Origin of the sequence: Coraliomargarita algicola (genome assembly GCF_033878955.1) — a bacterium.
Lineage (GTDB): Bacteria > Verrucomicrobiota > Verrucomicrobiia > Opitutales > Coraliomargaritaceae > Thalassobacterium > Thalassobacterium algicola.
Map to the genome: position 1 here is coordinate 2465001 of NZ_CP138858.1, position 57671 is coordinate 2522671.

Genomic DNA, 57671 nt, shown 5'->3' on the forward strand with positions numbered 1-57671 from the left:
ACGCACAAATCTTCTAGCAATACATTTCCCGCCAATTTCTCAGTTATTTAAAATTCAAATAGCGAAGCACTAGACACATAGCGGCTGCAAATCAATCGACAAACACAGCCACTTCCCCGGAAAAGAGCCCTCAGGCTATGGATAAATTCGAATCTCGAAAAAGCCGGCCGGCAAATCAGCAGGAAAGCCCGCCTCAACCAACCAGCTATACGCAGCAACATCAAAAGCCGCATCGCCGGAGCTGACCGAAAGCGTCGGTCGCCCAAGCACACGACCGCCTGCCTCTACACGTAAATAATACGAAACCGGCTGAATCGCCTGCATCGAAAGTAAATCCACCCCCACAGGCAATACGCGCAGCACCTCCCCATTCAAGAGACGCACCTCAGCAAACCGCCCAGTCGCCTCAAGCTGCTGAGGCGTCACTTCCCCCTGCCCAAAATGACGGAACAGATCCCAATACCTCAAAGCCAACAGATCGATCGGCTCAGCCACAGAGTCACTAAACCCATCCAGCAATTCCTTAGAAACCAGCGCCGAGGAAAAATCAATGCTCGGCTCATAGGCCGGAAACCGCAATAAACCGCGCTCACGCGATGGAGGATTTAAGTTATGCGCCGCATTCCAACGTCCGGGCACAAAGAGCGGCGCAGAGTCAAACAAAGCGGCCTGTTCTTCAAGCTCAGCTCCAGAAAGCAAGGTATCTGGCGAAACGTATTGCACGAAAGGCCGATGCTCCTCTCGCGTTGGCAAGGGGGTGGACGTCACATGAAAAACCAGAAAACCTGCGAAATGCACGCAAACGCCCAACAATAACGAAATGCGCAAAAACGGCGACACAATTTGCCGCGAGCGACTCTGGCCGACATTCGACTGGACATTCCTAACTGGCATCACATCACAGAAAGAAATCCTGATTCCGCGGAATCGACCGCGCCGGATAGCGGAGAGAGGGGCGAACTTGGGCTCGATTTCTTTTCATGCTCACCAGCAATCTGCACCTGCACAAAGCCGGCACTCTGCGCCATACTGCAAAGCTTTAAGAAGAGCTGCAAATCCATCGCGCCTTCAGTTTTCACCAGCAAGACCACATCCTCACCTTGCATATCCTCAATATGCAGCTGAAAACCTCGCTCAATCGAATTCAGCTCGAAAACCGCGCCATCAAAAAAGAGCATTCCACGGTTACCAATAGTCAGCACCGCAACCGGCAAGCTGCTCGGCTGCATCTGCATCTCGGAATCCGGCAGATCGACGCGCACCCCGGGAACCATAACAAAGCGGGTAAATACCAAGCTAAAAAGCAATGCGATCACTAGTAAGTCGAGAACGGGGACAACATCCAACTTGATCGAAGGCCGCCGCAACTGCTCCATCAGCCCCAGCGGCTCCGTGTAACTGTGGCGCGCCGTCCGGCTCCCCTCTTTTTTATTCTCTGTATGAATCACAGCCATACTAGCGCTCCACGCTCTCCTCCGGGCGATCCCCCTGAAGCACAGGTTCCGTGCTCAAAAACTCATGGATATCGTGGCCGACCCACTCAAAATCATGAACCAGCGCGCGCACCCGTCCGGATAAAAAATGGTAGGCCAGCATTGCCATAACTGAAATCGCCAGCCCTGAAGCCGAAGTCACCAACGCCTCTGCCAGCAGACGACTGAACACGCCGCTATCTCCATTAAAAGATTCCAAAGAGTACAAGGCCTGCAGCGCGGCAATTAAGGTTCCCAGAAAACCAAGCATCGGCGCCACTCGTGCTAAAGCAGCAATCGTTGCAATGCGCCGCTCCAAGGTCGGAATCTCAACAATCGCAGCGGACTGAATCGCCGAACGAATCGACTCACGCGACTCCCCATAGTGCAGCAGAGCAGACTTCACAATGCGTGCCATGGGCCCCGGCGTATCCTCACACAGAGTCAGCGCCTCGACCAATCGTTTCTTACGGACCAGGTTCTTAATACCACTCAGAAAGTCCTCTGTTCCAATCTGCCCCTTGTGCAAATAAAGCGAGCGCTCAATAAAGAGCACAAAACCGAGTAAGCTCACAAAAAGCAGCGGATACATCACGGGGCCGCCCTGTAAGATAAAATTATTTTGAAAGTAATCCATGTCCTATTCCTATCTGTGTTCCATTCTATACTATTCAACATCAAGCAGTCGATCCGCTCGCGAGATCGCGATGTGCCGCCCGGGTAGATCATAGGCGATCAACTGCCGATACACACGCCGCGCCTCCACAACACCACCTTCGCCTTCAAGGATCTCGCCAAGTTGAAGCATCGAACGAGCCACCCAGTATCGCCCTGCAGCTCCCAACTCTTCCGCCTTTTGCCCCTCTAACAGGAAGCGGGAGACAGACAAAGAAAGCACCTCCTTGGCCTGCTCGATAGAGTTCCTTTTTATCAACGCGAAAGCCCATTTATGCGCCGCTTCAGCCTGAAAATCCAAAGGTAGATTGGGCAAATCCAACAGCCGCTCCAAAATAACAACAACATCCCCCAGAGCGTTCGGCTCATTGCCCGCCAAAGCCAGCATACAATCCGCACGCGACAACTCGGCTACGTATCGCAGCTCATGCGCCGGAAGCCCATTGATCAAATTTTCATACACAATCTGCGCCCCCGCAAAGTCATTCATCGAGCGCAGCAGGTTTCCCTGCTTCAGCCGCGCGAAATAAAACAACGAGTCCGAGGCGTATCGTTCCGCCAGGTCATTATGCAAGACCACCGCCTGCGGATAAAATTCGGCACCGCGACGCTCACAATAAAGCGCAGCCTCAAACAGCGCCTGCGGAGCCAGTGGACTATTCGGGTAGATCTGCGCTAAACTAGTTAAGGTCGCTTGCGCCGACTCAAAGTCTCCCACCAATCCATGATAGGCAGCCTCGATCAAATACGAGCGCTGGGCGGCAGCAGTGTCCGCAAACTCTTTGCGCAATTGCGTCAAGACCTCCATTCCTTCATTAGCATTACCACTGCGCATCAACACATCACCCTGCAGAAGCAAAATCTCAGTCTCCAACAAAATAACATCTTCTTCGCCCAGCGAGTTCGCCCCTTCCTTGGGCAATGAGTTTAAACGTGCCAGCAAGCGGGAAACACGCTCCTCCAGCCCCTCCATCTCCTTCGTTTCTAAAGAGAGATACGCCTCCAACCAGCGCAAGCGGATATCCAAAGCCGCCGGAATCGCAATCGCCAGAGAATCTTTCAAGAGTAAGCGCACCCGCGTCAGCGCACGCTCCAACTCCCCGTTCACTTGAAGCGCCTGCGCCACATTCCACTCCGCCCGCCAGCGATCCAACAAGCCCACACTTCCACTAAAATCGACTTCATCGATCAACTGCAAAGCCGCATCCACCGCACCGACACGCAACTGCGCCGAGATCAAGCGCAGAAAAAGCCCTCCATCCCGAGCGCCCAATTCGCGACTTCGCGCCGCCGAGTAAAAATCGACCGCATTGGCAAAGTCGCGATTCAAAAAATAACAATCGCCGATCAAGCGATTCAATTCAACCAACTCTTGAGAATCTGTCGACTGATCCCGCAATTGAATCAGCAGATCCGCCGCCGCCCGATACTGAGGCGGCTTGCGCTCCAAAGCCGCATACGCGAGCAGACGATACACATTGGTGATTTCGCGAAGCCCCGGGAACTGCTCCAACAAGATGCGTGCATCACGCTCCGCAAGTGCCAACATCGAGGGATCCTTCATCGCAATTTGGCTGCGCAAATAATACATTTGCCCCAGCAAGGGGTGCGGCTCCGTGCGTGAAATAATCACTTTCAAAAAATCCAGCAGATCTGCCTCCTGCCCTGCGGTGCGCGCCAACAACTGTAGCGCGATCCCCATTGCTTCGCGATTCTTCCCGTGCTGTATCAATTGCTTCAGAGCCGCACGACCACTCTCCGAATCCGGCCCCAGAATGATCCCCTTCAACAAGCGCAAATGCTCACGCTTCCCGGCACCATAACCGGCAGAAATATTCTCCAGCTCACGTTCAATCGCACCGACCGCTTCACCTACGCGCCCCAAGCTGTAGAGCGTCACCGCATACTCACGCACAAAAGGATACGCCACGGCCTGACCTTCCAATCGGTTAATTTTAGACCTCAGCTCAGCCGCTAATGCCTCATCTGCGGGTGCCCTCAATAACTCCTGCCGTAAAATAAGCCCCTCAAAGAAGGAACGCAAGAGAGGCATTTTAGCCAAGTCTGCCGCACGCCGATAAGCAGCCGTCGCCTGGTCTGAATCTCCATCCAGCTCGGCCCTCAACCCCTGCAATAAAGCCAACCATGGAAGATCCTCCGTCGACAAAGCAGTCTTGGACACCCGCTTCAAAGCAGCTCGAAATGCTTCGACCTCCATTCGCGGGCCTCCGTCCCCATAAATCGCAATCGCCAAATAGAGCGGATGTGCCCCGACTTGTAGCTCAGAGGGCACCAACTCCAGCTGCGCACGTGCTGCCTGATAGCGCCCCTGCCCAATCAAGGCCTTGGCCAAGCCAACTTTAAGCGTTGCAAGTCGCTCCGGCGTCAATTCCGCAGAGCGAGTCAAAATCCCCCGGTAGATCGACTCAGCCACCGCAGGTAGGCCCGCACGTAAAGCGCGTTCCGCACTATCGATTCGCCAGTCCAACTCGATCTGTCCCTCGACATCAACCTCGGCGACACGGTCTACCGTCAACGGTGATTGCGCCCATAAAGCCGCCCCCACCAATAAAGGTAGCCAACAAATAGCTGAAAGCCGAAAACGAGTAATCCAATCGAAACACATACAGATCCTCCGATGACAACCACTCTGCCCCACAGTTGCAAAGTGATTTTCGCATCATCTTCAGTAGAGTGTTTTTGTAGGTTTTGATTCACGTCTTTTGCAGTAGCAGTCTCAATGGAGCTAGAGGAACTCAGGATGAAAGCCTCCAGATATAATACCCTTCTGAGTCACTCAAATAAAACATTTGTGTTCACATCCGTGTGCAGCAACGGCACAAAAAAAACCACAAGTCGCTATAGGCGAGCAACTTCCGGCAAAAAATGGGGTGGCTAACGGGATTCGAACCCGCGACCCTCGGCATCACAAGCCGATGCTCTAACCAACTGAGCTATAGCCACCATACAGAGAAAATCTCTTAATCCTTCCTGCGAAAGAACGGACATGCTCTTTTTCTAAGAGAGCTTGTCAATAGTCTGTTCAACTTTTTTTCACTTATTTTGCGCCTGCATAATTTCCATCGGCGAACGTCGATTACGATACAGTTCAGCCATCGTTTTCATCGCTGGCCCCGAGTGCTTAAAAAAACGCTTCAAACCTGCACACAAGTAACTAACACCATATTCACCATCGCGAGTGCGAGCGAAGCGATGCTTGGGACAATCACCATTGCAGCAAAAGAGCACTTCGCACTCACGGCACTGCCGCGGCAAACGACTGCGCTTGGCCTCACCAAATTCACGCATTTGCTGACTATCGACCATGGAAGCAATGCTCTGGTTCATGACATTTCCCAAACGATAGCGAGGATACACATAATGATCGCAAGCATAGAGGTCGCCATTATGCTCCATCGCTAACGCACGCCCACAGGTCTCGGCATACATACAAACACCGCCGGGTGCGCCGACCCACTTCCCCAGTGTCACATCAAACAGCTGCACGTAGACCCGACCGACATCCCGACTAACCCAGCGATCAAAAATTTTGCAATAAAAGTCGCCAAGCGCACCAGCAGGCACAGACCAATCAGTCACTTCGGGCTCGAAATGCAAGCTAGCAGCCCCCGAAAGATCAGGTGGATGCGAAAGCCCGAGACCGAGCTGGTTCGAATCGCTGTCGGCACGACGCTCCAACAGAGGTATAAACTGGATATACTGCGAGCCGATTTCACGCAAAAAACGATACACTTCGAGTGGATACTGCACATTCTTAGCATTGACCACCGTCAAAGTGTTAAACTCCACTCCATGCTTCTTGCAGAGCTCGATCCCTCGCACCACTTGCCGATACGTGCCGTGCCCTTTGCGATTCAGACGATAGGCATCGTGTAAATGCTGCGGGCCATCGATACTAATACCAACCAGGAAATTATTCGCTTTCAGAAACTCACACCATTCGTCCGTCAACAAAGTCCCATTGGTCTGAAATGCATTCTCAATGCGCTTCCCGCCCGCATAACGCGCCTGCAAGGCAACCACTTTCTTAAAAAACGGTAAGCCCGCTAATGTCGGCTCCCCTCCCTGCCATGCAAAACTCACCTCCCGCCGTGGCTGCGCCTCAATATAGCCCCGAATATAAGCCTCCAGTATAGCGTCGCTCATCTTAAACGCATGATTGGACGGAAAAAGCTTAGTTTTCTCCAAATAAAAACAATAGGTACAATCCAAATTACATAACGGCCCCGCAGGCTTCGTCATGATGTGAAATGATTCATTAGCTTTCATCTGTGATAAAATTTGAAAGAAAAGTCTTGCCCAAGGCAAGTTCATTATTAAAGTTTTGCTAATAATACAACATTATGAAATCAGTCCAGCTTAACAATAATGTCCTGCGCGATGGCCACCAAAGCCTCGCCGCCACCCGCATGCGCACCGAGCAAATGCTCCCCGTTTGCGAGCAACTTGATAACTGGGGCTTCGGCGCACTCGAAACCTGGGGAGGCGCAACGATCGATTCCGGCCTGCGCTTTTTAGATGAATTCCCCTTCGATCGTCTCGACGCACTCAAGAAGGCCTGCCCGAAGACGCCTCACATGATGTTGCTGCGCGGGCAGAACATCGTGCAATACGCCCACTTCCCCGACGACGTAGTAACGGCCTTTATTAAGACCAGTGCCGACCACGGAATGAATATCTTCCGCATCTTCGATGCGCTCAACGATACGCGCAATATGAAGTGCGCGATCGATGCCGCCAAAGCGGCGGGTGCGCAAGCCCACGGCACGATCTGCTACACCAGCAGCCCGGTCCACACCGTCGCCAAGTTTATCGAAATGGGCGTAGAGCTCGAAAAAATGGGTGCCGACGCCATCGTACTTAAAGACATGGCCGGATTGATCCCTCCGATGGAAGCCTTTGCCATCATCGACGGCTTAAAGAAGAAGCTCAAAATCCCAGTCTGGATTCATACACACGACACCGCGGGCCTCGGCACCAATACATACATGTCGGCCATCGACGCAGGCGTGGATGCCATCGACCTCTCCGTTTCGCCCTTTGCCAATGGCACGGGCCAGCCTGACACCACTCGCATGTTGGCAATTATGCAGGGCCACGAGCGCTGCCCTCAAATTTCCGACGAGCAACGCAAGTCTCTCAGAGAGGTGCGTACGCATCTGGAAAAAGTTTACGCCGAAATGGGTGAGTTCACCAGCCACAAGAACGAGGTGATCGACGTCGATACGCTCGAATACCAAGTACCTGGTGGCATGCTCTCCAATTTCCGCACTCAGTTGAAGGAACAGAAGATGGAAGACAAATTTGAAGACGTCTTCCGTGAAATCCCTGTCGTGCGTGAAGCACTCGGCTGGATTCCACTGGTGACCCCAACCTCTCAGATCGTTGGCATGCAGGCATTCCTCAACGTTAAGTTTGGTCGCTGGAAACAAATGTCCCCGCAAGCCGCCGACATCGCGCTGGGTTATTACGGTCAATGCCCCGCAGCGGTAGACCCCGAAGTGCAAAAGATCGCAGCGAAGCAAGCCGGCAAAGAACCAATCACTTGCCGTCCGGTCGAAGCCCCCGGCGCCGTGCACAAGCACATGGACGACCTACGCAAGGAACTCAAAGCCAAAAACTTCCCTAGCGACAACGAGCACTGCGTCATCCACGCCATGTTCCCCCCACAGCTTGAAAAGCACTTAAAAGGCGAAGGCCCCAAGCCCAAGCCGGTCGCAATTCCAGCGGAAACACCTAAAGCGGCCCCAGCACCGGCCCCTGCCACCGCAGCCAGCACCAGCAATGGTCCACAAAAGCGCTACGGGCTCACCATAAACGGCAAGCAAATTGAAGTCGCCGTGCAAGAAATCGTGTAATCACAACAATTCAGCATAACCTTCACGAAAGCTCGGGAACTTTGGACGCCAATCCAAAGCCTCCCGGGCTTTTTTATTACTAATCAATCGATGCGGCATTCGGCCGCCCCGACGCTTCAAGCGCTCAGAGACATTCTCAGGATTAAAAACCGGAGACGATAAACCCAGTGCTTTGGCCAAATATGTGAGCACTTCAGCCTTAGTCGCTGGCCCATCGTCGGCGATATTATAAATCCCCGCAGGCGCCCCGCCACTAATCACGGCACAAATGGCAGCCACAATATCTTCTAAGTGGATCATATTGAGCGCATAATCCCCACGCCCGGGGATTTCACCCGCACCATCGCGAATTTGATCCAATAAGTAATGCCGCCCTGGCCCATAAATACCAGCCAAGCGCAGCACATACCAGTTCGGCAAGAAAGCGGCCTCCGCGAACAAGGCTTCTGATTCAAGAAGCACTTGCCCCGTGGGAGGCGCGGCACGAGTGTCAGCACTTTCATCGACAGTCGCTCCGCCATCCTGCGGATACACCGAAGTACTACTGGTATAGACATAGCTGCCGATCGACTGCGACCGGGCCCAGTCCAGAATCGACTGTTGCCCCGCAAGATAAGATTTACGATAGCCCGCCAAGCCGCCGCCCGCAGAGCTCACGCAATTGACCACCGCTTGATAGCGTCCGCGGACTTGCCCATGCCACTCGGCAGAGTCCAGTTCAGCTTCAATCACCTCCTCCAAGCCCAGCGCACGCAGGCCTGCCGCCTGCTCCGCATTACGCGTCAACGCTCCAACCCGCACACCCTGCTGGATCAAATGCCTAGCGAGTGCCGTGCCCACGTAGCCACAGCCAAATATAATTACCGATACAGGGAGTTGTTGAAAGTGCGCCATTTTATTTTTCCAGAGCTTGTCGGATGCGTTCGAGTCAGCCAACATTCGCCCCCAATGCAAACCGCACAACCAGAAAAAGTCCGCGCCTACCTACTCGACCTGCAAGATCGTATCTGCGCCGCGCTGGAAAACGAAGACGGTCAAGCCCGCTTCCAGGAGGATAGCTGGACACGCGAAGAGGGCGGCGGCGGACGCTCTCGCGTGATGGCCGACGGACAGGTTTTTGAAAAAGCAGGTATCAATTTCTCGGACGTACAAGGCAGTCAACTCCCCGCGTCCGCCACAGCAAAGCGCCCGCAACTCGCCGGAGCTAGCTTTCGAGCCATGGGTGTATCACTGGTCATACATCCACTCAATCCACACGTGCCAACCACCCACATGAACGTGCGCTTCTTTTACGCCGAACCGACAGACGGCGCGCCGATCTGGTGGTTCGGCGGCGGCTTCGACCTGACTCCCTACTATGGCCAACGCGAAGACGCAATCCATTGGCACCAGACCGCACGCGCTGCTTGCCAACCCTTCGGCAATGCGCTCTATCCCAAATTTAAACAAATCTGCGACGAGTATTTTTATCTGCCACACCGCGCAGAGCCGCGCGGCATCGGCGGCATCTTCTTCGACGACTACGCCGAAGGCGGCTTCGAACAAGCCTTCGCCTTTATGCAATCCGTAGGCGACCACTTCGTGCCCGCCTACCAGCCCATTGTGGCGCGCCGCAAAGACAGCCCATTCAGCGATGCCCAGCGTCAATTCCAACTCTATCGCCGCGGACGCTACGTCGAGTTCAACCTCGTCTATGACCGCGGCACCCACTTCGGACTGCAGTCCAAAGGCCGCACCGAGTCGATCCTCATGTCACTCCCGCCACTCGTCCGCTGGGACTATGACTGGCACCCCGAGCCCAAGACCCCCGAGGCGGAGCTCTACGATGTCTATCTAAAACCCCAAGACTGGGCCAACCAATCAGTAAATTCCTAATTCCCAATTCCTAATTCCAAATGACACCACGCCAACGTTTTCTCGCCGCCGCCCACCAACAACCCGTCGACCGTCCACCGATCTGGCTGATGCGCCAGGCGGGCCGCTACCTTCCCGAGTATCGGGAGTTAAAAGCGCAGCACGACTTTGTCACCATGGTGCGCACGCCCGAGCTAGCCGCAGAGGTCACATTACAACCGCTGCGCCGCTTCCCTCTCGATGCCGCAATTATCTTTTCCGACATCCTCGTCATCCCGGAAGCTCTGGGGCAAGGCTACCACTTCCGAGATCAGGGCGGGATCGGCATGGACTACCTACTCGACACCAAGGCCAAGATCGAAGCACTGGATAATTCTAAAATTGCTGAAAACCTAAAATACGTAGCCGACGCACTCACGCTGACTCGAAAAAAACTAGGCGAAGACACCGCCCTACTCGGCTTCTGCGGCTCTCCATGGACGCTGGCTTGCTACATGATCGAAGGCGGCTCCGCCAAAGACTTTATAAAAATCAAACAACTCGCTTGGGGGCAACCCGAGCTTTTTGAACTGCTGATGCAGAAACTCACCGATGCCATCGTCGAATATTTGCACATGCAGATCGATGCCGGTGCCGATGCACTACAGATCTTCGATTCCTGGGGAGCCATCTGCCCCGCCACTCACTACGAGGCTTGGTCCCTGCGCTGGGTTCACCATATTATCAACAAGCTAAAAGACCGCGTGCCCGTAATTCTCTATGCCAAAGGCATGGGCCACAAAGCCCCCGACCTCATGCATACCGGCGCCAAAGTCATTAGCCTGGACTGGACGATGAACCTACGCCGCATGCGCCAAAGCATCGGTCACGGAGCTGCGGTGCAAGGTAACCTCGACCCCATCACACTGACCACGACGCCCGAGATCACCCAAGTCGAAGCGAAACGCGTACTCGACGAAGCTGGCAAAATGCCTGGTTTCATCTTCAACCTAGGCCATGGCATGGTTCCCAGCGCCAAGATCGAATGCGTGGAAGCCTTGATGGAAGTCGTGACCGGACAGAAAAACGCGTAGTGAGCTGGGCTCAGCCACCTCACAGTATCGGACAGCTGCGACCAAACGACGCTCGTGCTCGCGCGCCAGTGTTGCAAACGAACTCAGCGAGATTCTCGAATGATCCTGATAGTAAGAATAGTCAGATGCCAGAGATGACTACTTCTTCGTCAACGCGCCGCCTTCCAGCAGCATGCCCATCTTGGCGCGCAGCGAAGTGGCAATGGCCTGATCATCGGCAGGGTTCTCAGCGATACAATTGACAATCGCACTGCCCACAACGACGCCATCGGCGGCTTGAGCAACGGTGCGCACGTGGTCAGCATTCGAGATACCAAAGCCCACGACAACCGGTAGGTCGGTATGCTTTTTAATTTGAGCCACATTGGCTTGAATACTTTCAGACATCGAAGCCTGCTCCCCCGTTACGCCCTCGCGGGAAACATAATAAACAAATCCCGTCGTCGCCTTACAAATAATTTCCAAACGTGAATCAGGCGTCGTCGGTGCAACAATAAAGACAGTCTGTATAGCATGCTTCGCGCACGCTTCCAAGTGCTCCCCCGCTTCTTCGGGCGGCAAATCGAGGGTCAAAATACCATCCACCCCCGCCGCTTTGGCGCGCTCCGCGTAAGCCTGACTCCCTTGCGCAAAGACCAAGTTATAGTAAGTATAAAAAATGATCGGCACCTCGCTGAACTCGCGAATGGCACGCACTAAATCAAGCACACGCTCGCTATTGGAGCCACTTTCAAGCGCACGTTGTGCCGCCAGCTGATTCGTCAGCCCATCGGCGAGTGGGTCGGAAAAAGGCACCCCAAGCTCTAACACATCCACTCCGGACTCGATCACGGCACGGCAGGCAGCCAGCGAGCCCTCAAAATTGGGATCCCCCGCACATAGATATCCGACAAAGGCGGCACGATTCTCTGCGCGGGCTTGAGCAAAAGCTTTTTCAATTCGGTTCATAGAAAGATATGAAGGTATGAAACTTGGAAAGTGGAAAGGTAAAACTGAAGCTAGGCGACAAAGTCTCTCACACGGGTAGCCCCGCATCCTCACCTACGACACCAAGCACAGCAAAGCGCCAACAAGCGCTAACTATTCCGAATCAGCGCTTTCTCAATCAACGGCAGCATCTTACCATGACGGAAGAGTGTCACCTGCCCAGTGCTTCCAGAAACCACAATGCAGAGGCAATCAATCGCTTGCGTGATCGAGGCCGCAGCGGCATGCCGACTACCTAAGCCACTGTGCAACTCGTGGGTGTAATCCGGCGCATGAATCAAGGAGCCTGCTGAAATGAGCACGCCATCTCCTCGTATGATGAATGCCCCATCAATCGAAGAAAGCTCCTTAACAGTCTCATCCATAAATGGGTTGAGAATATTGCGGTCCTCATCCTTATAACCATAAAACGGATTGAGAATCAACGGCTTGGTGTACTGTGAGATCTGCTCCGCGTTGCCCAAGGCAAACAAGCACCCCACCGGATGCCCCTCGCGCCCCTCGACGGCTAACTCTGTCGCAATCGCCAACACACGCTCGATCACTTCAGGTTTCACACTAGCGGGCAACATATCCGACTTACTCGCCAACATGGTGTCAAACTCACGTTCAACATCCACAACAGTGATACTATCAAACTGGTTACTCTGCGGCAGTCCGCCGATACAACACAGACGATCCTGACTGGAAAAAATCCCCCGCGTGAGCCCGATCAAGACAGCGCTGCGTAATTGCGAGAAGCGGTGATTACTATACGAACGAATCGGAATCACCGCATCGATTTCTTCGCGCTCGGTCGCAGCATCCGAAGTACCATGTGCGATCAACACCGTCTTAAAACCTTTAAATACCTTCCCCACTTCCACGCCACCGCCAAAAGTATCCGCGAAAACGAGCACAGACGTACATTGCGCCCCCTTGGCAATCTTAGCGGCTTCACGTAAAATTAGGTTATTAAAACGATTATGCCGACGACGTGGCTGACTCTCCTCCCCCGCAAAGACCTGCTTTAACTCTTTGCGAAAATCCGACAACTTCTCGGCCGCCCGCAGCCGATCCATGTGCCCCTTATCCTGAAAGACCCGAGCCAGTGATGCCAGACTGTAAAGGTAACTGCGCGCATTCTCAGAAGCGAGCAGCAAAAAAATGTAACGAATATCCTGATACTCCGAATGCCCATCGTAGGCGAGCCCATTCGCACAACGGCCCACAGCAACCATATATGGGCGCTTCATATTGACCCGCGCGTGCGGCAGACACACACCATGCCCCAGATACGTCGTCATCTGACGCTCACGATCCAACAGGTCCGCAACCAAGCCCTTCTTAGTCAAGCCACGCTCCTTAGTCACATCGCAGACTTCGATTAATTCAGATACAGCGCTTTCAAAGTCCGTGCTTTTGAGGTCGATCACACGGGATTGGGCGATGTATCGGTCGATGCGCATGTAGGCGTGGCGGAGTTTCTAGGGTGACTTGTTCAAGTCGTTAAGCCACTATTTATGCGCGAGATAGAAAATCTAGCAACTATCAACTGCATTTTTGAACAATTATTGCTCCCACTCGATCGCACCTTTTTTCAATTCGTAGAAAAGACCTAACACGAGCACAAAGAGGAAGAAAAAGACCGGTAATACGATTGGCAAATTAGCAGAAAGAAACTCCCGAAAGGTTAATACCCACGGAAACAAGAAGACGACTTCGATATCAAACAAGATAAAGAGCATCGCAGTCACGTAGAACTTAATCGCAAATGGAGCATGCCCCGAGCCCTCAGCGAGCATGCCGCACTCATAAGGCGTATTCTTAATCGCGGTGTCTGTTCCGCGCTGCCCGAAGATATGCGACGCAATAATGACAAACGCGCCAATTCCGGCAGCGATTAAAATTTGAACAAGGATCGGATAATAGTCCGCGATTTGCATAGTAAAAAGAAGCAAGTCTGCTTTAGCTCAGAATTCAAGGTGTTTCTACACGGAATCGAAGAAAGTCAGCCCCAAATGGCCCCATGCCCTACCAGGGCGTCACACGTCGCAACCATGACTGCTTTTCAACGACCGGCTCGGGGGCCGGCTGCACGACGGGCTTTGGCTTTACACGCACTCCCTCCTCAGGCAGCGACAGCTTTTGAACATGTATCCGATCCGGATCAAACTCCCCCAGCCCAAGACTCGCCGCGAAAGGCAACTGCCGCGGCACAGGCTCGATCTCCGAAAACCCCTCAAGCACTCGCATCGTATTGATCCGGTCATAAAGCAAGCGATCCAGCGCGACCGGGTCGCTACTCATCCATAAACGCGGCTCGGAACGCGTGTAGATGGAATTGAAAAAGGGGCCTGCGATAAACTGATAGCGCTCCAAAGACACGAAGTTCAAAATCAGCCGTTCCTCCAGTTCGGGAATCGCGGCAATCTCGGCCACCGCCGCGGATGCCGTCGCTTGATTGACCAAGAAACGGCGACTATTACTCACATTCCAAAGCGTCGCATTGGCAAGAACGCCGTCGATCCCCAGCGCGGGATCATCGACGCCGACCGCTAAATTAATCCAAAAGTCGACCTCAAACAACAAGGGCTTAGGCAAATAACTTTTGCGCCCCTGCGCCCCCTCGGCAAGCTCGGTGGCACGACGTGTCTCGGAGATCAACTGCGGCTCCTGCTGCAACGCGGGCGGCAACGGACTATCATAAAACCATTCAGGATCATAGTATTGCTCAGAGTCCAAAGCCAATACTGGACTCCCTTCAAACTGCGCGGCCGACTCACTCAATGGCGGCATCACCCCCGCCTCTCGCAGATCATAGGCGGAGTAATCGACAATCAGAATCGCTCGCCGCTCATAGCCACGAGCTTCTAAAGCTTCCACCAAGGCGCGAATCAACTGCAGTGGCGTCCCCAGTCCGGCGCGCCCGCGCGTATTAACTTTAAGAGCCACCTGGCCCCGCTCGCCAGGCTGCAGCACTTGCCCCACCTCACGCTCATAAGCGGCCAACAATCGATCCACCTCTGTATAATATAAGCTTCCACTCGCCAGCGGCGACTCCCAGACCAGCCCCAATGGCGCACGCGGCACCAAAGCTGCCGTGGCAGAACTCCCCAGAAAAAGTCCCCACACAATCAACAGCAAAATGCGGAACCACTTTTGAGCGAAATTGACTAATCCACCTTGGGATGGCGCACAAATCGCGCCTCCAGCGCAATGATACGCCCGCCGCCTATCCACTTGACAGCTATAAAGCGGAAACGAGAGTAGACGCTTCGTCGTTTTGTTGCTAAATGCACTCACAAACCGAACACAATTCCCGCACATGTTAAAAGCAAACTTCAAAAGCGTATTCTTCATTACACTGGTCACGACCTTCACTTTACTGATTGGTTGCAGTAGTCCTGAAGAAAAAAAGGCCGCGCAAATCAAAGAAGCCCTCACCCTCTCTGCGGCTGGCTCGAACGCCGAAGCTTTGGAAATTCTCGAAAACCTCGCAACACTCTACCCCAACGATCTCGAAATCCTCAACTCCATCGGTCAGATCTACACCGCACAAGGCGACCCCACGATGGCCGCCTTCTTCCTCGAGCAGGCCTACCTACAGTCACCTGACGATACCGAGCTACTTTTCAAAACCTACCAGAGTCTGGAAGCAGCCAATCAACCTGCCGCTCACTTACTAGAGAAACTCTCGACCCAAGCCCCCGAAGCCATGACACCCGAGCTCTGGGTGCGTCTCGGTCAAACCCGCCAGGCAGAAAACAAAGTACAGTCCGCACTCGACGCCTACCTAAAGGGAGTCGATCCCGAAAAGAAAAAGCCAGCCCCTGAAACCGCAGCTTCCATCGGCCAACTCTTTGTCAAAGCGGGCAATCTACCACTCGCGGAATCGTGGCTAAAAATCGCCGCCGACAATGACGACCCCAACGCCTTAACCGCTCTCTTCGCGCTACTGGAAATCAACCTGCGCCAAAAAGACTGGGTCGATGCCGAAGCCACCATCGCTCAACTCGACAAACAATTTCCCGGCGCTGTGGAAGCCAGCCAATGGAACCAAGCACGACAGGAACTCATCCGCTGGCGCAAAGCACAGAACGAGATGAAGGCCAAACTCGCGCAAGCCGAAGCCGAGAAGAAAGCCGCCCAAGCCGCAGCAGAAAGAGCCGCCGCCGAACAAAAAGCTAAAGCCGAACAAGCCGCAGCGGCTGCAAAAGCGGCCGCCGAAAAAGCGAAAGCCGAAGAAGTAGCAAAAGAAACTCCGGCAAACGCCTCCGAATTAGCTCAAACTACCAGCGATACGCCTAAGACTACGACGCCAACAAGCGACAACGAGCCGGCGGTAACAACTGGAGGCAAGGCGCAAATCATCGCCGACCTCGAAGCAGCCGAAGCGATGGCCAATGCCCCCGCAATCGAGGGCGAAATGCCCGTCGACATCGACCCCGACATCACCGTGATCGATGCCTCAGAAAACAACAATCTGCCCATAGCCTTCAACCCCGCGATAGCGATCGAACCCGCCGACCCGGAAATCACTTTCGAAGTCGACTACGACCAGGCCACCAGCACCGGAGGTACCAACTATAGCATCGCTCCCATCGCGCCGGCAGACCCCATTACGCCAGCTGACCCTATTACGCCACAAACAGTCGAAGCGCCGATCGAAATCGAGGCCTTCCCCACCAGCGAACCCAAAGAGACATCAGTCGCCCCCATCCGCCCCAGCGAACGCCCTCGCACCATCGAAGAACTCATGGCCGACGCGGAGACCGCCACATTGGACCGCGACTTCAAATCCGCCATCCGTAAATACTGGGCAGCCATCAGCATTGCAAACAACAGGGCAGACGTCTGGAACCTGCTCTCCCGTTCCTACCTAGTCGACGGACAACTCAAAAACGCCGAAACCACAGCACTCGAAGCGGTTCGCCTAGAGCCACGTGAAGTCGCCTACACGCTCGATTACCTGCGTGTCGCGCAACGCTCCAAAGAACCCAGCGAATTCCTAGCTGAGCTCGAAACTGCCTTCGACCGCTTCCCCACCAGCCCGGAAATCACGCTCTCACTCGCCCGGGGCCACGAACGCATATCCAAAGACCTCCCCACTGCACGCAACCTATACCTACGTTTCATCGACACCGCCCCCAACCATCCGCTCGTCCCCGAGGCACGTGCAGCAGTCGCTCGTCTCCGTTAGTCTCACTCTCACTCTTATCAATCACTCTAATCACCGCGCATAGCGTAATTATTCAAAACCCTTGGCACGCGTTAAACAAAGCTCAATCGAAACCATCAAACACCAAGTCAACTTGGTCGATGTCGTCTCCCCCTACGCTCAACTCAAAAAAGCCGGGCGCTCATGGAAAGGACTCAGCCCATTCACGCAGGAAAAAACGGCCTCCTTTTACGTACACCCGGACCGCGGCTTTTATAAATGCTTCAGCACCGGTGAAGGCGGCGATTGTTTCACTTTTATAATGAAACAGGAAAACCTCGAATTCATCGAGGCAGTCGAGTTCTTGGCAAAAAAGTTTAACATCACCCTCGAATACGAAGAAGGCGGCCCCTCGCGCGAAGAAATGTCGTTGCGCAAACAGATCTTCGAGCTCCACGAACTCGCCACCACATGGTTTCACCAGCAGTTCCTCGAATCAGCCGAAGCAGGCCCCGTCCGCGATTACTGGAAAAATCAACGCGGCTTCACCCCGGAAACTGCTAAAGAAGTCAAGATCGGCTACGCCCCTGCTGCCCGTGATGCTTTCGCACTCTACTGTAAAGAGCGCAAGGTGTCGACTGCAGCCATGCATCAGTCCGGGCTATTCTTTGCCCGCGACGGCGAGCGTAATTACGAATACTTCAAATCCCGCTTTCGTGGCCGCCTGATGATCCCGATCCGCGATGTGCAAGGTCGCGTCGTCGCTTTCACTGCGCGCCAACTGCCACAAACCCCGGAAGACGACCCTGCCCGCGAAGCCAAATACGTCAACTCCCCCGAAACCCCCATTTTCCACAAGGGGCGTATTCTCTTCGGCATGGATCACGCCCGCACTCACCTCAAAGACGGAGAAAGCTTCCTGCTGGTAGAAGGCCAGCTCGATGCAATTCGCTGCTGGTCCGTAGGCCTCCACACCGCAGTCGCCCCGCAGGGCACCGCCATTACCGACGATCAGATGCACCTACTACGCCGCTATGAGCCTAAAAGCATCGAGTGCCTACTCGACGGCGACGCCGCAGGCCGAAAAGCCGCGCTACGTGCATTGCCACTCGCCTTCAAGGCTGGCTTGGAGTTCCGCTTCTTACTGTTGCCTGACAAGGCCGACCCCGATGACCTGCTGCGAGAACAGGGCGCAGAAGCACTGGAGCCGCTACGACAAAATTCCAAAAGCGCCATCGAGTTGCTCGTCGCCGACAACCTCCCTGAAGGACGCAGCCCGACCACCAACGAAAAGACCACCGCTCTACGCGCAGTGTTCGACCTACTGCACCACGTGCCGTCCGAAGTCGCCCGCGAGGACTACATCCAGATTGCCGCTCGCCTGGTAAACGTCGACCCCATGGCCGCCCTACGCGACTTCCAAAAGGACCCGCCCCACGCCCGGCTTTCAGTCGCGAAGAAGCCACCCCCACTCCCAAGACAACCCGAGACCCGCTATTGACACAGGCCGCTTGGGAGCTACTTTGGCTCGTTTTACATCATCCAGAACACGCCAAAAAGCTGTCAGAAATTATTGATTACGAATGGATTAATACAAATTCCACCACTGGCCGCCTACTCTCACGCCTACTTGCGGAGCTGCGCGAAGGAATGATTGAGAGCGTCGACCAAATAGAAAATATCATTGATACCATTGAAGAACGCCAACTCTTAGCCGATATTCATTCCCGCGAACTCAGCATTGAAGCGCCTGCCAAACAAATCGTATCCTGCCTCGAACGTCTCCGACGTAATCATGTAGACGCCCAGATTAAACATTTAAAACAAAAGATCATCAACGCAGCCCCCGAATCACAGATAGAGCTGATGCGTGAACAAAAAGCACTGATCCGCAACGTAGCGCAGCCCCTTCAACTCCAACTTTAAGACCGCACAAACTCACGAAACTAATTATGTCAGCCGCGAAAAAGAATACCGAAGAAGAAGAAATTCCCACCAATAAAGCCGACGCCGAAAAAGCACCGGCCAAAAAGAAGGTCGCGAAGAAAGCCGCACCTAAGAAAAAAACCGCGCCCAAGAAAAAAGTCGTGACCGAAGATGATACAGATGACGCAAAGCTCGTAGCTGCCACTGAGAAAGCCGCCAAAAAGCGCAAGCTCTCCCCCAAGGCGCAAGAAAAGCTCAACGAGCGCATCCGCAACCTGATCCGCCTCTCGAAAGAGCAGAGCTTCCTCACTTACAAAGACATCAATCAAGCCCTGCCCGATTCCGTCAATAACCCCGACGAAATCGAAAATGTCATTTCAATCCTGCAAAACCTCGAAGTCGAGATCCTCGACGACAACGAAGTCGACGCCTTCAAGGCACGCCAGGAAGAGACCGAAGAGAAAGAAGTTCGCACTTCCCAAAACGACATCCTCGACGATCCCGTCCGCATGTATCTCAAGCAAATGGGCCAAGTGCCCCTGCTGACACGTGAGGAAGAAGTCGCCATTTCCAAGCGCATCGAAAAGGCCGAACTTAAAGCACAAGACGCCCTATTCTCCACCGCACTCACACTCGAATTTCAAAACAACGTCGTACAAAAGCTGCTCAACCGCGAAGAACGCTTTGACCGAGTGGTGCTGGATAAGAAAATCGAAAGCCGCGAGGCTTACTTCAACAGCCTCCCCAAGCTACTCGAAGAAGCGCACCGCCTAGGCGAGCGCATCTACGCCGCATGGGATAGCCACGTAAATGCAAGCAACGAGGCCAACGCCAAGCGTGCCCGCACTCGCATGATGAAATACGAGGAGGAACTACGCAAAGTGCTGCGTAAATACTGCCTCAAACTCAAATGCTTCGAAGATTTCCTCAACGACCTCACACCGGTCTACCGCGAAGTTTCCAATCTATATGACGACTTGGCAGATGCCGACATGGTTTCTGCCCGCCGCAAAACCAAGGTCGATGTCAAAGCCACTCAAGAGCGCCTGGATGAGATCAAGGCGGAGTTCAAGATGGATTCACGCGAATTCATGGAGATCATACGCGAAGTGCGGCTCGGCATGCGCGAGGCTCACAAAGCCAAAACTGAAATGGTCGAAGCCAACTTGCGCCTCGTAATCTCGATCGCCAAGAAATACACCAACCGCGGACTCTCCTTTCTCGACCTCATTCAAGAAGGTAATATGGGCCTAATGAAAGCGGTAGAGAAATTTGAATACCGCCGTGGCTACAAATTCTCCACCTACGCTACTTGGTGGATTCGTCAGGCGATCACTCGCTCGATTGCAGACCAGGCACGGACCATTCGTATCCCGGTGCATATGATCGAGACCCTCAATAAGGTCATGCAAGTGCAAAAGCAACTCCTGCAAGAGCTCGGCCATGAACCTACCGCTGAAGAAGTCGCGGACGAAATGAACCTCCCGATCGAGCGCGTGCAGTCCATAATGAAGATGGCACAACAGCCGATCTCACTCCAGAGCCCGGTAGGCGACTCCGACGACACCAACTTCGGCGACTTCATCGAAGACAAAGGCGCGGAAAATCCATACGACATGACTGCCTACAGTTTGCTGCGCGAAAAGATCACCGACGTGCTCGACTCGCTCACAGAGCGTGAACGCCGCGTGCTCTCACTGCGCTTCGGCCTTGCAGACGGCTACTCCCGCACCTTGGAAGAAGTCGGCCGCCAGTTCAAAGTCACCCGTGAGCGTATTCGCCAAATCGAAGCCAAAGCACTGCGCAAGATGCGCCACCCGACGCGTATCCGCCAGCTACATGGCTTCTTCGAGGGTGACATCAACCTCGAAAAACCCGGCATGGACAGCATCAAACGGGAAAACGCCAAACATAAATAAGATCGCAAAGGCACTCCCACTACTATTTATTAAACTTAACAGAATAGTAAGCTACCTGTAACATTAAATATGCGCCATAAATCTCTACTCCTCCTAGCACTCGCTGCTGGCTCTCTCTCCCTTCTCAGTGGTTGCGGCGGGCACAACGGTGTCCGAGTGACTGAAGGCGATCAGCAGATCGGCACAGCACAAACCGGCACTGTGATCGCGGTCGATTCTGCTACAGTCGTCCATGTCAACGAATTCGAGCGTCTCGCCACTTTGCGTAACGCACGTGAATTTGCCGAAGGCACATTCCTCGAAACACGCGACAGACAAGGCACAAAGACTGCCACACTCAAAACACGCAGCCACCGCGAAGGGCTACGGACAGCTGATATTCTGGAAGGACTGCCCGATATCAATGACCGTGCAGAACCCGTCAGCGCCAGTGAAAGTGCCCGCCTCGAAAAAATATATCGCGATCCCGTAGACGAGTAAATCATCACCCGTGGCACTTTCATTCCATCCGTAAAACACCCGAACTTCCAAGCTCAAATGAGTTCACTTGCTTTCATTCAAAACATCAATGGTCCGGAGATTCTCTTGATCTTCCTCATCGTCCTGCTTCTATTTGGAGCGAAACGCTTGCCAGAGCTGTTCAAATCGTTCGGGAAATCGATCCGTGAATTCAAAAAAGCGACCTCAGAAATTGAAGATGATGTCCGCAGTGCCATGGAAGAGGAGCCCACCAAACCTGCAGCCAAGCCAGTCGAGTCCAGCAAAAGCACGGACGTGGACGACAAAAAATCTTCGTAAAGCTTCCGGCCCTAAGCTGATTTAAATTGCTCCAAAGCAGCAAGAGCACGCGCTCGACCCACTTTATGATCAATGATGGGAGCAGGATAGTTTTTGCCAATTTCAACTCCGGCATATTCCAGAATCGAATCCGGTGCCTCCCACGGGACATGCATATACTTGGCTGGCATTTTTCGCAGTTCCGGCAGGTAGCGCTTCACATACGCCCCCTCAGGGTCAAATTTCTGGCCCTGTAAAATCGGATTAAAGACACGAAAATAGGGAGCAGCATCGGCGCCACAGCCACCACTCCATTGCCAACCGAGCGTATTACTCGCAAGGTCGGCATCGACCAAAGTGTCCCAAAACCACTTCGCACCCGCACGCCAGTCGTGTAGCAAGTGCTTCACTAGAAACGAGGAGACAATCATTCGCACCCGGTTGTGCATCCAACCCGTCTGCCACAGCTGCCGCATACCCGCATCGACAATCGGATACCCCGTCTGCCCCATTTGCCATGCTTTCAGGACGGCATCATCCGACTCCCATGGAAAGCTGTCATACTCCGCTCGCAGCGCTTGGTCGGGCGTATGCGGAAAATGATACAACACATTGTAAGCAAACTCGCGCCAGTAGATCTCCTTGGCGTAAACAGACGCACCTGCACCAGCGAGATCAGTCCTATCGGCGAGCGCTGCCATTACTTGACGCGGCCCGATCTGCCCCCAATGCAAATAGGGAGACAAGCATGAAGTCCCGTCGCAATCAGGTCGATCCCGCCCGGTAGCATAGTCCTCAACCGCAGCAGAAAGAAATTGATCCAGCCGCCCCCGCGCCGCCGCTTCCGTAGGCAACCAGTGCGTCTCAAAGCCGCGATACCACGGAATCGCTGGCAGTAAATTCAGCGATTCCAGCGGCGTGGACCACGGAAAGCTCTCGGGGAAACGCATCGCGGGCAAATCAGGCAGTGCAAGTGGAGGCAGAGGCCGGTCTTTAACTTTTTTCCAATAGGGAGTATACACTTTGTATGGTTGCCCGCTTCCAGTTGCCGCGGTGTGTGGCTCGTTGAGCAAGCTACTATTAAAACTCTCCACCTGAAGACCGTCCTCTCGCAGGGCACGCTTGACCTGCGCGTCTAACTCCCGCAGAGACGATTCATAACGTCGATTCCACAAGACACGCGTGGCCCCCGTCGTTTTAATAATATCCCTCAACTCGGCGAGTGAAGTCCCCTCGCGCAGAATCAACTCTCCGCCCTGCGCCCTCAACTCCTCTCTCAGGCCCTTCAGGGCTTGATGTAGCCACCACTTCGATGCAGCCCCAGGTGCCCAGGCCCCCGCCTCCTCGGGCGCCCAGATAAATACCGGCACGATTGGTGCCCCCAACTCAATTGCAGCTGCTAGCGCAGAATTATCAGCAAGTCGCAAATCCTTGCGAAACCAAAGAAGAGTAGGAGACATCGGCATATGTAATAAGCGCACAAGTGAGCCAAACATTACACCCCTTTTCATAAAACCTAAGAAACAAATAATTCAAGACTACCGAAAGGCAGAGCTTTTCTTGCAATATCAGAACTTAATCGCAAATTCCAGCCCCATGGACACAACCACCGCAATTCACCAACGCCGCTCCGTCAAACACTACGACCCGAACCACAAGATGTCGGAAGTCGAAATTCAGGAGCTACTCGAACTGGCACTACTCTCCCCCACTTCGTTTAATATGCAAAACTGGCGCTTCGTAGTTGTCACCGACCCCGAGAAACGCGCAGCCATCCAAGCTGCCGCTTGGAATCAAGCTCAAGTTACGGAAGCATCCATTACAATTTTACTTTGCGCCGACCTCCATGCGCATGAAGACGCGGGGCGCTACTGGGTAAATGCCCCCGAGCCCGTGCAAGAGATGCTGGTCCCCATGATCGCACCCTTTTATGGCAGCAACCCACAACTACAGCGCGATGAAGCGATGCGCTCAATCGGCATCGCCGCACAAACACTCATGCTCGCCGCAAAATCCATGGGCTACGACTCCTGCCCCATGATCGGCTTTGATCCGATTAAAGTCGGCGAAATCATCGCACTGCCCGAACATCATGTAATCGGCATGATGCTCACCGTCGGTAAAGCAATCAAAGACGCCAACGCACGAGGTGGACAACTCCCCATCGAAGAAGTCGTCTTTCGCGATCAATTCCCCGCATAAAAACAGCCCAACCCCTTCTCTAATTTTCGCTAAAAAAGTTTTGCTTCTCTGGCAGCACAGCCGTTCACTCCCGAAATGTACGAACTAACTGGAACTGTAAAAGAAATCTTCGACGAAAAAACCTTTGGGAGTGGCTTCAACGTGCGCGAATTCGTCGTAACCACGGATGCGGACAAATACCCGCAAGACATCTGCCTCCAATGCGTCAAAGAAAAAGTCGAGATGGTCAACAAGCTGAACAAAGGCGAAAAAGTCAAAGTCAGCTTCGACCTGCGGGGACGCGAATACCAAGGCCGCTATTTTGTCAACCTGAACGCCTGGAAGGTCGAAGCGACCGGAGCAGGCGGTAATACAAGCGATGAACCTCCCCCATTTGACCCAGCTGACGAAATCCTAGACGAAGAGCCTCCCTTCTAAGAGACTAAAGCATTTCGAATGCTTCAACTCGGAGATTGCGCTTCATCAGGAGATTCTTTCCACTGACTGAAGCTTTCTCAACATATGAAACGCATCGTCATCATAAACGGCCCCAACCTTGACCGACTCGGCATTCGCGAGCCGGACATTTATGGCGACCAAACACTGACTGATCTGGAAAACCTCCTAACCGAAGAGGCCGAAGCCTTAGGCGTGCAGGTGCAGTTTTACCAAAGCAACCATGAGGGCTTCATCATCGATGAAATCGGTGAATATGCCGACTCAGAGATCTTTGGCCTGATCATCAACCCAGGCGCACTGACACATACCAGCCTCGCCCTACACGATGCACTCGCAGGCTGCGACCTCCCCACGATTGAAGTTCACATAAGCAACATCTACCGCCGGGAAGAAATACGCCGACACTCCCTCACCGCCCCCGCCTGTATCGGTGTCATTTCCGGCCTAGGCTTCGACGGCTACATCGCCGCACTGCGGCACTTAGCAAAGCTCGACTAAATCTCGAATAATTCCCGGAAATTTGAATGTCGGCACACCTGGCGCCGACAGCAAGAATCCAATGAAATTAGGCATTCGCCTACAAAACAACAAAACGAAAGACAACACTATGGCAGACGAACCCAAAGGACTGAACAAACCCGTCAAACTCAAAGCCGAATTGGCCTCCTTCCTCGGAGCAACAGAGCTTCCTCGCACAGAGATCACTAAGAAACTCTGGGACTACATCAAAGGCGAAGGCCTCCAAACCAAAACCGAAAACGGCAAGCCTGAAAACGCTGGCAAATTCATCGTCGCCGATGCCAAATTGCTTCCGATTCTCCGCAACACCAACTCCACCAGCAAGTCCGGAAAAGTAACCGACCTACGGAACCTAGCCGAAGGCCAAACCATCAACATGATGCAAATGGCTGCCGTCGTAGGTGCCAACGTCGAGTAAGAACACAGAAAACTCACTTTCAAAGCGGCTGTTTCCTTGCGAAGCAGCCGTTTTTTTTGTGCAACGCAATAGCTCCCCACAGCAAACGCCCCTTATCCAAACACCTGCCTACGCAGCCCCTGAATCACAGCCAAGCCACCCCAATCACCGCGCATCGCATTCACCTTCGGAGGGTGCTTGCGCCCACGCTCCATTTGCCACGCACCCGTAAAGCCACGCACAAACTCAGCCGACCCCAGAATGGCACCGTCGGTAAAATAACGCACCCGGCAGCGCAGCATCACCGATTTCGGCAATTGACCACCCTCTTCATTCAGCACCTTCAAAGCATGCTCGCGCTCCACTTCAGACAAGCCAGCATCCGCCGCACGCTTACCAAAGATCAACTGACGATGCTGCATCAAGGCCTCTGCCAAACCAGCCCCCGACGACAAATGATCACCCCAAACATGTAACAAACCAGCTCGACATCCCATCCGAGCTTCCACCTTCGACTTGGAGTCTTCTGTGCCCCCTGAGCTCATTAAGCCAAGCGACGCCACCGCCTCCGCGTAGCCGCAGAAACGATAATCCTTAGGATCCTCCACCAGCCCCGCACGCACCGGATTCAGATCAATATACGCCGCCATTGTTTGCAGTGGATTGCCATGTCCCTCTACCAGCACCGATTTAAAACGGTCCGCCCACAGAGTGCCATAGCGCTTATGATTACGATTAAACCAGACCGAAAAGCGCTGCTTCACCGCCTTCATATATTCAGAGACATCGCCCATCCGCGCCAATAATTTCGCACGCAACTCCTGCGCCTCCTCAGAGTCAGCCTCCAACTGAGAGCGCAGCACCTTGACCGAAGCCGCCTGAAACTTGGTAGGTTTCGGGTACAGCACCTGATAGCGACGCATCAACTCAGCATCATCCACCTGCTGACGATCCGGCACCCGCAAGAGCACGTGAAAATGATTCGACATCACACAATAAGTCAGCACCTGCACCCCGCAAAAATCCGCAACCTGCCAGATCATCTTACGCAGCATCTCCTTCTCACGATCCTGGAACAAGCGCTCCCCATTCACCACCCGCGTCATGCAATGATAAACCGCATCCCGACCATGAACCTTTGTGCGACGAACCTTCATACTACCCACTACCATCGACATTCTCTCGACGAAGTCAACTCATTTCTTATAGCCTGGTTATTATTTTGTGAGTTGATTTGCCATTCATAGCGTCGGGTATGCTCAAGCTGATCAGACATGCTGGTGAACCACCGCGACAAGCTCGCAAACGATCAAACCATCTAAATTCTGATGAATCCGGCACAGCCCTTATGTTTATGACTAAAATCTGCCTCGCAGGTTGTTTTTTAGAACGGCTCCCTTTATGATATGCTCTTAATGAATCACTACACTTACCAAAAAACTTTAAAAACCATCTGGAAAAGCGCGGTAGCCACATATGAAGCGGGCAACCGCGAACCAAGCAGCTACTTCGACGAAGCGACAATGACTGAACTCGCATCGCTCGGGCTCAACACAATGGATGTGTATGACTATGTAGAAGATTATTTAAGGCACGGCACCCCCGATTTTGAAACCTTTCTCATGGTCTGCGAAGCGCGCCGCGACTACTTTCTCACCGTCCAAGGCGGCAAGCCTTCGGGCAATACGCTAGACTCCAGCAAACTCCCCCCTAAAACTGATGAAGTAGCCGGCATTGTCTGGCTGCCACGCCTGATTCAAAAAGCATTCGGCAAGCTGCGCGGCGAGTTACCGTCCGACACCATGTATGGCTGCAGTGGCGATCAACGCTTTTTTAAAGAAAATAATATTCACCCTGCTGAGTTCCTACGCGCAGCCTGGGCGTATGAAGATAACGAGAGCAAACTGATCGACTGGGTCGTCGCTCGAAAATCCGCGTAGTTGACAAGTCCTCAAAATCCACCACACAGAGCAATTTACTATGAAAATCATCGCATACCTAAAACCTACCTGTGGCTGGAGCATGGGCGTTCGCGCCATCATGAAAAAATACGGCCTTGAATACGAAGACCGTGATATCATCAATAACGCAGACCAATACGCGGAAATGGTGGAAAAATCCGGCCAACCGCTATCCCCATGCGTGGAGATCGACGGCACGATGCTCGCCGACGTCAGCGGCGAAGAAGTCGAAAACTACATGCTGAGCAACGGGTTGGTCTCGAAAAATAACATCGAAGCCGAAGCACCCACCAATGCGCCGTGCACCGACGAAGAGCACGAAGCAATGCGCTCCAAGACAGTACGTTTCTTCTAAGAAACGCTCCAAAGTTACCCAAACCAGGTAAAAACCCCAAATTTGAGGGTTTTGAGCTATTTTTGCACAAATTTGGCGCGAAAAATGGTCTCCATTCGGTTAGATTGGGTAATTTTCCTAGACAGCCAACTCCGAGTCACTAGTTTGCTGATTCTTTTTGACTCTAGACATAGGCATCTCTCTTGATCGACTTCACTCGACGAATGCCCCACAACGGCAATAGAAAGCACAGCATAATTTTTTAAAAGACAGATATGGATAACACTTACACGCAACCCAAAGCCCAGGGCCTATACGACCCTAAGAATGAACACGAAAACTGCGGTATCGGCCTCATCGTCGACATGAAGGGCCGTAAATCACACGACATCGTCAAGGGTGCGCTGGAGATTTGCGTCAACCTCGACCACCGTGGTGGCTGTGGCTGTGATCCAATCACAGGGGACGGCGCAGGTATTTTCATCCAGTTGCCACATAACTTCTTTAAGAAGGTTTGCCCCACGGAGTGCGGTTTTGAAGTGCCTGCAGAGGGTGACTACGCTGTCGGCTTCGTTTTCTTATCAAAAGATGCTGAGGAGCGCGCGCACGAAGAGCAAATCATCGAGGAGATCGTCGTCGAAGAAGGCCTCAAGATGATCGGCTGGCGCGATGTGCCGGTTCGTAGCGAAATCCTAGGTAAGGCCTCCGCTGCCTGCGAGCCTTGCATGCGTCAGTTCTTCGTATCGCGCGAATCTGTCGAAGCAGGCCTGCCTTTTGAGCGTAAACTCTACATCATCCGCCACCTTTCGACCCACCGCATCCGTTACTCCGGTGAGGACGACGATGCGATGTTCTACATCGGATCGCTCTCGAGCCGCACCATGACCTATAAGGGCATGTTGACTACGGAGCAGCTCGAGACCTACTTCCCGGACCTATCCGACGAAGCCATGGACTCTGCTCTGGCGCTGACGCACTCGCGTTTCTCGACCAACACTTTCCCGAGCTGGCCCCGCGCACAGCCTTTCCGCTTCCTTTGCCACAATGGTGAGATCAACACCGTGCGCGGCAATGAAAACTGGCTGCACGCACGCGAAATGCAGCTGGCCAGCGAAGTATTTGGCGATGACCTTAAGAAGATTCTGCCAATCATCCGTGAAGACGGCTCCGATTCCCAGAAATTCGACAACTGCCTAGAGTTCTTGGTACTGTCTGGCCGTAGCTTGGCACATGCCATGATGATGATGATTCCCGAGCCTTGGGAACGCCACAAGAGCATGCCACAATACAAGCGCGACTTCTATGAGTTCCACGCCTGCATGATGGAGCCTTGGGATGGTCCTGCTTCGATGGCGATGTCCGACGGCGTGCAAGTCGGCGCGACGCTCGACCGCAATGGTCTGCGTCCTTCGCGCTACTATGTAACTGCCGACGACAAGGTCATCTTAGCCTCTGAAGTGGGCGTTTTGGAAGGGATCGAGCCTAAGAACGTAGTCAAGAAAGGCCGCCTGGAGCCAGGTCGCATGTTCCTGATCGACATGGAAAAAGGTCGCATCGTAGGCGACGAAGAGCTGAAAGAGCAAATCGCCTCCGAGCAGCCTTATGGCCAGTGGCTCAAGGAAAACCTCGTCAACTCCGAAGACCTCCCCCCTGCCGAAGACATGGTGGAAGATGACTTCGAGACGCTCGAAACTCGTCAAAAAGCTTTTGGCTACACCTTTGAAGACATGCGCTTCATTCTGGCCCCCAGTGCGGAATCGGGCAAGCAACCGCTCGGCTCCATGGGCAACGATGCGCCACTGGCGGTGCTGTCGGATCAGCCACAGCTACTGTATAATTACTTCAAGCAACTCTTCGCACAGGTCACCAATCCACCGATTGACCCCATCCGCGAAGAATTGGTCACTGCCAGTGTCAGCTTTGTGGGCTCGGAGGGCGATCTCACTCGCCCCGGTCCTGACAGCTGCCGCATGATCAAATATGAATCTCCTCTGATCGACCGTCGCCAACTGGCACAGCTGCGCAACATCGACCTGTCAGGCTTCAAATCCAGCCGACTGCCAATTACTTTCGAAGCGGCTGAAGGCGGCCTCGACGCGGGACACAACAGCATTTCTGAGCCTCGCATCTCCGGCAAGGGTCTGGAAGCGGCACTGGAGCAACTCTTCGAAAATGCGGACGCTGCCATCCGTGATGGTGTCAACATTCTCATCCTTTCCGACCGCAAGATTGGCCCGAAGAAGGCGCCGATCCCCGCACTGCTTGCTGTGGCGGGTCTCCACCACCACCTCGTTCGTCAAGGCACACGCACTCGCGTATCGATCGTGCTGGAATCGGGTGAGCCACGCGAAGTGCATCACTTCGCGCTACTGCTAGGCTATGGCGCTGACGTGATCAACCCCTACATCGCACTGGAAACCGTTCGCCACTTGGTCGAGCGCGGCGACGTGAAGGTCGACGCTGACAAAGCATGCCAAAACTTCCTGAAGGCCAACCTCAACGGTGTGATCAAGACCATGTCCAAGATGGGCATCTCGACGGTCGCATCCTACCGCGGCGCGCAGATCTTTGAAGCCATTGGCCTCAACGAATCCGTCATCGAGAAGTATTTCACTAAGACCGCGACTCGCATCGAAGGCATTGGCCTCCCATGCATCGCAAAAGAGACACACTCACGCCACCGCAAGGCCTTCGCACCACGCGACGACGAGCGCGGCGATGCGCTCGACTCCGGCGGCATCTACCAATGGCGCGCCGGCGGCGAACGCCACCTCTTCAACCCGATCACCATTCACAAGCTGCAAATGGCGACTCGTTTTGGCGATTACGGCGTATTCAAAGAATACTCCAACGTCATCAACGACCAGTCCAAGGAGATGTTCACCATCCGCGGCTTGATGGATTTCAAGTTCGACGAGTCCAAGGCGATCCCGATCGAAGAAGTCGAGCCGATCGAAGCCATCATGAAGCGCTTCAAGACAGGCGCGATGTCCTACGGCTCGATCTCCAAGGAAGCCCACGAAGCCATCGCGATCGCGATGAATCGCATCGGCGGTCGCTCTAACACTGGTGAAGGTGGCGAAGATCCCGATCGTTTCACTCCAGATGCAAACGGTGACAGCCGTCGCTCCGCGATCAAGCAAGTCGCTTCCGGACGTTTCGGCGTGACCAGCCACTACTTGGTCAACTCCGATGAAATTCAGATTAAGATCGTCCAAGGCGCGAAGCCTGGCGAAGGGGGCGAACTGCCCGGCCACAAGGTGCTACCGCAAATCGCCAAGACTCGCGGCACCACTCCTGGCGTGGGACTCATCTCCCCTCCTCCGCACCACGACATTTACTCGATCGAGGATTTGGCGGAGCTGATCCACGACTTGAAGAACTCCAACGTCAAAGCACGTGTCAACGTGAAGCTGGTATCCGAAGTCGGTGTCGGCACCATTGCTGCGGGTGTGGCCAAGGCCAAGGCCGACGTCATCCTCGTTTCTGGTTACGACGGCGGCACAGGTGCTTCGCCTCGCTCTTCCATCCAGCACGCAGGTGCCCCATGGGAGCTCGGCCTCGCTGAAACCAATCAAACATTGCTGCTCAACGACCTACGCTCTCGCGTGGTGGTTGAAACCGACGGCCAGCTCAAGACAGGCCGCGACGTCGCGATCGCTTGTTTGCTCGGCGCGGAAGAATTCGGCTTTGCCACCACCGCACTGGTTGCACTCGGTTGCCTGATGATGCGTGTTTGCCACAAGAACACTTGCCCGGTCGGTGTCGCGACTCAGAACCCTGAACTGCGCAAGAAGTTCAACGGCGATGCAGAAGCCGTGGTCAACTTCATGAAGTTCATCGCTGAAGAAATCCGCGAAACCATGGCGAAGCTCGGCTTCCGCACCATCAACGAAATGGTCGGCCGCGTAGACAAACTCGAAATGCGCCAAGCCATCGACCACTGGAAGGCTAAGGGACTCGACTACAGCAAGATTCTCTACCGTCCGGACGTAGGTCCAGAAGTCGGCACTTACTGCCAGATGAAGCAAGATCACCTGCTCGACCGTTCGCTCGACATGCGCGAGATCCTCGAGCAAGCGCAACCTGCGATTCAAGAAGGCAAGCCAGTCGAAATCAACCTACCGATCGTGAACATCAATCGCGTGGTCGGCACCATCACCGGCGCCGAGATCTCACGCAAGTATGGCGCAGAAGGGCTGCCGGAAGATACAGTAAAGGTCAACCTCACCGGTTCTGCAGGTCAATCACTCGGCGCATTCTGCCCGAAGGGTATGACCTTCACCGTGACAGGTGACACCAACGACTATCTGGGCAAAGGCCTCTCCGGCGCAAAGATCGTGGTGCGCCCCGATCCGGAATCCTCATTCGTCGCACACGAAAACATCATCACAGGTAATGTTTGCTTCTATGGCGCCACCAAGGGTGAAGCCTATGTCGCAGGTATGGCCGGCGAACGTTTCTGCGTGCGTAACTCAGGTGTCGAAGCAGTCGTCGAAGGCGTGGGTGACCACGCACTCGAATACATGACAGGCGGCATGGTCATCAACCTCGGCACGACCGGCCGTAACCTCGGCGCTGGTATGTCCGGCGGTGTGGCTTACGTCTACGACGAGGCAGGCGATTTTGTTCAAAACCGCTTGAATCCCGACATGGTCAACGTCTATCAGCTGATCGAATGCGGCGACGAGGAAATGAACCTGGTCAAAGCCAAGATCGAGAAGCATGTCGCTTACACCGGTTCCAAACGCGGACAAAGTATCCTCGACGACTGGCCCGAATCGGCAGGTAAGTTCCTCAAGATTCTACCACAGGACTACGAGCGCGTGTTACAAGCCGTCAAACGTGCCGAAGAGCGTGGCCTCGCAGGCGACGACGCAGTCCAAGCCGCATTCGAAGAAAACGTGAAAGCCGGTCACTAAGCCGCCCTCACCTTCACACTTAAAAACCTTCACACTTATACATTATGGGTAAAGCAACTGGATTTATGGAATTCGAGCGCAAGACGATTGCGAATCGTCCGCCACTCGAACGCGTCAAGGACTGGGATGAAATTCACGAACACTTCGACGAAGAAAAAGTACAGACACAGGGCGCACGTTGCATGGACTGCGGCACGCCTTACTGTCACACAGGCATGACACTGGCCAACATGGCGAGCGGCTGCCCCGTCAACAACCTCATCCCCGAGTTCAACGACCTCGTTTATCAAGGCAAGTGGCAAGACGCTTACGAGCGCTTGATGAAGACCAATAACTTCCCCGAATTCACCGGCCGCGTCTGCCCCGCACCTTGCGAAGGCTCTTGCGTGCTCGGCGTGATCGAGCCCCCTGTCACCATTAAGGACATCGAGTGCTCCATCATCGACAAAGCTTGGAACGAAGGTTGGGTCACCCCCACACCTCCCAAAGAGCGCACCGGAAAGAAGATCGCAGTCGTCGGCTCTGGCCCTGCAGGTCTTGCAGCCGCGGATCAGCTCAACAAGGCCGGACACCTCGTTACCATCTTCGAACGTGCCGACCGCCCAGGCGGCCTACTCATGTATGGTATTCCCAACATGAAGCTTGAGAAGCAAGTGGTCACACGCCGCACCCAGCTAATGGAGGCTGAAGGAGTCGTGATCAAATGTGGAGTTGAAATCGGCAAAGACATTCCAGCCAAGCAATTGATGGAAGAGTTCGACTCTGTCGTACTTTGCTGCGGTGCCACCAAGCCACGTGATCTTCCGATCGAAGGTCGCGAGCTGACCAATATCCGCTTCGCCATGGAGTTCCTTGGGCCCAACACCAAGGAGCTTTGGGACATCAAGGACGGCAAGTCTGAGCAATTCACAGAGCTCGCCAAGGGCAAGAATGTTGTGATCATCGGCGGTGGCGACACTGGCACTGACTGCGTGGGCACATCACTGCGCCACGGCTGCAAGAGCGTGACTCAACTCGAGATCATGCCCAAGCCTCCCACCGAGCGTGCACCCAACAACCCATGGCCCGAATGGCCCAAGACTTACAAGATGGACTACGGCCAAGAAGAGGCTGCAGAGATCCAGGGCGAAGATCCACGCCAATACCTCGTCACCTCCAGCAAGTTTGAGGGCGATGAAGAAGGCAAAGTCAAAGCCGTGCACATCCACAACATCGAGTGGACCAACGACAACGGCCGCTTCATTCCTAAGAAAGTCGAAGGCAGCGAGCGTGTGCTCGAAGCCGAACTCGTGCTCCTGGCAATGGGCTTCCTCGGTCCTGAAGCAACGATAGCCGAAGAGCTCGGCCTCGACCTCGACGCCCGCTCCAACGTGAAAGCAGACTACGGCACATTCAAAACCAACATCGAAGGTGTCTTCGCTGCAGGTGATATGCGTCGCGGGCAATCACTCATCGTGTGGGCCATCAACGAAGGCCGCGCCGTCGCACGCGAGTGCGACAAGTTCCTAATGGGCAGCACCAAGCTTCCGTAAGCGGAACAAACAATCATTTACAGAAGGTCGCATCCTCAAAGAGATGCGGCCTTTTTTGTGTCGCATACAATACAACAACAGAATTCGAAAGGCCGAGCGCGTCAGCCAAAACGCTGCCATGTGCAAGCCTCCACACACACGCTCAGTGGCAATGGATGTGCGTCTGCTGGAATATGCGCAAAATATACTGCCTAAAAATCCAACCATACAACTGATCCTCCCACAAAAAGCTAACGTCGAGCGACTCCTGACAACTGTTATTTGCGCGCTTAACTCATCTTTTTAGGTTCACGCGAGATACGATCCACGATGAGTGGTAAAACAGCTGGCGCGTCCAAGGAAAGATGAACGGCCTTTCTCAGACGAGCTTGCGCAGCCTCCAAGGACTCCGTATCTCGATAATGGATACGAACGATCGGCTCATTCGGTTGCACTAGGTCACCGACCTTCTTTAACAACTCCAGCCCCACCGCAGGATCGATCACCGAGTCAGTCGACAGGCGTCCGGCTCCAAGCAAGCAGGCTGCCTCACCAAAACTCCGAGCATCAAGCGCGCTGACATACATTGGCTTCTCGTGCTCAAGACCGAATTCGCAAGTAAAGTCGCACAGCGGCAGCAGCTGATAATCATCGGTTACGCGAGGATCCCCGCCTTGCGCTTGAATCAATTCACGAAAGCCCTGCAATGCGGCACCGCTCTGTATCGCAGCTTTCAAGGCGCTCTTCGCATCTTCTACAGTGGCATGAATGCCACCGAGCATTAACATTTCAGTGCACAACGCATAGGTAACTTCCATCAAATCGTCAGGGCCCTCGCCGCGTAGGCAATCGATGGCTTCGATCACCTCCAATGAGTTACCAATCATCCGCCCCAGCGGCTGCTCCATCCGAGTCAGCAAGGCAGTGGTCGGCTTGCCCATACGCCCACTAATCGCGACCAAGGCCTCGGCTAATTCACGCCCCCGGGCTTCAGTGGGCATAAAGGCACCATGACCAAATTTGACATCCAGCACCAAAGCATCGATGCCCTCGGCCAGTTTTTTACTTAAAATACTCCCACAAATGAGCGGAATACTCTCAACCGTTGCCGTCACGTCACGCAAAGCATAGAGCTTGCGATCGGCGGGCACCATATCAGCCGACTGACCAATCATCGCTTGATGAATGGCCTGTAGTTGCTTGCGATAAGCCGCATCATTGAGCTCTGTAGAAAATCCTGGAATGGCTTCGAGCTTGTCCAAAGTGCCACCAGTGTGTCCTAAGCCTCGCCCACTCATCATGGGCACGCAGAGGCCACACGCAGCCACTAAGGGTGAGAGAATCAATGAAACCTTGTCCCCCACTCCACCGGTGGAATGCTTATCAACCTTGGGACGGGAAATCTCCGGCAAATCAACAATACGACCAGAGCGCATCATTGCCTCCGTCAGCCAACTAGTCTCATCGGGTGTCATTCCTTTAAGGACGATCGCCATCAATAAAGCACTGGACTGGTAATCCTTAAACTCTCCTGAGACAACGCCAGCTACGAATGCCTCCACTTGATCACGTGTTAAGGCTAAACCATCGCGTTTACAGGCTATGATCTCTTGAGGAAGCATCTTCATGCGCAATAGTGTGTGCACGCAGACTCTCTTGTCGAGCCAGTGCTGAAAATGAGAATGCTCTAGCAATTCAAATCCCCCCTCCCCCCGCAACAGAGTTTCGAGGCGACATGTCTACATGTAAATCGTTTGTGCATTTCTAATACACGAAAATTCACGAAATTAACGGTTCATTTCCGGTTGCTTCTCAGTAAAGCCTCACTATGCTCCACAATAACCCTGCAGTGTTCGAGACTTAATGGAGTATCTGTCCTTTACTCTGTAACAATCGGGAGCTTGCCCCGCGTAGGTGGCTGTCCAGCCGTCAACCGGAAGACAAATACTTACGAGGAAAGCCCCCACCTTATGCTCAAAAGGCTAAGAACTCCCACTAAAGACGGCACAGGCGGGGCCTTTTTGCGTACGGCTGGCACCATTTACGAGGGCCACGACCTGCCGCAAGCTCATTGCCCGCCGAGCTTAATATTACCCGCCCTCACCAAAAGAAATCGAATGAATACCGACGGACTTCAAAGCATTCAACACATTGACCACGCTCTGTTGGTAGGTATCCGGGTCAGGCTGTATGATCACCAATGTCTTCAACCCCGCCCGATCGGAGGATAGCTTTAGCTGATTCAATGTGCGAGTGAGATTGGGCAAATGAATACTGCCAGGATTATCCGTCGGAACACCGTTGAGCATAACAGTGCCATCGAGTAAAATATCGATATAGTGCTGCTCTGGAAGGGGCGTATCCGGCGGCGCCGCCATACTGGAAGGTAGCTTCACACCGAGGTCAGCCTCTTCTTTCACAATCGTGGTGGTCACCATAAAATAAATTAAAAGCAAAAAGACGATATCGATCATCGGAGTCAGATCGACCTTGTCGTCGGGAATACGTAGGCGTTTAGCTTTCATGACTATTTATCGCTCTGGTATGTGGCAAATATGACATTGGGCACTCCACCCGCAGCCGCAGCGGCAAAGACTTTACGCACCTCTTTAAAGGGCACTTGGGCATCCGCACGAACATAGACCTTAAGCTGCGGAGACCCCAACTTTGCTTGAGTAACCAGCCCCGCCAAATCTTCGATCAAAATAGATTGAGCTCCGAAAAACAGACTACCATCGGACTTGAGGGTAATCGTGGTACGCATGCCACGCTCGTCCGGAATACTGGCGTTCTCAGCGATAGGCACACGAATAGGCACCATTTGCTGCACTTGCATGTTTGCCACCGTCATAAAGAACACAATCAGTAGAAAGACGATATCAATCATCGGGGTGAGATCGGGCGTCTCACTCGTTTCTTCTATGGGGCGTGGTTTCATCCTGAGATTACTGTCCTCTCTATGCCTTAAGACGCCACTTGGTCGGAGACCATACCATTCTTTTTCATCAAACGTGTCATCTCCCCCAAACGCTCATAAATACCTGACGAAGCAGCCATGTATTTGTTCTTAAAGTAGAAATAAAACATCAGCGCAGGAATCGCAATCAACAAGCCAGAGGCCGTAGTCACCAGCGCTTCGGAGATATTATTAGCCAATAACTCAGGCTTACCGAGACCTTGTGCTGCGATATTCCGAAAGGCCTTCACCATACCACTAACTGTGCCAAGCAAGCCCATCATCGGAGAGACCGAAGCAACGACCTGTAAGTATTGTACAAAAACCAACGGTCCAGCGAGCACCTTACCAGCCCGTTCCTCCAGGGCCTCATTCACCTCCGCGACCGAATTATAGCCTTCCTCCACGGTCTGAAACCCAAGGCGTAGGATGTCTGTCATATAGCCAGGATGTGCTTCACATGCACTTAAGCCCGCGCCAATATCACCGCCTTCAATCGCTGCTCGTAAATCATCGGTGGCTTCGGGCTGAGTGAAGCGTTTCTCCTTAATAATAAGGGCACAATAGCTCGCGAGCCCCACTGTCGCCACAGAGAAGGCCAAAAGCGGATACATCGCCCAGCCACCCTGCTGAAACATAGCCCACAGGGTAATATTCTCCACAGGAAGCGCAAGTTCGACAGCAACTTCAGCCTGCCCATACGCACCCCCAGCGCAAGTAACGAACGCCCCAAGAGCGAACGAAAAGCGTCCGAGGGCACGGTGAAACTTATTCGATAGTGTATTCATAATTCAGGTACTTCAGTGGTTAATACTTCTAGATCCTTACGGCTCGTGGCCGCCCAAGGACTCTCAGGAAAAGAAATCGTAAGTTCGCGATAGGCGGCGATGGCGGCCTGCTTCATATCGATCCGAGCGTAAACAGTCGCCACTGTATAAAGTAATTCCGGATACCATGGGTCGGTCGAACTCGCATAGGTTTTGCCCTCTGCGGCCGAACGCATCGCAGCCGACAAATCCTCGTCACGCAAACTCAAGCGAGCCTTAATCAGTTCACGCAAAGAATAGCCCGGAGTCGTGACATCCATCTCTGGCAAATTCTCAAGAAATACAGAAGGCACCAAATCGTGGCCGAGGTAAAAACTGCAATAAGCCACCCACAGACGGGCCCGTGTTTGATATAAATTATCCGCAACTTGAACCTTCCGATATAAATTGAAAGCGCGCATGTAATCACCACGTTCGCGCCAGGCGTTGGCCAGATCGAGCGCCACAGCCAGATGCGCTTCCGATAACTGCCGAGCGGAAAGGATATATTGATGCACACGGTCCAGCGCGGAAGCCTGCCCCGCATCGCTCAAGGCGAGCGCGAGCTTTCCAACACGCTCCAGCACACGGGGCGGCGCGAGTTGAAGAGGCATCTGCGTGGCCACTTCCGACGCCTCACGCCATTGGCCCGCAGCAATCAAAGCATCGAGATAAGACAGCACAGTGGGCAACATATTACCCGGTAAATGACTTAGCTCCAGATACTCAATAAAAGGCTTTGCAGACTCTCGAATCACGGGCAGAGCTTGCAGGGAATGGCCAGCCTCCAGGGCCTCAATCGCATCGTAAAATGCCTGAGGAAAAAGAAAATTGAGTGTGCCACGCTTGCGAACTAGCTCATCAAATTTAAGGTAAGCACGCCCACCATCATCACGGCCCAGGGGGCGAAACACGATTTCATCGCCATCTATACCGGTAAGTATCACGTCCTTCATTTGCTGCGGATACTGTAGACGCATCTGAATCTCTGGTTTGGCGGCTAAGAACGAAGGCATGAAGCAAGCAAACAGAAACACTCCAAGGAATAGCCCCAAAGAAGCGGTCTTCACCAGTGAAGCCCCTACACCCAGCACACCTAGCTCACAAAGGCGACAGTCTCCCGGCTCTCGAATGGAGGCAGCATTTGACAGCGAGCGGTTGTGAGTGATGTGAGACAATTTCATAACTTATAGAGATTGAGCGTGCTGGCGAATCACTTGGTAAAGGGGCGACCCTTCGGCGCCTGGCAGGTCCAAAAAGAATTGATACGTATTGCGAGCAGACTCGATCTCCCCCTGCTCTTCGAGCAGCTGACCACTTTCAAGCACCGCTTTGGCCGACCACTCGGGGTAGCCTGCATAAGCAAGATAAGTGCGCTCAAAAAAGCCTTGTGCTTTACCAGTTTCGGCCAGTTGCATAAAGCACAGACCTATCTTGAAGGTCGCTTCCGCCCACAACACACCACGCCAATCGCGCTGGTTAATAATCAGCGAATAGGCCTCTACTGCATCATTGTAACGCCGAGCTTGAAACAAAGCATCCGCACGCAGCATTGCCGCTCTTCGTGTTTGCGCGTTGCCAAAATAATCATCGAGTATACGCCCGTAAAAATCCGCGGCCTGATCAAAATAGCCCAGCGCCATTTCAAGTTGCCCCAACTCAAAAAGCGCACTTGCAGCAGCACTTGAATCGGGCGCTCTTTCAACAACCTGAAGCAGCCATGCACGTCCCATAAAAGGATCCTCTTCAGCCTTGATACCAGCCATCCAAACCAAGGTAGCAGGGCTCGCGAGAGCAAGCTCGGACTGACCGAGTTGCACGGGGCTGACCTCTACATTTGCGCGCAAATTCAGCACACGTAGCAAGCGTAGCGCTAAGGCCTCCTGTCCTGAAACAACAGCCGACTCCCGCATCTGCGTAAAGATACTCGCTGGATCGGACTCAGGCAGTTGATTCAATTGCGCCTCCACACCCCGCCGAATCACACGCAAGGTCTCGAAATCCAGAATATCCAGCGGGTCGCCTACCGAAGTTCCATCCTTTGCAGTCACTTCGAGCAACTGCTCATAAAGGGGCTGGCGAATCACCAATGCATCTTGCAGATTCCTTGGGATCTGCGGGTGCTGATTAAAGTAGCCGATTTGAGCGACCCGATTGAACAACATCTCACTGCGAAAGACATTGTCGTTTAACAAGCGCTGAATAAAAGCTGAAGTCTGCGCATACCTCTCACGAACTTCAGCATCCGTATTCCACCAGGCATCGATCAGTTGATCGACATGATCCGTCTCGACCCGATTACCGAAACGCTCAATACCGTCTCGATAATAGTCAAAAGCTTTACGAATACGACCTTGCGCAATGTGAGCATCCGCCAAGCGCACAACTGCCTCAGCGGCAGCCGGTGAAGCAGGAAAACGATCCAGATAGCGCTCCAGTAGTTCGTCGTGCTCCTGATAACGCTGATTGGCGAGTAGAAGTGAAGCTGATTCAAAATAAGCATGATCCATCAGCGCCTGAGCGCCACCAAAGCTTTCAACTTTGGCGTAATAGGCCAACGCAGTATCCACCAAAGCATCCATGGCATCCAAATCGCCAAGAAACACATGTGCTTCAGGCTGCAATGGATGTCCCGGAGAGTTCGACACCCACTCGCGAATGAGATCACGCGCGAGCCCATACTCTCCCATACCAAAGTAAGCTACAGCACGGCGAAAACGTGCTTCGACATAATATATGCTGCCAGGATATGCCTCGATCAAACGCTCGAAAGCCGTAAGTGCATGGGAAAAATTGCCAGTAAACAAATACGCCATACCCGACCAATAATCGACACTTTCAACAAAAGCACCTTCTGGAAACTCTTCCACCCAAAAGGGGAAAGTATCCAGTATTCGCTCAGTAGCACCTTGCTTGAAAAGCGCCTGTCCCAGTGCGTGCGCCATCTGAGTCGCCACCGGATCATATGGAAATCGGTGTAAAAACTCATCCGCCAAATCGGCGATTTTCTCCACGTCTTCCACTTGCTGGTAAAGTATAGACAACTGCGTTGCGATTGGCTTCTCAAACTCCAGGAATGCGGTCTCATTCAGATAAGTTTCCCCCTGCACGATGGCCTCATCCCGATAGCCACATTCAATCCCCTGTAAAAATGCTGCGTAACGAAACTGCTCAATATGCGGGTGCTGTGGATACTCTTGAATGAGACGCACAAAAGCAAAATAAGCCTCGTAGGTGCGGCCCATGAAACGCAGCACCCGTGCCTGTCTCCAACGCAAGTTCGCCGTATACTGAGGCGCCTCCACCAGTTCGAGTCGCTGCTCACGCAATGTATTTAACTGCTCTACGAATGTGCCAGCCTTGGACGCAATATATTGCCCGCTAAAGAGCTGCTCCTCAATTGCAATCAACCGATCCTCTACCGCATAAAGTAATTGTTCGACCGGTAAAACCATGGCAAATAGTAAGCCAGCCTCAAGGTCCTTCTCATCCTGCTCAAAGCGATCCCCCGTATGCAGCAAACGCAAGTTGATCCCGAGGTCGTAACGAAACTTGCGATCGCGATTGATCTCAACCACCAATCGCATCAACGAATCCAAGCCTTCTGCTTCCAGCGCACGGTCAAACAATGTGTTCAGCGCAAAGAGCCTCACTGGATCTGAAAAACGCTCACCTAAATAACGTCGCAAAACAGGAATCGTCTCGCTCTTGCGATCCGCCTCACCCGCAGCAGATACAAGTCGTTGCAAAACATCGTATAGCTCCTGCGCATCCAGTTGCAATGTATAGATCCGAAGAATATGCAAATAAGCGTCCACCGCAGCGTCCCATGCTTTAGAGCCATAATAACTGTCGGCACGGTTCATCATCGCCAGCGGGTGTTGCGGATCTGACAAAAAGGTCTGAATAAACTCATCCCAAAATTCAACTCCTGCAGTCAAGTGACCCGCCTCCTGAGTCAACTCATACCAACGCATGTGAGCGAGCCCTAGCATATAAAGATTCTCTCGATAAATAGCACGAAACTCTTCACTCATGGCGTTAGTCAAGCGCCCTTTAATTTCGAGCATGTATGGGATCGCTTCTTGCGGATTTGTAGACAAGGAGGCCTCCGCGCGACTCCCCAAAGTCGGCAAATCAACATCTGGAAAGTTCTGAACCTGCTGCGCGCAGAGCCAGCAGTGGCCCCACACCCACAACGACAAGCATCCAAGCCATCGGCACCTAAAAATGCCAAACGTCTTGCGTGTGATCACAGAGTATAGCCTATGGAACATCGGCTCCTTTCACATTCACAAAAACCGCTGACTGCATCGGCGCAAGCTGAAAAACCAATCGACCGTTATGCACATTTAACTCAGCTGCACTCAACACATCTGATAAAAAAGCATCCTCCAGCTCGGGTGCTAACTCAAAGACATAACGTTGAACTTCATCTGAACGGTTAAAGGCAACCAAGGCCACATCCTCAGCGTACTTGCGAACATAAGCGTATTGATCCTCACTCGCAACCAGCACTCGACGACTCCCAAGGAATAGCGAAGGATGTGCGCGCCGCGCCTTGGCTAATTTAGAAAAATGCATTTTAACGGACGCCTCTGCAGCGCTGACATCCTGACCAAAGCGCATCATGCGTCGATTATCCGGATCGCCTGCCCCCGTCATCCCAATCTCGTCACCATAGTAAATCATCGGCACTCCGTCGATGGTCAGCAAAAAAGTCATTGCCAACTTGAGCTTATCATAACTGGAGTCGTGATCGACGGTAATCGTCTGAGCCCACCCGGCCTCCTCATCGTCTGGATAAGCCGCACTGGGCAAGTCACCATCAGCATAAGCCATAAAACGCGATTTATCATGATTGCCAAGCAGGGCCGACATACGAACAGTGCGCCCATAAACCTCCTCCGATTCGCGCAAGGCTGACTCCAGTTGATCGAAACCAAGTTGCTCTTGTGCAAAGCACGGCACCAACACATCGTACAGAGGAAAATCAAACTGCCCATCCAACATATTCGGCCCCACAAAGTCGGAAATCCCTTGGCGATCCTGAAAAGTCTCTCCTACAAAATAAAGATTCTCTGATGGATATGTATCACGTATTCGAGTACGGAATCGCCACCAAAAATCGGGACGAATATGTTTCACTGCATCCAAGCGGTAGCCATCCAGATTAAAATGATCGATCCAATAAGTCGCATCCTCAAGCAGATACTCCACCGTGGCAGGATTGCGAAAATCAAATGCAGGCAAGAAAGGCTCAAACCATGTCGTATATGGATTATCGTTCCAACGACGCAGGTTGCGCGAGCCATCACTCAATTCCAATTGACCAAAAAGCTCAGGGCGCTCCTGACGAACTGGGTTTTCGACATGCACGTGCTTCAACACCAGATCCGACAACACTTTCATACCGTCATCGTGCGCGGCACTGATCAGCTCCAATAGCGCGGACTCCCCACCAAAGCGCTTTTCAACTCCAAAACGCTCAACCGGCCAATAGCCATGATAGCCTGTATAATGACGAAAAGGTTCGAGATATTCCTGCCACGAACCTGCTGGATTCTGATTGAGTGGAGCCAGCCACAGTACATTCACCCCCAATTCCTCAAAATATCCCGCATTCAGTTTTTGTTCGATTCCTTGAAAATCACCGCCCTGATAATTGGCCGCCGGCAGCACTTTCGGATCCGCGACTGTTTGTGAATTGCTGGCTTCTCCATCATAAAAACGATCGGTAAATGCGTAATAAATAATGTCATCGCGCCAGATATCGCGGGAAGGCTCGCCCGCATATGCAATAACTGGCAACCCAACTTTACCCACGGCATTCTCCACCAGAATTCGCACAAGTGTTCCTGGCGCGGCTCCGTGTAAAGAGACTCGAACTCGATCTCCTTCAACCTCACTAGTAAGCGCAACAACGCCACCATCCTCTGGTAACGCCTCGGCATGAACCAATGACAGCTTTTGATTGGCCTGGAGTAAGATCGATTTTTCCTCGATTGCCTTTACAAACAAAGTAGCCGCAGGCCGATTCGCGCCCGCGTCACCCACAACTTCGAGGACAGAATTAAAGCCTCCGTATCCATCGGACTCGCGGCTCTGCTGCGTCGGGTCCGGCAACCAGGCACCCTCGATCACGTATTTATATAAATAGCGGCCTGGTTGGAACTGAGTGATCACTTCCCAACCGCCCTCAACACGATGCAAGCTATGTGCGGCATCATTCCAATGATTAAAGTCCCCGACCAAAGAAACCGAGGCAGCCTGCTCATGACCTTCGATACGAAACTTTTGTGTTGTCACCGCCTCGATCGCAAGCGGCAACGAACTCAGCATCCGTGCACCAGTTGACTGACGTGGTTCCAGCGAAAATGGTAACACCTGTAAACCACGCGCTGCCTCAGATACTTTTAAATAGAGCACATGATTGATGCGATCAATCCGAGCTTGTATCATATCGCTGGATTCAACTCGAAAAGCATGTGACGCGCCCGGGTCACCAAAGCGACGTAAATCCAGCCGCAGTTCAGAGCCCGCACGGGCGCGTAGCAATGGCGGGGCACCAAGAAAAGCGGTCCCCGCATCAACGCTCGGGCTTTGCACGACTCCCGCAGGAACCGTATCCACTTTTTCGATACTCCAATAGCTGCAAGATTGCGGCTCCAGACCATCGAGGTAAATCCCTTCACGCACCGCATCCGCAACACGCACTGCGCGCGCAACCAGCGCCTCGCCCGCCAAACGATCACGTAGCACAAGCCAGCCCGGATCTTCCGGCGAGAGCCCCAATGTGGTGATCGCAGACTCCGGCAAACGCACACGCACGTGGCGTAGCGTTGCATTGGCGTGAAAATTAGTAGTGATCAAGTAGTGCGATTGGCTTTCGGGATCGCTACGCAAGTAGGCAAAGAACCAATGACCAGAAGGTCCGACATCAGCAACTTTGCCATAAAAGGGATTATCACGGTTTACCTCATTCAGCAGCAGGGCATTACCACGGGTAAATGCGGGCTCTGATTGTAACTGCAGCAGTCGCACATACCATGCACGCAACTCCGATTGCTCAGAAGATAGCTGCCCACCATCGGCAGCGCCGTGATTCCACCATTTATTCAGCTCTGGCAGCGACCAGTAATCAAAAATCGTCGTGCGTTGATCATCCCCTCCGAAGCCCTCACGCCCGAGGCCCGGCTCGCCGACTTCTTGCCCATGGTAGAGCATGACCGCGCCACGTGACAGACCGAAGAGGGTTGCCGTAACAGGTCGCCCGACCTCCATCCCCTGACCGCCCCAGGTATCTGGATGAGCTAGCCGGATCTCATCATGGTTCTCCGCATAACGCAGGGCACAATCAAAGAAGAATGCCCCCAGCCCCTCCTCCACATATTGCAGATCATTCGCCCACGCTTTACCGGTGTAAAGATGCTCTAAGCTATCATATGCGGGATCGTCATACACGGCATGAAAACCAGCATCCAGCAAAGCCAGCATCACGTTATCATCACGCGGTATCGCAGGATCATGCCCAGGCACTTTAGCAGGGTCATCATTATATGCCTCGGCAAAGAACAGCACATCGGAGTTACGCTCACGGGCGCGATGAATTAGCCATTTCCAGAACTCAGGCGGCACCATATGCGCCATGTCGGCTCGAAAGCCATCGACTCCAAGCCGCTGCCAATAGGCGATGATCGCATCCATCTTCTTCCAGGTATCAGGGATGCGGGCCCGCGGACTAACGGCGCTGGGGTATTGCGGGGGCGCATCGCGATTAAGGAAATCGAAACCATAGTTGAGCTTGATGGTTTCATACCAGTCACCGTTGGAGGGCCGCCAAGAGACGACGTTATTACCAGTGACGCGCCCATGCACGTTCTCGGGGGCGAAGTAGCCGTCGGCATTACCAACAAGGCATGCGGTTTCGTTGATAATTTGTCCCGACTTTGGATCGACCGTAGGTAAGCGCAGCGGAGCTTCGCCGGAGGTAAGCTCTTTAGTCAGATAGTAAAAGTTGTTATCGGAATCAAAATAGACGTCCTGACGGTCATTAACACCAAAGGCCAGCTCTGGACGAATGTCCGATGCATAACTGCGAGCGACGTGATTAGGCACAAAGTCGATAATGACCTTGAGATAGGCTGCCTGCATGCGAGCAGCCAAGGCTTTAAACTCTTGCAGACGCTGTGTAGGCTCGTCGGCATAGTCAGGTGAAACATCAAAGTAATCGCGGATGGCGTAAGGGCTGCCAGCGATGCCTTTAAGCAGATCAGGGTCGTCAGCGCGTTGTCCAGCTTCGCGGTAATCGGTGGACGTCGCTTGCTGGAGCAAACCAGTCAACCAAATGTGGCTAAAGCCATCGCTACGCAAACCATGCAAAACAGACTCGCTCAGATCACTGAATTTTCCGCTACCGTTTTCCGCTAGTGTGCCGTTCACCTTGCGAGTTTCGTTTTCGTTCCCGAAGAGGCGTGGTAACATTTGATAAATAACTGGCCGAGCATCCAGCACACCATAACGCCCACGTGGCTCCATACCGCCCGAAGCATTCGGCACGTAGTAGAATGGCAAATACACTTCATTCGCCCGCCGCGTGATATATTGTTTCTCCGGTGCCAGATCGCCCGTATCACTCACAGTAAACCATTGTACTGCCCGCGCTCGATCGTGCGGATCACCCGCTGGCAGCGAGAGCTTCAATTGATTTCCCTCAAGGGTCACAGCGATTCCATCGTGCGACATCGCTTGCCAGCGATAGTCTTTATAATGGCGTGCCGCAAGCACCTCTCCATACCGATTGAGCTGCAGCACAAGGTCGGCTTGAAACGCGAGAAAGACTCGACGCTCGGCATCTACAGACACCGCAGTCGACCCAAAACCCGCCCCGACATCCAGTGCCAGCCAGATGGAAGTACTTTGTGCCGACAAATCCAGCTTGGGAATCGTCAGCTCAATCGAGCGCGCAGACAAAGTAACGGCCGACAGAGCAATCAGGATAAAAAGGCGTAAGTTAGACATGGGGCTCAAAGACAGGGGAACAGGTTTCGAGGTAGCGTGCCCTACCATGACAGCGAATACTGGCAAATATCTAAACCAGCCCTATTTGACAGTTGAACAAATAGGTTGTTTGCCGCAGCTCGCAGCTGACCTAGCTTACTAGCACTCCATGAGCGATATCCCCCCACAGCCCCCCACCCGCATGCAGCGACTCGTTCGCCGCCCGCTACTATTCATACTCATAGGCAGTCTAGTGCTACACCTACTGGTCGGCCTCGTGCTGGGGAGTTGGAAAATCTTAACAATATTAACTGAAGAAGAAGTCGAAATGGTAGTCGTGCCCCCACCCGAAGCGATTCAACCACAGCAGCGCGAATACAAGATGAAGACAATGCGCTCCCAACGTTCGACTGCGCTATCCACCCAAATCCCGATTGCAGTGGATCAACCTTCCGACCTGAATTTACCAAAAATCGACCTCCCCAAGCCCAGCACGCACCAAACCACGATCAAAGCACGTGGCAGTGCCAGTGGAATCGGGGGCATCGGTGGCGGCTCCGGCGAAAGCGGCGGCTTCGCCACCCTCTTTGGAAACACCTCCCCACTGGCAGGCGCACTGGAGGGCACCTTTATCGATTTCAAGCAAGACCGCTACCGCGAGAATCCCCCTAAGGAAGGCTGGATGGACGCAGGCAAAGACTTCTTGCGCAATTACAACCTACGTGAATTCCGTAAATTCTTCAACGCCCCACAAAAACTCTACGCCACTCACTTCTACATCCCCTTGATCAACGCCGACGAGGCGCCGCGTGCTTTTGGTGTCGATACACTGGTCGAACCTAGTCAATGGATTGCCGTCTACCAGGGGCAGTTCCGCTCAGCCAAAGGCGGCAGTTTTCGCTTTGTCGGCACCGCCGACGACATCCTAATCGTCGGCGTCAAAGGCAAGACTGTGCTGTCCGCAGGCTTTACCGAGTCCAACCCGGGAAAATGGAGCCCCAGTGACGAGCCCCAACACGCCGCCCCCCCCGTATCACAATATCTACCAAAACTCACAGTAGGTGACTGGTTCAAACTCGCCCCGAACGAACCGACCGAGCTAACCGTGCTGATCGGCGAAATCCCCGGCGGTGAATTCGGCTGCTACCTATTCATCGAGGAAAAAGGCGTCGACTATCAAACGACCAACGAAGGTCGCCCCATTTTACCCGTTTTTAAACTCAAGGATTTCTCACGCAGCGATATCGACAGCATCAAGCGCGACGGCTACCCCAAGCGCTTGGACGGACAAAGTTTCGGATTTTTCTAAACGGCTATCTTGACTTTCTGACTCAAAAACTAAAGATAAGCTACATGAGTCAGATTGAAACCGCACAAACAGCCCACACCGAATCCCTGGATCTGGAGCTCGCCTCCGCGACCGAACGGGTGCGTTGGGCCTACGAAACTTACGGCGAGCAGCTCGTGCTCACCACCAGTTTTGGAGTGCAGAGCGCAGTCATGCTCCACTTGGTGTCGACGCTGATTCCCAAGATTCCGGTCATCTTCGTGGATACCGGCTATTTATTTCCAGCGACCTACACCTTCGCCGCGGAATTGACAGAACGTCTCAATCTAAACCTCAAAACCTATATTCCACTGCAAACGGCGGCACAGCAAGAGGCTCTCTATGGAAAACTATGGGAAAAAGGCATCGAGGGTCTCGAGCGTTATAATTTAATCAACAAAGTCGAGCCGATGAACCGCGCAGTCAAAGAGCTGGGTGCGACGGCATGGCTCTCCGGTCTGCGCCGCACTCAATCCAGTTCACGCAGCGAGCGTAAAGTCGTCGAAAGCCAAAATAAAACGACTAAGATTTACCCTATCATCGACTGGAATGATCGCGATGTATACGAGTATTTGACTGAGAACGGACTCCCTTACCACCCGCTCTGGGACCAAGGCTATGTCTCGGTCGGCGACTGGCACAGCACCAAAAAACTCGGCGTCGGCATGACCGAGGAAGAGACCCGTTTTGGTGGCCTCAAGCGCGAATGCGGCCTGCACGAAGTGACAGGTGGCAGCGACTTCCAAATCTAGTTTAGAGCTTAGTGGCAGCCACAGCCTTGGCTGCCACAACAATGCCCTCCGCCGGAATCCTGTTTGGCAGTGCCAGTAAAGCCGAAGCCACCAGAAATCAAGCGTCGCACTGGCACACCCGTCTCCGGATGCACAGTCAGAGGCGCGTCTTTCATCGATTGCTGCAGCTCAAATTGAATGGGTTCTTCACCCTCATGCTGTGGAATGGTCTCGTATGTATAGGTCGCCATAAGGAAAGAGTACACTCGCAAACCTTACTGACAAGCGAGATTCTGACACGGAAACTGCAGTAAAATACACTGGCTCTACCCTTGCGCCACTACCTGCAAATGCTTTTATCGGGAAAATATCATGATTCGCAGTACCGACACTGCCGATCGAGACGCTACTTTTCTCCCTAAAGACTGACCAAGACGCATGACCGCATCGAAGACTCCACAACACGTCGCCATTATCATGGACGGCAATGGCCGCTGGGCCAAGCAACGCAAACTTCCCCGCATCGAAGGACATCGTCGCGGCGCGGAAGCAATCAAACGCGTCCTAAAAGCAGCCCAAGACAATAAGGTCCGCAACATCACCCTATATGCCTTCAGTGTCGAGAACTGGAACCGTCCCAAAGACGAAGTCGACGCACTCATGAACCTGCTCGACCGCTTTTTGCGCGAACAACTGCCCGAGCTGATTAAACGCAAAATCCGGCTAAAGGTCATCGGCCGCTACCGCGAACTCCCCGCACACATTCAGACGCTCCTTTACAAGTCCGAAGAAGCGACACAAGACTTCGACGAATACACCCTCGGCTTGGCCCTCAATTATGGCTCCCGCACAGAGGTGCTGGATGCTGTCAAAGAGATCGCTCAAGCCTCGAAAGCCGGTGTGCTCGATCTGGATCAGCTCGACTACGATACCTTTCGCCACTATCTCTACACCCGTGACATGCCTGACCCGGATCTCGTAATCCGTACATCCGGCGAGTGCCGACTAAGCAATTTTTTAATGCTTCAGTCAGCATATGCAGAAATCTACTTCAGCCCCGTGCTCTGGCCGGACTTTAACGAAGCCGAGTTCAAAACCGCCTTGGTCGAATACGCCTCTCGCGAACGCCGCTACGGCAAGACCACTGAACAGTTAAAATCCAAATAACCCCACGCCCCCCACAAAACATGCAGCAACGTATCTTTAGTTTCGCCGCGCTCTGGACCATTCTAGCCATCTCGCTCTGGCTCTTTGGAGTCCACGCCGGCGTCTTTCTAGTCGCCATCCTCGCCTTTTTGACTCAGTTGGAGCTCTACCAACTCTTCGAAAAGATGGGGCTCAAGCCGATGAAGAAAATCGGTCTCACTGCGGGTGCCGTGATTAGCATCGGCGCTTACTACATCAGTGGTATTGATTCAGGCAACGACCTCTTTGTGCTCAGCTTTGTGGTGCTCACGCTCACAATCATTCGCCTCGACCTACAAGCTGGCCGTTTGCGCAGCTTCATGCCGACACTCTTCGGGCTCCTGTATGTGCCCTATTTACTACACTTCTTAATTAAAATCGTAAAACTGGCCGAACTCAATGGCGAGAGCGCAGCCACCGGCATGTTCCTCGCGGTATGGACCGTGGCCGTGGCGAAATGCGCGGATGTCGGCGGCCTACTGGTCGGCATGAAACTAGGAAAAACGCCCCTCTCCGTGATCAGTCCGAAGAAGACCTACGAAGGTGCCGCTGGTGGCATCGCCTTCTCGATGTTGATCGGCATCATCCTGACCGGCGTCTTTCACACACTTGCACCAGCAAATTTCAGCTGGTGGCTATGCGCACTGATCGCCATTCCGATCGGCATCGCTTCCATAGCATCGGACTTGGTCGAATCGGCGTTTAAACGTCAGGCCGATGTTAAAGATTCCGGAAAAATCATTCCCGGCATTGGCGGCATCTTCGATTTAACTGACAGCCTCATCCTAACCGCTCCGCTGGGGTATTTATTCTTTAAATACATGCTGTTCTAGATGGTAGCCCGCAAAAAAATCATCCTACTCGGTGCCACTGGCTCGATCGGCAGCAGCACACTACGCGTGCTGCGCGAACATAAAGATCGACTCGAACTCATCGGGGTCGCAGCACACAGTCGCCATGCCGAACTGGCCCAGATCTGTCACGAGTTCGACGTGCCGCACGCCGTGCTGCAGGATGAGAAAGCTTACCAAAGCGCCAAACAAGCCGGCAACTTCCCACCCGCCACCAATCTCAATTGCGGCGCAGAAGCCCTCGCAGAACTCGCCACACTCGATGCCGCCGACATCGTATTGGTCGCCGTAGTTGGCGCCGCCGGCCTGCGCCCCGCCTTGGCCGCAATCGAAGCTGGCAAAGACATCGCCCTAGCCAACAAAGAGCTGCTGGTGCTCGGTGGCGCGCACGTAATCGAAGCCGCCAAACGCAAAGGCGTGCGTTTACTCCCCACCGATAGCGAGCACAACGCGATCTTTCAGTGCCTACAAGGGCACCCGGCGAACCAAGTCGACAAGTTGATTCTGACTGCCTCTGGTGGACAGTTCCGCGACACCCCCAGCAGCGAATTAGACCATGTCACGCCCGAGATGGCGACCCAACACCCCAACTGGTCGATGGGGCCCAAGATCACGGTCGATTCCGCCACCATGGCCAATAAAGGCCTGGAACTGATCGAAGCACACTGGCTCTTCGGACTGGAACCCGAGCGTCTCGAAGTGGTCATTCACCCCCAGAGCGTGGTGCACTCCTTTGTTCAGTTTATCGACGGCTCCATTCTCGCGCAACTCAGCCCCCCATCGATGACCTTCGCCATCCAACACTGTCTCCTCTACCCCGACCGTGCGCCGGGCGTGGAGCCCACGACGGATTTCCGCACAGCCTTCTCACTCGACTTCAAAGCGCCCGACTTCAACAAATATCCCTGCCTGCAACTCGCCTACGATGCGCTCCGCAGCGGCGGCGCGTCAGCCGCAATTTTCAACGCCGCCAATGAAGTGGCTGTCGAACGCTTCTTGGCCAAAGAGATCGCCTACCTTGAAATTCCTAAGCTAATCGAGCATAGTCTCAGCCACATCACTGCACCACAACTGCCTAGCCTCGACCAACTGTTTCAAATCGACACCGAAACGCGCGCGATTGCTCAAACACACCGCTTTCAATAAATCCAAACATGTTTTCCACAATCCTCTACATCGCCCTCGCTCTCTTTGCGCTCGGATTTTCCATTTTCATCCATGAACTCGGCCATTTCATTGCAGCCAAAAAACGCGGTCTGATCGCCGACCGCTTTTCCATCGGCTTCGGCCCACGCCTCTTCGGCTGGCACCGTAACGGCACCGACTTCCGCCTCTCACTACTTCCCCTCGGTGGCTACGTGTCCTTGCCACAACTCGCCGACATGGGACGCATCGAAGGCGGTGAAAAAGAAGACGCCGACCGCCTGCCCCCGATCTCCTATGCCGACAAGATGATCGTCGCCGTAATGGGCGCGGTCTTTAATCTCATTTTCGCCCTCGTGCTCTCGCTGGTATTGTGGGGCGTCGGACGTGAAATCGTAAAATCCACCACCGTGGGCTTCGTCGCTGAAGAAATCCGAAACGCCGATGGCGAGATCGTGCCCGGCCCCGCCTATGCGGCTGGCATACGTGAGGGCGACAGCATTTACAGCATCGACGACAAGCAAGTGCCCGACTGGTGGTATTTCCAAAATGCCATCGCCACCAGCGTCGGCAAAGAAGCGGGCGAAAACGGACGCCGCCTAGTCGAAGTCGGCATTCTGCGCGATGGCCAAGCCATGGAATTTACCGTCTACCCCGAGCTCGTCTCCAGTGAGCGCATGCGCTACATCGGCATCGAGCCAGAGACCGACGAGACCTCTGCCCCCATCGTGATGCGCCTCGAACCCGGCATGCCTGCAATGGAAGCCGGCCTACAGCCGATGGACCGTTTAATTAAACTCGACGGCGAAGAGATCATCTCTGGCGCCTTCCTCAGCACCTACCTAGCCAATCACGGCGACCGCAGCATCAACGTCACCGTCGAACGCGACGGTAAAGAGATCACACTACCGATTCAGCCACGTATCAAAGAAGGCGAAAACAGCCCACGTTTCGGCTTCGCCTACGACTTCCAGGACAAGACTGAGATCGTGCACTACAATCCCATCGACCAGCTCTATCGCTTCGCCGAAACGATGAAGATGACCCTCTTCGCACTACTGCATAAGAACTCCGACGTGCACGTGAAAAACATGAGCGGCCCCGTCGGCATCGTCCACGGGCTCACCCGCATGGCGCAGATCGGCTTCATTGACCTGCTATGGATGCTAGCGCTGATCAACGTCAACCTCGCGATCTTCAACCTACTGCCGATCCCCGTATTGGACGGCGGGCACATGCTATTCGCCACCATTTCCAAAGTAATCGGTCGTCCCTTGCCCCAGAAGGTGATGGAAAACGTGCAAGGCGCCTTCATGATCTTACTCTTAGGCTTCGTCGTCTACGTCAGCTTCTTCGACGTCGGCCGCGTCGGCCGCGACATCGGGCTCATCGACGACGAGCCTCCGGCCCCCGCAGAAGCTGCACCCGCAGCCCCAACAACTGATGAAGCTGCACCTTAAGCCTAAAAAATACCAGAGTCAGCCCCCTCCCCGGTTCTGAGAACCGAGGCCACTCGCAAAGCGATTTCGAGTTGCGGCAGCACTACAACCGCCGGTCGAAACGGCTTCGCAGATCCGCTACACTCACACGGGGCTCTGCGTCCCACGCAGTCAGCTCTGCCAGGCCCAGTGCCCAAAGGGAAAAATCATTCTACTCCAAAATTGTTCTGCAGAAAAAATCCCCAAAGCCCATGCGTCCTGCGATTTAGAAAGTGCAGTGCATATTGTCTAAGCAGCAATGGCTGCCTAAAACATCTTATCTTGCTCATCAATATGACGGACTTGAGTGAGACTACCTTTGAACTTCGTCGCGAGAGCCTCCAAAATACCTGGACTTAACTTCGCCTCAGCCTCCTCGACCGTGAGCAATGGTTTACCCTTTGACAACTTAGATACGGCCGCCTCCCCCAACATCATTGAATCGAGGGCTTTATCCACTGCTTCAAGCTCTTCATCGCTGATTTCACCATTGAGCGCAGCGGTTAGCAAGTCCCCTGGGTTCTCAACGGATTCGTGTGCAGATACAGCCGTCGCTGCCTCCATCGGATTTCCATGGGGCGATTCATCAACGATGGCCCCGCCACCATCAGCGGCTGGAATCACTAGGGCTTTTTTTTTTCGCCGGCATCACCGGCTCCACCACCAGCTGCAGCCACTTGCTTGATCAAGCTGTCGATCGCACGCGAGCGAGACTCTTCAGCTGCTTTTAAGAGCACGACTTCGAAATTCACTTTCTCGGAAAGGCCCTTCTGCACGGACGCTTCTCCTCGGTGCAAGGCATCGAGCATACGCATAATCGACTCGGTGCTCATCTCGCCGCCCAGTTTGGTCGTATTGCCACCATTTTGAATGGCATCAAGCAATGCTCCACGTGCGTGTGCTTCAAGGTCGATCAAGATGCGAAAGAGGTCGCGTCCTTCGACTGCAAACTCATCCACCGCTGCGATAATGGCTGCGTAATCCAAGGAGGCAAGCGCCTGCGCCAACTGAGCGATCCGCTCATCCGAAACCAAGCCATAGACGTCGAGCACATCACTCTCTTTAATATCGCTGCCACAAAAAGAAATCATTTGATCGAGAATCGATTGGGCATCACGCATCCCGCCATTGGCGAGGCGAGCAATCGATGCCAGAGCGGCTGGCTCGACTTGAATCTCCTCTGATTCGCAAATCTCGGTCAACTTTCCGACGATCACATCGTCCGAAATCGGGCGAAACTCAAAGCGTTGACAGCGCGAGACGATGGTAGGCAGCACCTTGTGCGCCTCGGTGGTGGCAAAGAAGAACTTCACATGCTCGGGCGGCTCTTCCAGAGTTTTCAACAAGGCGTTGAACGCAGCCGTCGAGAGCATGTGCACCTCGTCGATGATGTAGATCTTATAAGTGCACTGGGCCGGTGCAAATTGGCACTCCTCACGCAGACTGCGCACTTGCTCGACGCTATTATTGGACGCACCGTCGATTTCGATCACATCCATGCAGGAGCCGTTCATAATGGCCTGACTGGTCTCGGACTCATTATCGGGCGTGGCACTCGGTCCCCCCTCGGCATTGAGCGCTTTGGCGAACAAACGAGCGGTGCTAGTCTTCCCCGTGCCGCGTGGGCCGACAAAGAGATAGGCGTGCGCAATGCGCTTGCTCTCGATGGCATTACTCAAGGTGCGCACGATGTGATCTTGCCCCACCAATTCACTGAACTGCTTAGGACGCCAGCGGCGCGCGATGACTTGATAACCTTTTTCCATCTTAATGTCTCCAAGAAGCTCTGAACCGAAGCATCTTGCAAGTGACTTTTTTAGGAACCGAGCAAATACTCAGGGTTCAACTTCTTGAGCTCCTCTTTCACGAAGAGACCATCCTTGCGGATCAGCTCACCGTCGAACCAAATCTCACCGCCACCGTATTCGGGCCGCTGGATCTGCACCATGTCCCAGTGCACTTGCGAGCGATTACCATTGTCAGCCTCTTCATAGGCTTGACCGGGTGTGAAGTGGAAAGAACCGGCAATCTTCTCATCAAAGAGGATGTCGCGCATGGGCTCCAGAATGTGTGGATTGAACCCAATCGCGAACTCACCAATATAACGCGCCCCTGCATCGGAATCCAGAATCTCGTTAAGACGGCCCGCATTGGTGCCATCGGCATGCACGATTTTCCCTTTTTCAAACTTGAGGTGAATGCGATCAAAAGAAGTGCCTTGATAGACGGTGGGCGCATTATAAGTGATCTCGCCTTCAACCGAGTCTTTAACCGGACAGGAGAACACTTCACCATCGGGAATATTGTGCGTGCCACCACAAGCCACCGCGTTGATGCCCTTGATTGAAAAACGCAGATCGGTATTGGGCCCTTTCAACTCGACACGATCGGTCGCAGTCATAAGTGCCTCCAATGCCGCCATGCCCTCCGTCATACGGCTGTAATCCTGGGTGCAAACCCGAAAAAAGAAGTCTTCAAAACTCTCAGTGCTCATCATGGCTTGCTGTGCCATCGCCGGGGTCGGCCAGCGCAGAATCACCCACTTGGTTTTATTCACACGATAGTCGAGCACAGCCTTCATCGCCTTCATCACTTGCCCCACCTTGGCGGGATCCACATCTGACATCTCGAAAATGTTGTCTGAACCTCGCACAGCAATGTATGCATCCATCTTCTGCATACGTGCCAGCTCCCAAGTTGCCTGGGTTTCAAACTGCTCGGCATCGACTGCATTGATCAACTCACGGTTGATGCGTGCGTTCTGCACATTCACAAATGGCACAGCCCCACGCTCACGAGCCGCACGAACAAGAGCCACCACCATGGCCTCAGGGATGTCAAACGCATCGATCAACACGCGCTCGCCCTTTTGAAGATTTGTTGAGAAGCCAGTCAATACACCAGCCAGTTTTGAAAAGTTTGGTTCCATAACTGCAATGCGAACGATTTAAACGCCAAGGTCAAAGCCACAAAATGGAAATTTCAAAGTGAGTCCTCATTCCCAGTGCCAGACCTGACACCACTATACTGTGGCATCCAGCTCAGCAATCCATTTGGCACGGGTAACTCGCATCCACGAGCGCGACTTCAAAACCATTCTTCGCAAGCTGTTTCAACTCGTCATTAGAGAAAGCTAAGCCCGCGCTTAATGCGGCATACTCATCCTCCACTGTATTTCCAAATGAAAAAGGATCGTCGGTACTAATCGTGCAACGAAGCCCGCGCTCAAAAAACTGGCGGATGGGATGTTGTTCCAAGCTGTCCACCACATCGAGTTTCACGTTGCTAATCGGACAGACATCAAAAGTCGCCCCAGCATCAATCGCGAGTTGCACTACGGCATCATCCTCAATGGCACGTATGCCATGCTGAATACGCTTACTACCGAGCACTTCAATCGCCTCTCGCACGTGAGCAGCTGGCCCAAACTCGCCCGCATGTGCTTTTGTCTCCAGACCATGCGAACGCGCCTTCTCCCACAGCTTAGCCGTCCATAATTCCAAAGGCAAATATTCGACTCCGTGCAAATCAAGCCCCGAAAGTCCCTCCCAGGTGACACAATCTTCCAGGACGGGTGCCAGTGTTGGGTTATAGCAATTACGCGCCATCCCCATAAAGACCCGCACTTCGAGACCGGCGGGTGCTGCGGAGCGTATGGCATTCACAATTTCCGGACCAGGAATACCTAAAAACTCGATCATACCAGCATGAAAGGAAGTCTCAACATAACGAACATTCTGAGCCAGGTGACCGGCAAAGATCACCTTAGCGGCCTCATGGTAACGCTCTGGGGTGGTGAACCAGTGCATCGCGTGCTCGATCAAGTGCGATTCAAAGTCTTCAAAGCACTTCCATTTAAAATCAGGCTTCCAACACGGCTGCGAATGCTGAAATTTGTCGGGATCGAGCTGCTGCAGCAATTGATACGGCAAAGCTCCCTCGATGTGGAGATGCGTCTCCGTTTTAGGTAGGCGGTGGATAAAGTCGGCGGTGGCTGAGTCGATGGGTGCGTGCATAAATGGGAATTAAGAATTTTTGATGCGCGTTCGGCGAGGAAGAAAAATGCTGGAGTCTCTCCTTAGACGGTATCAGCCACTGAGCGAAAGCAGCCAAAAGGCGCAACTCCAATAAATTGACATAAAAAAGCCCGTTCTCGTGAGAGAACGGGCTAGTTAAAAAGAGTGGAGAGAAGCGCTTACGCGTCTTTC

General features: G+C 53.5%; 48 protein-coding genes, 1 tRNA gene and 1 other RNA gene (1 of these 50 only partly in view). 24 read left to right on the forward strand and 26 right to left on the reverse strand.

All coding sequences use genetic code 11. From position 1 onward, the window contains the following. Nucleotides 1-135: 135 nt before the first annotated feature. The 6 genes from SH580_RS09825 to SH580_RS09850 all read right to left on the reverse strand — a co-directional run bounded on the left by SH580_RS09825 (nucleotide 136) and on the right by SH580_RS09850 (nucleotide 6437). The gene (locus SH580_RS09825) at nucleotides 136-894 is read right to left on the reverse strand and encodes a hypothetical protein (RefSeq protein WP_319834812.1); all 759 of its coding nucleotides are present in this window, start codon (nucleotides 892-894) and stop codon (nucleotides 136-138) included. Then, nucleotides 894-1454 carry an ExbD/TolR family protein gene (locus SH580_RS09830; RefSeq protein WP_319834813.1) on the reverse strand — a complete coding sequence of 187 codons (561 nt, stop codon included), beginning with the start codon at nucleotides 1452-1454 and terminating at the stop codon, nucleotides 894-896. Before SH580_RS09830 ends, SH580_RS09825 begins: the two co-directional genes overlap by 1 nt. Before the next feature lies 1 nt (nucleotide 1455). Continuing rightward, nucleotides 1456-2109: a MotA/TolQ/ExbB proton channel family protein gene (locus SH580_RS09835; protein ID WP_319834814.1), complete on the reverse strand. Its 654-nt coding sequence runs from the start codon at nucleotides 2107-2109 to the stop codon at nucleotides 1456-1458. 30 nt (nucleotides 2110-2139) lie between these two features. Continuing rightward, entirely contained in the window at nucleotides 2140-4773 is a 2634-nt protein-coding gene (locus tag SH580_RS09840; RefSeq protein ID WP_319834815.1) for a hypothetical protein, read from the reverse strand. Nucleotides 4774-5034: 261 nt separating this feature from the next. Beyond that, a tRNA-His gene (locus tag SH580_RS09845) sits at nucleotides 5035-5111 on the reverse strand. 90 nt (nucleotides 5112-5201) lie between these two features. Beyond that, nucleotides 5202-6437: an anaerobic sulfatase-maturation protein gene (locus tag SH580_RS09850; protein WP_345786219.1), complete on the reverse strand. Its 1236-nt coding sequence runs from the start codon at nucleotides 6435-6437 to the stop codon at nucleotides 5202-5204. Nucleotides 6438-6511: 74 nt separating this feature from the next. On the opposite strand from SH580_RS09850, the gene SH580_RS09855 reads away from it, so the two are divergent. Continuing rightward, nucleotides 6512-8026, forward strand: coding sequence for a pyruvate carboxylase subunit B (locus tag SH580_RS09855; protein ID WP_319834817.1), 1515 nt, complete (start codon nucleotides 6512-6514; stop codon nucleotides 8024-8026). Here the strand turns inward: SH580_RS09855 and SH580_RS09860 are convergent, their stop codons facing one another. Then, nucleotides 8027-8920 carry an NAD-dependent epimerase/dehydratase family protein gene (locus tag SH580_RS09860; protein WP_319834818.1) on the reverse strand — a complete coding sequence of 298 codons (894 nt, stop codon included), beginning with the start codon at nucleotides 8918-8920 and terminating at the stop codon, nucleotides 8027-8029. A 54-nt stretch (nucleotides 8921-8974) separates the two neighbouring features. Between SH580_RS09860 and hemF the strand changes: the two genes are divergently transcribed. Both hemF and hemE read left to right on the forward strand, forming a co-directional pair. Beyond that, nucleotides 8975-9901: an oxygen-dependent coproporphyrinogen oxidase gene (gene hemF / locus SH580_RS09865; protein ID WP_319834819.1), complete on the forward strand. Its 927-nt coding sequence runs from the start codon at nucleotides 8975-8977 to the stop codon at nucleotides 9899-9901. A 20-nt stretch (nucleotides 9902-9921) separates the two neighbouring features. Next, nucleotides 9922-10953, forward strand: a complete 1032-nt coding sequence (gene hemE / locus SH580_RS09870) for a uroporphyrinogen decarboxylase (protein ID WP_319834820.1) — start codon at nucleotides 9922-9924, stop codon at nucleotides 10951-10953. A gap of 138 nt (nucleotides 10954-11091) precedes the next feature. Here hemE and trpA read toward each other — a convergent pair whose 3' ends face one another. The 4 genes from trpA to SH580_RS09890 form a co-directional block, all read right to left on the reverse strand. Continuing rightward, a complete protein-coding gene (trpA, locus tag SH580_RS09875) occupies nucleotides 11092-11901 on the reverse strand; it encodes a tryptophan synthase subunit alpha (RefSeq protein ID WP_319834821.1) in 810 nt (269 codons plus the stop codon). Nucleotides 11902-12029: 128 nt separating this feature from the next. Beyond that, nucleotides 12030-13388, reverse strand: a complete 1359-nt coding sequence (locus SH580_RS09880) for a PTS sugar transporter subunit IIA (protein ID WP_319834822.1) — start codon at nucleotides 13386-13388, stop codon at nucleotides 12030-12032. A gap of 102 nt (nucleotides 13389-13490) precedes the next feature. Next, nucleotides 13491-13865, reverse strand: coding sequence for an NADH-quinone oxidoreductase subunit A (locus tag SH580_RS09885; RefSeq protein ID WP_319834823.1), 375 nt, complete (start codon nucleotides 13863-13865; stop codon nucleotides 13491-13493). A gap of 88 nt (nucleotides 13866-13953) precedes the next feature. Further along, on the reverse strand, nucleotides 13954-15054 hold the full coding sequence (locus SH580_RS09890; RefSeq protein ID WP_319834824.1) for a hypothetical protein: 1101 nt from the start codon (nucleotides 15052-15054) through the stop codon (nucleotides 13954-13956). Nucleotides 15055-15247: 193 nt separating this feature from the next. Between SH580_RS09890 and SH580_RS09895 the strand changes: the two genes are divergently transcribed. The 6 genes from SH580_RS09895 (at nucleotide 15248) to SH580_RS09925 (ending at nucleotide 21723) form a co-directional block, all read left to right on the forward strand. After that, the gene (locus SH580_RS09895; protein WP_319834825.1) at nucleotides 15248-17122 is read left to right on the forward strand and encodes a tetratricopeptide repeat protein; all 1875 of its coding nucleotides are present in this window, start codon (nucleotides 15248-15250) and stop codon (nucleotides 17120-17122) included. Between the two features lie 61 nt (nucleotides 17123-17183). Then, nucleotides 17184-18581 (forward strand): DNA primase, encoded by a 1398-nt coding sequence (gene dnaG, locus SH580_RS09900; protein WP_319834826.1) that lies wholly within the window; start codon nucleotides 17184-17186, stop codon nucleotides 18579-18581. Beyond that, complete coding sequence (locus SH580_RS09905; RefSeq protein ID WP_319834827.1) at nucleotides 18578-19006, forward strand: DNA primase; 429 nt, start codon at nucleotides 18578-18580, stop codon at nucleotides 19004-19006. The genes dnaG and SH580_RS09905 overlap by 4 nt, the downstream gene beginning before the upstream one ends. 26 nt (nucleotides 19007-19032) lie before the next feature. Beyond that, nucleotides 19033-20925, forward strand: a complete 1893-nt coding sequence (gene rpoD, locus SH580_RS22020; protein ID WP_345786220.1) for an RNA polymerase sigma factor RpoD — start codon at nucleotides 19033-19035, stop codon at nucleotides 20923-20925. A gap of 69 nt (nucleotides 20926-20994) precedes the next feature. Continuing rightward, on the forward strand, nucleotides 20995-21405 hold the full coding sequence (locus SH580_RS09920; RefSeq protein ID WP_319834828.1) for a hypothetical protein: 411 nt from the start codon (nucleotides 20995-20997) through the stop codon (nucleotides 21403-21405). A gap of 57 nt (nucleotides 21406-21462) precedes the next feature. Then, nucleotides 21463-21723: a Sec-independent protein translocase subunit TatA/TatB gene (locus tag SH580_RS09925; protein ID WP_319834829.1), complete on the forward strand. Its 261-nt coding sequence runs from the start codon at nucleotides 21463-21465 to the stop codon at nucleotides 21721-21723. Between the two features lie 11 nt (nucleotides 21724-21734). Here SH580_RS09925 and SH580_RS09930 read toward each other — a convergent pair whose 3' ends face one another. Next, nucleotides 21735-23168, reverse strand: a complete 1434-nt coding sequence (locus SH580_RS09930; protein ID WP_425607152.1) for a cryptochrome/photolyase family protein — start codon at nucleotides 23166-23168, stop codon at nucleotides 21735-21737. Between the two features lie 130 nt (nucleotides 23169-23298). On the opposite strand from SH580_RS09930, the gene SH580_RS09935 reads away from it, so the two are divergent. From SH580_RS09935 to SH580_RS09950, 4 genes are all read left to right on the forward strand, one after another. Further along, nucleotides 23299-23904 carry a nitroreductase family protein gene (locus tag SH580_RS09935; RefSeq protein ID WP_319834831.1) on the forward strand — a complete coding sequence of 202 codons (606 nt, stop codon included), beginning with the start codon at nucleotides 23299-23301 and terminating at the stop codon, nucleotides 23902-23904. Between the two features lie 75 nt (nucleotides 23905-23979). Then, the gene (locus SH580_RS09940) at nucleotides 23980-24321 is read left to right on the forward strand and encodes a DUF3127 domain-containing protein (RefSeq protein WP_319834832.1); all 342 of its coding nucleotides are present in this window, start codon (nucleotides 23980-23982) and stop codon (nucleotides 24319-24321) included. 84 nt (nucleotides 24322-24405) lie between these two features. Next, a complete protein-coding gene (gene aroQ / locus SH580_RS09945; protein WP_319834833.1) occupies nucleotides 24406-24840 on the forward strand; it encodes a type II 3-dehydroquinate dehydratase in 435 nt (144 codons plus the stop codon). 109 nt (nucleotides 24841-24949) lie between these two features. Then, nucleotides 24950-25279 (forward strand): SWIB/MDM2 domain-containing protein, encoded by a 330-nt coding sequence (locus tag SH580_RS09950; protein ID WP_319834834.1) that lies wholly within the window; start codon nucleotides 24950-24952, stop codon nucleotides 25277-25279. A 92-nt stretch (nucleotides 25280-25371) separates the two neighbouring features. On the opposite strand, the gene SH580_RS09955 is transcribed toward SH580_RS09950, so the two are convergent. Further along, a complete protein-coding gene (locus SH580_RS09955; RefSeq protein ID WP_319834835.1) occupies nucleotides 25372-26415 on the reverse strand; it encodes a transposase in 1044 nt (347 codons plus the stop codon). Nucleotides 26416-26673: 258 nt separating this feature from the next. Here SH580_RS09955 and SH580_RS09960 point away from each other — a divergent pair, with 258 nt between their 5' ends. The 4 genes from SH580_RS09960 (at nucleotide 26674) to SH580_RS09975 (ending at nucleotide 34007) form a co-directional block, all read left to right on the forward strand. Then, nucleotides 26674-27198, forward strand: coding sequence for a DUF5069 domain-containing protein (locus tag SH580_RS09960; protein ID WP_319834836.1), 525 nt, complete (start codon nucleotides 26674-26676; stop codon nucleotides 27196-27198). A gap of 40 nt (nucleotides 27199-27238) precedes the next feature. Continuing rightward, nucleotides 27239-27574, forward strand: a complete 336-nt coding sequence (locus SH580_RS09965) for a glutaredoxin family protein (RefSeq protein ID WP_319834837.1) — start codon at nucleotides 27239-27241, stop codon at nucleotides 27572-27574. 254 nt (nucleotides 27575-27828) lie between these two features. Further along, the gene (gene gltB, locus SH580_RS09970) at nucleotides 27829-32475 is read left to right on the forward strand and encodes a glutamate synthase large subunit (RefSeq protein WP_319834838.1); all 4647 of its coding nucleotides are present in this window, start codon (nucleotides 27829-27831) and stop codon (nucleotides 32473-32475) included. Nucleotides 32476-32519: 44 nt separating this feature from the next. Beyond that, complete coding sequence (locus tag SH580_RS09975; RefSeq protein WP_319834839.1) at nucleotides 32520-34007, forward strand: glutamate synthase subunit beta; 1488 nt, start codon at nucleotides 32520-32522, stop codon at nucleotides 34005-34007. A gap of 269 nt (nucleotides 34008-34276) precedes the next feature. Here SH580_RS09975 and SH580_RS09980 read toward each other — a convergent pair whose 3' ends face one another. Beyond that, nucleotides 34277-35608 (reverse strand): thymidine phosphorylase, encoded by a 1332-nt coding sequence (locus tag SH580_RS09980; protein WP_425607159.1) that lies wholly within the window; start codon nucleotides 35606-35608, stop codon nucleotides 34277-34279. 216 nt (nucleotides 35609-35824) lie between these two features. On the opposite strand from SH580_RS09980, the gene ssrS reads away from it, so the two are divergent. Next, a non-coding RNA gene (ssrS, locus tag SH580_RS09985) (6S RNA) lies at nucleotides 35825-36007 on the forward strand. A gap of 69 nt (nucleotides 36008-36076) precedes the next feature. On the opposite strand, the gene SH580_RS09990 is transcribed toward ssrS, so the two are convergent. The 6 genes from SH580_RS09990 to SH580_RS10015 form a co-directional block, all read right to left on the reverse strand. Continuing rightward, nucleotides 36077-36511 carry an ExbD/TolR family protein gene (locus tag SH580_RS09990; protein ID WP_319834841.1) on the reverse strand — a complete coding sequence of 145 codons (435 nt, stop codon included), beginning with the start codon at nucleotides 36509-36511 and terminating at the stop codon, nucleotides 36077-36079. Between the two features lie 2 nt (nucleotides 36512-36513). Next, nucleotides 36514-36924 (reverse strand): ExbD/TolR family protein, encoded by a 411-nt coding sequence (locus tag SH580_RS09995; protein WP_319834842.1) that lies wholly within the window; start codon nucleotides 36922-36924, stop codon nucleotides 36514-36516. A 26-nt stretch (nucleotides 36925-36950) separates the two neighbouring features. Beyond that, nucleotides 36951-37730, reverse strand: a complete 780-nt coding sequence (locus tag SH580_RS10000) for a MotA/TolQ/ExbB proton channel family protein (protein ID WP_319834843.1) — start codon at nucleotides 37728-37730, stop codon at nucleotides 36951-36953. Further along, complete coding sequence (locus SH580_RS10005; RefSeq protein WP_319834844.1) at nucleotides 37727-38932, reverse strand: tetratricopeptide repeat protein; 1206 nt, start codon at nucleotides 38930-38932, stop codon at nucleotides 37727-37729. The genes SH580_RS10000 and SH580_RS10005 overlap by 4 nt, the downstream gene beginning before the upstream one ends. Nucleotides 38933-38935: 3 nt before the next feature. Then, complete coding sequence (locus tag SH580_RS10010) at nucleotides 38936-41818, reverse strand: tetratricopeptide repeat protein (RefSeq protein ID WP_319834845.1); 2883 nt, start codon at nucleotides 41816-41818, stop codon at nucleotides 38936-38938. Between the two features lie 196 nt (nucleotides 41819-42014). Then, nucleotides 42015-46769, reverse strand: coding sequence for an alpha-amylase family glycosyl hydrolase (locus SH580_RS10015; protein WP_319834846.1), 4755 nt, complete (start codon nucleotides 46767-46769; stop codon nucleotides 42015-42017). Nucleotides 46770-46917: 148 nt separating this feature from the next. On the opposite strand from SH580_RS10015, the gene SH580_RS10020 reads away from it, so the two are divergent. Together SH580_RS10020 and SH580_RS10025 are read left to right on the forward strand one after the other, a co-directional pair. Further along, complete coding sequence (locus tag SH580_RS10020) at nucleotides 46918-48057, forward strand: hypothetical protein (protein ID WP_319834847.1); 1140 nt, start codon at nucleotides 46918-46920, stop codon at nucleotides 48055-48057. A 44-nt stretch (nucleotides 48058-48101) separates the two neighbouring features. Next, nucleotides 48102-48827: a phosphoadenylyl-sulfate reductase gene (locus SH580_RS10025; RefSeq protein WP_319834848.1), complete on the forward strand. Its 726-nt coding sequence runs from the start codon at nucleotides 48102-48104 to the stop codon at nucleotides 48825-48827. A gap of 8 nt (nucleotides 48828-48835) precedes the next feature. Here the strand turns inward: SH580_RS10025 and SH580_RS10030 are convergent, their stop codons facing one another. Then, nucleotides 48836-49057, reverse strand: coding sequence for an FmdB family zinc ribbon protein (locus SH580_RS10030; RefSeq protein WP_319834849.1), 222 nt, complete (start codon nucleotides 49055-49057; stop codon nucleotides 48836-48838). A 187-nt stretch (nucleotides 49058-49244) separates the two neighbouring features. On the opposite strand from SH580_RS10030, the gene uppS reads away from it, so the two are divergent. The 4 genes from uppS to rseP are packed head-to-tail and all read left to right on the forward strand — an operon-like array spanning nucleotide 49245 to nucleotide 53445. Further along, complete coding sequence (gene uppS, locus SH580_RS10035; RefSeq protein ID WP_319834850.1) at nucleotides 49245-49973, forward strand: undecaprenyl pyrophosphate synthase; 729 nt, start codon at nucleotides 49245-49247, stop codon at nucleotides 49971-49973. Between the two features lie 20 nt (nucleotides 49974-49993). Then, nucleotides 49994-50824 carry a phosphatidate cytidylyltransferase gene (locus tag SH580_RS10040; protein WP_319834851.1) on the forward strand — a complete coding sequence of 277 codons (831 nt, stop codon included), beginning with the start codon at nucleotides 49994-49996 and terminating at the stop codon, nucleotides 50822-50824. Beyond that, on the forward strand, nucleotides 50825-51988 hold the full coding sequence (dxr, locus tag SH580_RS10045; protein WP_319834852.1) for a 1-deoxy-D-xylulose-5-phosphate reductoisomerase: 1164 nt from the start codon (nucleotides 50825-50827) through the stop codon (nucleotides 51986-51988). An 8-nt stretch (nucleotides 51989-51996) separates the two neighbouring features. Then, nucleotides 51997-53445 (forward strand): RIP metalloprotease RseP, encoded by a 1449-nt coding sequence (gene rseP / locus SH580_RS10050; RefSeq protein ID WP_319834853.1) that lies wholly within the window; start codon nucleotides 51997-51999, stop codon nucleotides 53443-53445. 285 nt (nucleotides 53446-53730) lie between these two features. On the opposite strand, the gene SH580_RS10055 is transcribed toward rseP, so the two are convergent. The 5 genes from SH580_RS10055 to rplQ form a co-directional block, all read right to left on the reverse strand. Further along, the gene (locus SH580_RS10055) at nucleotides 53731-54087 is read right to left on the reverse strand and encodes a hypothetical protein (protein ID WP_319834854.1); all 357 of its coding nucleotides are present in this window, start codon (nucleotides 54085-54087) and stop codon (nucleotides 53731-53733) included. Beyond that, nucleotides 54087-55229, reverse strand: coding sequence for a DNA polymerase III subunit gamma/tau (gene dnaX, locus SH580_RS10060; RefSeq protein WP_319834855.1), 1143 nt, complete (start codon nucleotides 55227-55229; stop codon nucleotides 54087-54089). The genes SH580_RS10055 and dnaX overlap by 1 nt, the downstream gene beginning before the upstream one ends. 50 nt (nucleotides 55230-55279) lie before the next feature. After that, nucleotides 55280-56392, reverse strand: coding sequence for an aminopeptidase (locus tag SH580_RS10065; RefSeq protein WP_319834856.1), 1113 nt, complete (start codon nucleotides 56390-56392; stop codon nucleotides 55280-55282). Between the two features lie 112 nt (nucleotides 56393-56504). Beyond that, the gene (locus SH580_RS10070) at nucleotides 56505-57479 is read right to left on the reverse strand and encodes an adenosine deaminase family protein (RefSeq protein ID WP_319834857.1); all 975 of its coding nucleotides are present in this window, start codon (nucleotides 57477-57479) and stop codon (nucleotides 56505-56507) included. A gap of 179 nt (nucleotides 57480-57658) precedes the next feature. Beyond that, nucleotides 57659-57671, reverse strand: partial view of a 50S ribosomal protein L17 gene (gene rplQ / locus SH580_RS10075; protein WP_345786221.1) — the 3' end only. 530 nt of this gene lie beyond the right edge of the window; the window shows 13 of its 543 coding nt (coding positions 531-543); its start codon lies beyond the right edge, outside the window; its stop codon occupies nucleotides 57659-57661.

What these genes read in the sequence shown, in the direction of transcription:
- SH580_RS09825 (WP_319834812.1), bottom strand. Translation starts at nt 894, where the DNA reads ATGCCAGTTAGGAATGTCCAGTCGAATGTCGGCCAGAGTCGCTCGCGG.
- SH580_RS09830 (WP_319834813.1), bottom strand. Translation starts at nt 1,454, where the DNA reads ATGGCTGTGATTCATACAGAGAATAAAAAAGAGGGGAGCCGGACGGCG.
- SH580_RS09835 (WP_319834814.1), bottom strand. Translation starts at nt 2,109, where the DNA reads ATGGATTACTTTCAAAATAATTTTATCTTACAGGGCGGCCCCGTGATG.
- SH580_RS09840 (WP_319834815.1), bottom strand. Translation starts at nt 4,773, where the DNA reads ATGTGTTTCGATTGGATTACTCGTTTTCGGCTTTCAGCTATTTGTTGG.
- SH580_RS09850 (WP_345786219.1), bottom strand. Translation starts at nt 6,437, where the DNA reads ATGAAAGCTAATGAATCATTTCACATCATGACGAAGCCTGCGGGGCCG.
- SH580_RS09855 (WP_319834817.1), top strand. Translation starts at nt 6,512, where the DNA reads ATGAAATCAGTCCAGCTTAACAATAATGTCCTGCGCGATGGCCACCAA.
- SH580_RS09860 (WP_319834818.1), bottom strand. Translation starts at nt 8,920, where the DNA reads ATGGCGCACTTTCAACAACTCCCTGTATCGGTAATTATATTTGGCTGT.
- hemF (WP_319834819.1), top strand. Translation starts at nt 8,975, where the DNA reads ATGCAAACCGCACAACCAGAAAAAGTCCGCGCCTACCTACTCGACCTG.
- hemE (WP_319834820.1), top strand. Translation starts at nt 9,922, where the DNA reads ATGACACCACGCCAACGTTTTCTCGCCGCCGCCCACCAACAACCCGTC.
- trpA (WP_319834821.1), bottom strand. Translation starts at nt 11,901, where the DNA reads ATGAACCGAATTGAAAAAGCTTTTGCTCAAGCCCGCGCAGAGAATCGT.
- SH580_RS09880 (WP_319834822.1), bottom strand. Translation starts at nt 13,388, where the DNA reads ATGCGCATCGACCGATACATCGCCCAATCCCGTGTGATCGACCTCAAA.
- SH580_RS09885 (WP_319834823.1), bottom strand. Translation starts at nt 13,865, where the DNA reads ATGCAAATCGCGGACTATTATCCGATCCTTGTTCAAATTTTAATCGCT.
- SH580_RS09895 (WP_319834825.1), top strand. Translation starts at nt 15,248, where the DNA reads ATGTTAAAAGCAAACTTCAAAAGCGTATTCTTCATTACACTGGTCACG.
- rpoD (WP_345786220.1), top strand. Translation starts at nt 19,033, where the DNA reads ATGTCAGCCGCGAAAAAGAATACCGAAGAAGAAGAAATTCCCACCAAT.
- SH580_RS09920 (WP_319834828.1), top strand. Translation starts at nt 20,995, where the DNA reads ATGCGCCATAAATCTCTACTCCTCCTAGCACTCGCTGCTGGCTCTCTC.
- SH580_RS09925 (WP_319834829.1), top strand. Translation starts at nt 21,463, where the DNA reads ATGAGTTCACTTGCTTTCATTCAAAACATCAATGGTCCGGAGATTCTC.
- SH580_RS09930 (WP_425607152.1), bottom strand. Translation starts at nt 23,168, where the DNA reads ATGCCGATGTCTCCTACTCTTCTTTGGTTTCGCAAGGATTTGCGACTT.
- SH580_RS09935 (WP_319834831.1), top strand. Translation starts at nt 23,299, where the DNA reads ATGGACACAACCACCGCAATTCACCAACGCCGCTCCGTCAAACACTAC.
- SH580_RS09940 (WP_319834832.1), top strand. Translation starts at nt 23,980, where the DNA reads ATGTACGAACTAACTGGAACTGTAAAAGAAATCTTCGACGAAAAAACC.
- aroQ (WP_319834833.1), top strand. Translation starts at nt 24,406, where the DNA reads ATGAAACGCATCGTCATCATAAACGGCCCCAACCTTGACCGACTCGGC.
- SH580_RS09950 (WP_319834834.1), top strand. Translation starts at nt 24,950, where the DNA reads ATGGCAGACGAACCCAAAGGACTGAACAAACCCGTCAAACTCAAAGCC.
- SH580_RS09955 (WP_319834835.1), bottom strand. Translation starts at nt 26,415, where the DNA reads ATGAAGGTTCGTCGCACAAAGGTTCATGGTCGGGATGCGGTTTATCAT.
- SH580_RS09960 (WP_319834836.1), top strand. Translation starts at nt 26,674, where the DNA reads ATGAATCACTACACTTACCAAAAAACTTTAAAAACCATCTGGAAAAGC.
- SH580_RS09965 (WP_319834837.1), top strand. Translation starts at nt 27,239, where the DNA reads ATGAAAATCATCGCATACCTAAAACCTACCTGTGGCTGGAGCATGGGC.
- gltB (WP_319834838.1), top strand. Translation starts at nt 27,829, where the DNA reads ATGGATAACACTTACACGCAACCCAAAGCCCAGGGCCTATACGACCCT.
- SH580_RS09975 (WP_319834839.1), top strand. Translation starts at nt 32,520, where the DNA reads ATGGGTAAAGCAACTGGATTTATGGAATTCGAGCGCAAGACGATTGCG.
- SH580_RS09980 (WP_425607159.1), bottom strand. Translation starts at nt 35,608, where the DNA reads ATGCTTCCTCAAGAGATCATAGCCTGTAAACGCGATGGTTTAGCCTTA.
- SH580_RS09990 (WP_319834841.1), bottom strand. Translation starts at nt 36,511, where the DNA reads ATGAAAGCTAAACGCCTACGTATTCCCGACGACAAGGTCGATCTGACT.
- SH580_RS09995 (WP_319834842.1), bottom strand. Translation starts at nt 36,924, where the DNA reads ATGAAACCACGCCCCATAGAAGAAACGAGTGAGACGCCCGATCTCACC.
- SH580_RS10000 (WP_319834843.1), bottom strand. Translation starts at nt 37,730, where the DNA reads ATGAATACACTATCGAATAAGTTTCACCGTGCCCTCGGACGCTTTTCG.
- SH580_RS10005 (WP_319834844.1), bottom strand. Translation starts at nt 38,932, where the DNA reads ATGAAATTGTCTCACATCACTCACAACCGCTCGCTGTCAAATGCTGCC.
- SH580_RS10010 (WP_319834845.1), bottom strand. Translation starts at nt 41,818, where the DNA reads ATGCTCGAAATTAAAGGGCGCTTGACTAACGCCATGAGTGAAGAGTTT.
- SH580_RS10015 (WP_319834846.1), bottom strand. Translation starts at nt 46,769, where the DNA reads ATGTCTAACTTACGCCTTTTTATCCTGATTGCTCTGTCGGCCGTTACT.
- SH580_RS10020 (WP_319834847.1), top strand. Translation starts at nt 46,918, where the DNA reads ATGAGCGATATCCCCCCACAGCCCCCCACCCGCATGCAGCGACTCGTT.
- SH580_RS10025 (WP_319834848.1), top strand. Translation starts at nt 48,102, where the DNA reads ATGAGTCAGATTGAAACCGCACAAACAGCCCACACCGAATCCCTGGAT.
- SH580_RS10030 (WP_319834849.1), bottom strand. Translation starts at nt 49,057, where the DNA reads ATGGCGACCTATACATACGAGACCATTCCACAGCATGAGGGTGAAGAA.
- uppS (WP_319834850.1), top strand. Translation starts at nt 49,245, where the DNA reads ATGACCGCATCGAAGACTCCACAACACGTCGCCATTATCATGGACGGC.
- SH580_RS10040 (WP_319834851.1), top strand. Translation starts at nt 49,994, where the DNA reads ATGCAGCAACGTATCTTTAGTTTCGCCGCGCTCTGGACCATTCTAGCC.
- dxr (WP_319834852.1), top strand. Translation starts at nt 50,825, where the DNA reads ATGGTAGCCCGCAAAAAAATCATCCTACTCGGTGCCACTGGCTCGATC.
- rseP (WP_319834853.1), top strand. Translation starts at nt 51,997, where the DNA reads ATGTTTTCCACAATCCTCTACATCGCCCTCGCTCTCTTTGCGCTCGGA.
- dnaX (WP_319834855.1), bottom strand. Translation starts at nt 55,229, where the DNA reads ATGGAAAAAGGTTATCAAGTCATCGCGCGCCGCTGGCGTCCTAAGCAG.
- SH580_RS10065 (WP_319834856.1), bottom strand. Translation starts at nt 56,392, where the DNA reads ATGGAACCAAACTTTTCAAAACTGGCTGGTGTATTGACTGGCTTCTCA.
- SH580_RS10070 (WP_319834857.1), bottom strand. Translation starts at nt 57,479, where the DNA reads ATGCACGCACCCATCGACTCAGCCACCGCCGACTTTATCCACCGCCTA.